The 55,732-nt window shown below is 67.6% G+C and carries 55 protein-coding genes (1 of these 55 cut by a window edge); 23 read left to right on the plus strand and 32 right to left on the minus strand.

Annotation, left to right across the window (positions count from 1 at the left end):
• The 6 genes from AB4Z46_RS25685 to accD form a co-directional block, all read left to right on the plus strand.
• Window positions 1-1,442, plus strand: a 1,442-nt coding sequence (locus AB4Z46_RS25685; protein WP_442286378.1) for a FimV/HubP family polar landmark protein, incomplete at its 5' end; no start/stop codon positions are given.
• Between the two features lie 26 nt (window positions 1,443-1,468).
• Entirely contained in the window at window positions 1,469-2,281 is an 813-nt protein-coding gene (truA, locus tag AB4Z46_RS25690) for a tRNA pseudouridine(38-40) synthase TruA (protein WP_442286379.1), read from the plus strand.
• On the plus strand, window positions 2,278-2,964 hold the full coding sequence (locus tag AB4Z46_RS25695) for a phosphoribosylanthranilate isomerase (protein WP_442286380.1): 687 nt from the start codon (window positions 2,278-2,280) through the stop codon (window positions 2,962-2,964). Before truA ends, AB4Z46_RS25695 begins: the two co-directional genes overlap by 4 nt.
• A gap of 54 nt (window positions 2,965-3,018) precedes the next feature.
• A complete protein-coding gene (trpB, locus tag AB4Z46_RS25700; protein WP_442286381.1) occupies window positions 3,019-4,293 on the plus strand; it encodes a tryptophan synthase subunit beta in 1,275 nt (424 codons plus the stop codon).
• Window positions 4,293-5,138: a tryptophan synthase subunit alpha gene (trpA, locus tag AB4Z46_RS25705; protein WP_442286382.1), complete on the plus strand. Its 846-nt coding sequence runs from the start codon at window positions 4,293-4,295 to the stop codon at window positions 5,136-5,138. The genes trpB and trpA overlap by 1 nt, the downstream gene beginning before the upstream one ends.
• 107 nt (window positions 5,139-5,245) lie before the next feature.
• Window positions 5,246-6,118 (plus strand): acetyl-CoA carboxylase, carboxyltransferase subunit beta, encoded by an 873-nt coding sequence (accD, locus tag AB4Z46_RS25710; protein ID WP_442286383.1) that lies wholly within the window; start codon window positions 5,246-5,248, stop codon window positions 6,116-6,118.
• 232 nt (window positions 6,119-6,350) lie between these two features.
• Here accD and AB4Z46_RS25715 read toward each other — a convergent pair whose 3' ends face one another.
• A complete protein-coding gene (locus AB4Z46_RS25715; RefSeq protein ID WP_442286384.1) occupies window positions 6,351-6,908 on the minus strand; it encodes a YggT family protein in 558 nt (185 codons plus the stop codon).
• 50 nt (window positions 6,909-6,958) lie between these two features.
• Between AB4Z46_RS25715 and AB4Z46_RS25720 the strand changes: the two genes are divergently transcribed.
• From AB4Z46_RS25720 to AB4Z46_RS25735, 4 genes are all read left to right on the plus strand, one after another.
• The gene (locus AB4Z46_RS25720) at window positions 6,959-7,606 is read left to right on the plus strand and encodes an LON peptidase substrate-binding domain-containing protein (RefSeq protein WP_442286385.1); all 648 of its coding nucleotides are present in this window, start codon (window positions 6,959-6,961) and stop codon (window positions 7,604-7,606) included.
• Between the two features lie 133 nt (window positions 7,607-7,739).
• Window positions 7,740-9,308 (plus strand): lysine--tRNA ligase, encoded by a 1,569-nt coding sequence (gene lysS, locus AB4Z46_RS25725; RefSeq protein ID WP_442286386.1) that lies wholly within the window; start codon window positions 7,740-7,742, stop codon window positions 9,306-9,308.
• Window positions 9,302-10,591 carry an Hsp70 family protein gene (locus AB4Z46_RS25730; protein ID WP_442286456.1) on the plus strand — a complete coding sequence of 430 codons (1,290 nt, stop codon included), beginning with the start codon at window positions 9,302-9,304 and terminating at the stop codon, window positions 10,589-10,591. Before lysS ends, AB4Z46_RS25730 begins: the two co-directional genes overlap by 7 nt.
• Entirely contained in the window at window positions 10,588-11,097 is a 510-nt protein-coding gene (locus AB4Z46_RS25735; RefSeq protein ID WP_442286387.1) for a YgjP-like metallopeptidase domain-containing protein, read from the plus strand. The genes AB4Z46_RS25730 and AB4Z46_RS25735 overlap by 4 nt, the downstream gene beginning before the upstream one ends.
• A gap of 3 nt (window positions 11,098-11,100) precedes the next feature.
• On the opposite strand, the gene nagZ is transcribed toward AB4Z46_RS25735, so the two are convergent.
• The 22 genes from nagZ to AB4Z46_RS25845 all read right to left on the minus strand — a co-directional run bounded on the left by nagZ (window position 11,101) and on the right by AB4Z46_RS25845 (window position 30,347).
• Window positions 11,101-12,174 (minus strand): beta-N-acetylhexosaminidase, encoded by a 1,074-nt coding sequence (nagZ, locus tag AB4Z46_RS25740; RefSeq protein WP_442286388.1) that lies wholly within the window; start codon window positions 12,172-12,174, stop codon window positions 11,101-11,103.
• The gene (acpS, locus tag AB4Z46_RS25745; RefSeq protein ID WP_442286389.1) at window positions 12,171-12,566 is read right to left on the minus strand and encodes a holo-ACP synthase; all 396 of its coding nucleotides are present in this window, start codon (window positions 12,564-12,566) and stop codon (window positions 12,171-12,173) included. Before acpS ends, nagZ begins: the two co-directional genes overlap by 4 nt.
• A gap of 14 nt (window positions 12,567-12,580) precedes the next feature.
• On the minus strand, window positions 12,581-13,336 hold the full coding sequence (locus AB4Z46_RS25750) for a pyridoxine 5'-phosphate synthase (RefSeq protein WP_442286390.1): 756 nt from the start codon (window positions 13,334-13,336) through the stop codon (window positions 12,581-12,583).
• Window positions 13,333-14,091 carry a DNA repair protein RecO gene (gene recO, locus AB4Z46_RS25755; RefSeq protein WP_442286391.1) on the minus strand — a complete coding sequence of 253 codons (759 nt, stop codon included), beginning with the start codon at window positions 14,089-14,091 and terminating at the stop codon, window positions 13,333-13,335. Before recO ends, AB4Z46_RS25750 begins: the two co-directional genes overlap by 4 nt.
• The gene (gene era, locus AB4Z46_RS25760) at window positions 14,092-15,045 is read right to left on the minus strand and encodes a GTPase Era (RefSeq protein WP_442286392.1); all 954 of its coding nucleotides are present in this window, start codon (window positions 15,043-15,045) and stop codon (window positions 14,092-14,094) included.
• Window positions 15,042-15,740 carry a ribonuclease III gene (gene rnc, locus AB4Z46_RS25765; protein WP_442286393.1) on the minus strand — a complete coding sequence of 233 codons (699 nt, stop codon included), beginning with the start codon at window positions 15,738-15,740 and terminating at the stop codon, window positions 15,042-15,044. Before rnc ends, era begins: the two co-directional genes overlap by 4 nt.
• Before the next feature lie 10 nt (window positions 15,741-15,750).
• Window positions 15,751-16,107 carry a DUF4845 domain-containing protein gene (locus tag AB4Z46_RS25770; RefSeq protein WP_442286394.1) on the minus strand — a complete coding sequence of 119 codons (357 nt, stop codon included), beginning with the start codon at window positions 16,105-16,107 and terminating at the stop codon, window positions 15,751-15,753.
• A 31-nt stretch (window positions 16,108-16,138) separates the two neighbouring features.
• On the minus strand, window positions 16,139-17,110 hold the full coding sequence (gene lepB / locus AB4Z46_RS25775) for a signal peptidase I (RefSeq protein WP_442286395.1): 972 nt from the start codon (window positions 17,108-17,110) through the stop codon (window positions 16,139-16,141).
• Window positions 17,111-17,112: 2 nt separating this feature from the next.
• Entirely contained in the window at window positions 17,113-18,924 is a 1,812-nt protein-coding gene (gene lepA / locus AB4Z46_RS25780; RefSeq protein WP_442286396.1) for a translation elongation factor 4, read from the minus strand.
• Window positions 18,925-19,446: 522 nt separating this feature from the next.
• Window positions 19,447-20,925 carry a DegQ family serine endoprotease gene (locus AB4Z46_RS25785; protein WP_442286397.1) on the minus strand — a complete coding sequence of 493 codons (1,479 nt, stop codon included), beginning with the start codon at window positions 20,923-20,925 and terminating at the stop codon, window positions 19,447-19,449.
• 31 nt (window positions 20,926-20,956) lie between these two features.
• Window positions 20,957-22,015, minus strand: a complete 1,059-nt coding sequence (locus AB4Z46_RS25790; RefSeq protein WP_442286398.1) for a MucB/RseB C-terminal domain-containing protein — start codon at window positions 22,013-22,015, stop codon at window positions 20,957-20,959.
• A gap of 23 nt (window positions 22,016-22,038) precedes the next feature.
• Window positions 22,039-22,680 (minus strand): sigma-E factor negative regulatory protein, encoded by a 642-nt coding sequence (locus tag AB4Z46_RS25795; RefSeq protein WP_442286399.1) that lies wholly within the window; start codon window positions 22,678-22,680, stop codon window positions 22,039-22,041.
• A gap of 13 nt (window positions 22,681-22,693) precedes the next feature.
• Window positions 22,694-23,365, minus strand: a complete 672-nt coding sequence (gene rpoE, locus AB4Z46_RS25800) for an RNA polymerase sigma factor RpoE (RefSeq protein ID WP_442286400.1) — start codon at window positions 23,363-23,365, stop codon at window positions 22,694-22,696.
• Window positions 23,362-23,838, minus strand: a complete 477-nt coding sequence (locus AB4Z46_RS25805) for a hypothetical protein (protein WP_442286401.1) — start codon at window positions 23,836-23,838, stop codon at window positions 23,362-23,364. The genes rpoE and AB4Z46_RS25805 overlap by 4 nt, the downstream gene beginning before the upstream one ends.
• 13 nt (window positions 23,839-23,851) lie before the next feature.
• Window positions 23,852-25,096, minus strand: a complete 1,245-nt coding sequence (fabF, locus tag AB4Z46_RS25810; RefSeq protein ID WP_442286402.1) for a beta-ketoacyl-ACP synthase II — start codon at window positions 25,094-25,096, stop codon at window positions 23,852-23,854.
• A gap of 92 nt (window positions 25,097-25,188) precedes the next feature.
• Complete coding sequence (acpP, locus tag AB4Z46_RS25815) at window positions 25,189-25,428, minus strand: acyl carrier protein (RefSeq protein WP_007830471.1); 240 nt, start codon at window positions 25,426-25,428, stop codon at window positions 25,189-25,191.
• A gap of 100 nt (window positions 25,429-25,528) precedes the next feature.
• Window positions 25,529-26,272, minus strand: coding sequence for a 3-oxoacyl-ACP reductase FabG (gene fabG, locus AB4Z46_RS25820; RefSeq protein WP_442286403.1), 744 nt, complete (start codon window positions 26,270-26,272; stop codon window positions 25,529-25,531).
• Between the two features lie 24 nt (window positions 26,273-26,296).
• Complete coding sequence (gene fabD / locus AB4Z46_RS25825; RefSeq protein ID WP_442286404.1) at window positions 26,297-27,250, minus strand: ACP S-malonyltransferase; 954 nt, start codon at window positions 27,248-27,250, stop codon at window positions 26,297-26,299.
• Window positions 27,251-27,299: 49 nt separating this feature from the next.
• Window positions 27,300-28,277, minus strand: a complete 978-nt coding sequence (locus AB4Z46_RS25830) for a beta-ketoacyl-ACP synthase III (protein ID WP_442286405.1) — start codon at window positions 28,275-28,277, stop codon at window positions 27,300-27,302.
• Window positions 28,277-29,329 carry a phosphate acyltransferase PlsX gene (gene plsX, locus AB4Z46_RS25835; RefSeq protein WP_442286406.1) on the minus strand — a complete coding sequence of 351 codons (1,053 nt, stop codon included), beginning with the start codon at window positions 29,327-29,329 and terminating at the stop codon, window positions 28,277-28,279. The genes AB4Z46_RS25830 and plsX overlap by 1 nt, the downstream gene beginning before the upstream one ends.
• A 96-nt stretch (window positions 29,330-29,425) precedes the next feature.
• Window positions 29,426-29,608: a 50S ribosomal protein L32 gene (gene rpmF, locus AB4Z46_RS25840; RefSeq protein WP_213959550.1), complete on the minus strand. Its 183-nt coding sequence runs from the start codon at window positions 29,606-29,608 to the stop codon at window positions 29,426-29,428.
• Window positions 29,609-29,783: 175 nt separating this feature from the next.
• Window positions 29,784-30,347 (minus strand): YceD family protein, encoded by a 564-nt coding sequence (locus AB4Z46_RS25845; protein WP_442286407.1) that lies wholly within the window; start codon window positions 30,345-30,347, stop codon window positions 29,784-29,786.
• Window positions 30,348-30,384: 37 nt separating this feature from the next.
• Between AB4Z46_RS25845 and AB4Z46_RS25850 the strand changes: the two genes are divergently transcribed.
• The 3 genes from AB4Z46_RS25850 to AB4Z46_RS25860 are packed head-to-tail and all read left to right on the plus strand — an operon-like array spanning window position 30,385 to window position 32,885.
• Window positions 30,385-30,966 (plus strand): Maf family protein, encoded by a 582-nt coding sequence (locus AB4Z46_RS25850; RefSeq protein WP_442286408.1) that lies wholly within the window; start codon window positions 30,385-30,387, stop codon window positions 30,964-30,966.
• The gene (locus tag AB4Z46_RS25855) at window positions 30,963-31,730 is read left to right on the plus strand and encodes an SAM-dependent methyltransferase (protein WP_442286409.1); all 768 of its coding nucleotides are present in this window, start codon (window positions 30,963-30,965) and stop codon (window positions 31,728-31,730) included. The genes AB4Z46_RS25850 and AB4Z46_RS25855 overlap by 4 nt, the downstream gene beginning before the upstream one ends.
• 18 nt (window positions 31,731-31,748) lie before the next feature.
• Window positions 31,749-32,885, plus strand: coding sequence for an MFS transporter (locus AB4Z46_RS25860; RefSeq protein ID WP_442286410.1), 1,137 nt, complete (start codon window positions 31,749-31,751; stop codon window positions 32,883-32,885).
• A gap of 69 nt (window positions 32,886-32,954) precedes the next feature.
• On the opposite strand, the gene AB4Z46_RS25865 is transcribed toward AB4Z46_RS25860, so the two are convergent.
• From AB4Z46_RS25865 to AB4Z46_RS25880, 4 genes are read right to left on the minus strand one after another with little or no spacing between them, the layout of a single operon-like run.
• A complete protein-coding gene (locus AB4Z46_RS25865; RefSeq protein WP_442286411.1) occupies window positions 32,955-33,983 on the minus strand; it encodes a S49 family peptidase in 1,029 nt (342 codons plus the stop codon).
• 1 nt (window position 33,984) lies between these two features.
• Entirely contained in the window at window positions 33,985-34,350 is a 366-nt protein-coding gene (locus AB4Z46_RS25870; protein ID WP_442286412.1) for a Rieske (2Fe-2S) protein, read from the minus strand.
• A 12-nt stretch (window positions 34,351-34,362) separates the two neighbouring features.
• On the minus strand, window positions 34,363-35,031 hold the full coding sequence (locus tag AB4Z46_RS25875; RefSeq protein ID WP_442286413.1) for an HAD-IA family hydrolase: 669 nt from the start codon (window positions 35,029-35,031) through the stop codon (window positions 34,363-34,365).
• Entirely contained in the window at window positions 35,024-36,073 is a 1,050-nt protein-coding gene (locus AB4Z46_RS25880) for an RluA family pseudouridine synthase (RefSeq protein ID WP_442286414.1), read from the minus strand. The genes AB4Z46_RS25875 and AB4Z46_RS25880 overlap by 8 nt, the downstream gene beginning before the upstream one ends.
• Before the next feature lie 535 nt (window positions 36,074-36,608).
• Here AB4Z46_RS25880 and AB4Z46_RS25885 point away from each other — a divergent pair.
• The 10 genes from AB4Z46_RS25885 (at window position 36,609) to AB4Z46_RS25930 (ending at window position 49,973) form a co-directional block, all read left to right on the plus strand.
• Window positions 36,609-39,677 carry an Rne/Rng family ribonuclease gene (locus AB4Z46_RS25885; RefSeq protein ID WP_442286415.1) on the plus strand — a complete coding sequence of 1,023 codons (3,069 nt, stop codon included), beginning with the start codon at window positions 36,609-36,611 and terminating at the stop codon, window positions 39,675-39,677.
• 531 nt (window positions 39,678-40,208) lie between these two features.
• Entirely contained in the window at window positions 40,209-40,931 is a 723-nt protein-coding gene (locus AB4Z46_RS25890) for a sugar transferase (protein ID WP_442286416.1), read from the plus strand.
• Entirely contained in the window at window positions 40,928-42,364 is a 1,437-nt protein-coding gene (locus tag AB4Z46_RS25895) for a mannose-1-phosphate guanylyltransferase/mannose-6-phosphate isomerase (protein ID WP_442286417.1), read from the plus strand. The genes AB4Z46_RS25890 and AB4Z46_RS25895 overlap by 4 nt, the downstream gene beginning before the upstream one ends.
• Window positions 42,365-42,395: 31 nt before the next feature.
• Complete coding sequence (gene fcl, locus AB4Z46_RS25900; RefSeq protein ID WP_442286418.1) at window positions 42,396-43,361, plus strand: GDP-L-fucose synthase; 966 nt, start codon at window positions 42,396-42,398, stop codon at window positions 43,359-43,361.
• Window positions 43,362-43,387: 26 nt separating this feature from the next.
• Window positions 43,388-44,356: a hypothetical protein gene (locus tag AB4Z46_RS25905; RefSeq protein WP_442286419.1), complete on the plus strand. Its 969-nt coding sequence runs from the start codon at window positions 43,388-43,390 to the stop codon at window positions 44,354-44,356.
• A complete protein-coding gene (locus AB4Z46_RS25910; RefSeq protein WP_442286420.1) occupies window positions 44,353-45,006 on the plus strand; it encodes an acyltransferase in 654 nt (217 codons plus the stop codon). Before AB4Z46_RS25905 ends, AB4Z46_RS25910 begins: the two co-directional genes overlap by 4 nt.
• On the plus strand, window positions 45,003-46,187 hold the full coding sequence (locus tag AB4Z46_RS25915) for a glycosyltransferase (RefSeq protein ID WP_442286421.1): 1,185 nt from the start codon (window positions 45,003-45,005) through the stop codon (window positions 46,185-46,187). The genes AB4Z46_RS25910 and AB4Z46_RS25915 overlap by 4 nt, the downstream gene beginning before the upstream one ends.
• On the plus strand, window positions 46,184-47,533 hold the full coding sequence (locus tag AB4Z46_RS25920; protein ID WP_442286422.1) for a hypothetical protein: 1,350 nt from the start codon (window positions 46,184-46,186) through the stop codon (window positions 47,531-47,533). The genes AB4Z46_RS25915 and AB4Z46_RS25920 overlap by 4 nt, the downstream gene beginning before the upstream one ends.
• Entirely contained in the window at window positions 47,530-48,753 is a 1,224-nt protein-coding gene (locus tag AB4Z46_RS25925; RefSeq protein ID WP_442286423.1) for a glycosyltransferase, read from the plus strand. Before AB4Z46_RS25920 ends, AB4Z46_RS25925 begins: the two co-directional genes overlap by 4 nt.
• Window positions 48,750-49,973: a glycosyltransferase WbuB gene (locus AB4Z46_RS25930; protein WP_442286424.1), complete on the plus strand. Its 1,224-nt coding sequence runs from the start codon at window positions 48,750-48,752 to the stop codon at window positions 49,971-49,973. The genes AB4Z46_RS25925 and AB4Z46_RS25930 overlap by 4 nt, the downstream gene beginning before the upstream one ends.
• Before the next feature lie 129 nt (window positions 49,974-50,102).
• Here AB4Z46_RS25930 and AB4Z46_RS25935 read toward each other — a convergent pair whose 3' ends face one another.
• The 5 genes from AB4Z46_RS25935 to AB4Z46_RS25955 form a co-directional block, all read right to left on the minus strand.
• Window positions 50,103-52,352, minus strand: coding sequence for a polysaccharide biosynthesis tyrosine autokinase (locus AB4Z46_RS25935; RefSeq protein WP_442286425.1), 2,250 nt, complete (start codon window positions 52,350-52,352; stop codon window positions 50,103-50,105).
• Complete coding sequence (locus AB4Z46_RS25940) at window positions 52,349-52,789, minus strand: low molecular weight protein-tyrosine-phosphatase (protein WP_442286457.1); 441 nt, start codon at window positions 52,787-52,789, stop codon at window positions 52,349-52,351. The genes AB4Z46_RS25935 and AB4Z46_RS25940 overlap by 4 nt, the downstream gene beginning before the upstream one ends.
• Window positions 52,790-52,806: 17 nt before the next feature.
• A complete protein-coding gene (locus AB4Z46_RS25945) occupies window positions 52,807-53,958 on the minus strand; it encodes a polysaccharide biosynthesis/export family protein (RefSeq protein ID WP_442286426.1) in 1,152 nt (383 codons plus the stop codon).
• A 247-nt stretch (window positions 53,959-54,205) separates the two neighbouring features.
• Window positions 54,206-55,489 carry a heme biosynthesis protein HemY gene (locus tag AB4Z46_RS25950; RefSeq protein WP_442286427.1) on the minus strand — a complete coding sequence of 428 codons (1,284 nt, stop codon included), beginning with the start codon at window positions 55,487-55,489 and terminating at the stop codon, window positions 54,206-54,208.
• A gap of 16 nt (window positions 55,490-55,505) precedes the next feature.
• Window positions 55,506-55,732, minus strand: the final stretch of a protein-coding gene (locus tag AB4Z46_RS25955) for a uroporphyrinogen-III C-methyltransferase (protein ID WP_442286428.1). Its footprint extends 853 nt past the window's final position; 227 of the gene's 1,080 nt are visible here — the last part of the coding sequence; its start codon lies beyond the right edge, outside the window; its stop codon occupies window positions 55,506-55,508.

Below are 55,732 nucleotides of genomic sequence, written 5' to 3' on the forward strand. Positions count from 1 at the left end.
ACACCCCCGCCAYCGCGACGCCACCGGCCGTGGTCGCACCCGCGGCGCCTGCGGCCGCGCCGGCAGCTGCAGCCGCCACCGACGCCGGCGCCAAGCCGGCCGAAACCCAAGCGCCCGCAGCCGCCGTAGCAGCCACGGCTGCCCCCAAGCCGGTCGCCAAGGCGCCTCCCCCGCCACCGCCCGCGCAGCCCGGCTTCTTCGCCGAACTGCTCGACAACCCGCTGATGGCCGGTGCGGCGGCCCTGATCGCGCTGCTGATCGGCTTCCTGCTCTACCGCGTGCTCGGCCGCAAGCGCCGCGATGCCGGCGACAGCGTGTTCATCGAAAGCCGGATCCCCAAGGATTCCTTCTTCGGCGCCAGCGGCGGCGAGTCGGTGGACACCAAGAATCGCGGCAATTCGGTCGTGTCGTCGTTGTCCTATTCACCAAGCCAGCTGGACGCCGGCGACGTCGATCCGGTGGCCGAAGCCGATGTCTACCTGGCCTACGGCCGCGACCTGCAGGCCGAGGAAATCCTGCGCGAGGCCCTGCGGGTCAACCCGGAACGCACCGCGATTCACCTCAAGCTGCTCGAGATCCACGCCAAGCGCCGCGACCTGCGCGCCTACGAGGCCCTCGCCGCCGACGTCCACAAGCTGACCGCCGGCGCCGGCAGCGACTGGAACCGCGTGGTGGAACTCGGCAAGGACCTCGATCCGGGCAATCCGCTCTACGAGACCGGAAGCCGTGGCGGCGTGTCCGCCGCCGAGGCGGCCGCCTTCGCCGGCACGCTCGCAGCCGCCAGCGCGCCCGTACCGCTGGCACCGACACCGCCGCCGGTGGTCGAAGCCCCGCCGCCGGCCTTCGTGCCTTCGGTCGCGCCGCTGGACTTCGACCTCGAACTGAGCCACCCACCGAAAGAGGCCCCGCAGACCACGATCACCGCCACCCTGCCGCCGATCCCGGCGCCGAAGGCCCTCAAGGCGGCCGATAGCGAACTGCCTGGCAACGGCGCCGCGCCGCTGAACGGCAACCATGGGATCAACGGGGTCAACGGCAGCCTGCCGGCCAAGCCGACCGCGCGCCTCGACCTCGAGAACGACTTCGACACCGCGCCCGGCGCTCTCGAGCCGTTCGCCCGCACGCCATCGCAACCCGACGAGGAACGCACGCAGCCCGCGCCCCTGCGTGCCGGCCTGCCGGCGGACTCCGGCTTCATCGAGTTCGACATGAGTTCCCTGGCCGGCCTTTCGGGCCGCAATCCGCCCGACACCGAGCGCGGCCGCCTGGAACCGATCGACGACAGCGGCGAGAACCCCCACGCGATCAAGCTCTCCCTGGCACGCGAATTGAAGGCGCTGGGCGATGTCGAAGGCGCTCGCTCGCTGGTCGAGGAAGTGGCCGCCGAGAGCGCCGGCGACATCAAGGCCGAAGCCAAGCAACTGCTCGGCCAGTTGCGCTGAGCGGCCGTGCGGCCGCCGATTCCCCTGTGAGGCTGGCTCTCGGCATTCGCTACAACGGACAGGCATACGAAGGCTGGCAGAGCCAGCTTTCGGGCCGCACCGTGCAGGACAAGCTGGAGGCGGCGCTGGCCCAGTTCGCCGCCCAGCCGATCTCCACGCTCTGCGCAGGCCGCACCGACACCGGTGTCCACGGCCTGATGCAGGTGGTGCATTTCGACACGTCGGTCGAACGCACGCCGTTTTCCTGGGTCCGCGGCACCAATCGCTTCCTGCCCCCCGACATCGCGGTGCAATGGGCACAGCCGGTGCCTGATGCGTTCCACTGCCGCGCCAGCGCCCTGACCCGGCGCTACCTGTACGTGCTGTCGCAGTCGCCGGTGCGCCCAAGCCTGGATGCCGGACGCGTCGGCTGGTCGATGCACGCACTCGACGGCGATGCGATGCGGGCGGCGGCGGCGGTGCTGGTGGGCCGGCACGATTTCAGTTCCTTCCGGGCCTCGGCCTGTCAGGCCCGCTCGCCGGTCAAGGACCTGCGCCGCATCGAGATCACGCGCCACGGCGAGGGCGAGCGCTGCCGCTGGCATTTCGAGTTCGAGGCCGACGCCTTCCTGCACCACATGATCCGCAACCTCATGGGCTGCCTGGTGCGGATCGGCCGCGGCGACTCTCCGCCCGAATGGATGGCCGAGGTGCTGGCCGCACGCAGCCGCGTGGTCGCCGCACCCACCTTCTCGCCCAGCGGGCTCTACTTCCTGGGACCCTTGTACGACGCCGGCTGGGGCCTGCCGCCCGAGGCGACGCTGCAGGCCGGGGGCGCTGCGTATGATGGTCCGCCATGACCACGCCGTCCTCCCTCGCCCGTACCCGCATCAAGATCTGCGGACTGACGCGTGAAGCCGACGTGGACGCCGCGGTCGAGGCCGGCGCGGACGCGGTCGGCTTCGTGCTCTATGCCGCCAGCCCGCGGGCGGTGAGCGTCGAGCGGGCGGCCGTCCTGGCCGCGCGGCTGCCGCCGTTCGTGACGCCGGTGCTGCTGTTCGTCAATGAACCGGAGGCGGCGACCCTGGACGCGCTGTCGCGGGTGGCCGGGGCCATGGCCCAGTTCCACGGCGACGAATCGCCGGAGCAATGCTGGCGGGCCAGCGGTCGCGGCGCCCACCGGTTCATGCGCGCGGCCCGCATTCCGCTCGGTGCCGCCGGGGCTTCCTTCGACCTCGTAAAATACGCGTCCGATTACTCCCGCGCCCAGGCCATCCTGCTCGACGCCCATGTCGAAGCGTATGGCGGTGGCGGCAAGGCATTCGATTGGTCACTTCTTCCACCCGTCGTCGACGCTCACCTCGTCTTGAGTGGTGGGCTCGCACCTGCAAACGTGGGCGATGGCATTCGTCAGCTGCGGACGGCAGCCAAATCGCTGTCCGTTGACGTGAGTTCGGGCGTCGAGGCCGCAAAGGGCATCAAGGACGCCGCGAAGATTCACGCATTCGTGGCCGCCGTGCGTGCGGCCGATGCCCTCCCCTAGCTCGCCGCGCCGCCTCGGTCTCTCCTGGCGCCGGCCAGCCCAACGATCGAGACCATGGACACCTACCAGCAACCCGACGCCAGCGGCCACTTCGGCATCTACGGCGGCACTTTCGCCAGCGAAACGCTGACCCACGCAATCAGCGAACTGCGCGACGCCTACGCCCGCTACAAGGACGACCCGGAATTCCTGGCCGAATTCCACTACGAACTGGCCCATTTCGTGGGCCGGCCCTCGCCGATCTATCACGCGGCGCGCACCAGCCGCGAGATGGGCGGGGCCCAGATCTACCTCAAGCGCGAGGACCTGAACCACACCGGCGCCCACAAGGTCAACAACACCATCGGCCAGGCCATGCTCGCCAAGCGCATGGGCAAGCCCAGGGTGATCGCCGAGACCGGCGCCGGTCAGCATGGCGTGGCCACCGCCACCATCTGCGCCCGCTATGGCCTCGAATGCGTGGTCTACATGGGCAGCCAGGACGTGCAGCGCCAAAGCCCCAACGTCTACCGCATGAACCTGCTGGGCGCGACCGTGGTGCCGGTCGAGTCGGGCAGCAAGACATTGAAGGATGCCCTCAACGAGGCCATGCGCGACTGGGTCACGAACGTCGAGAACACCTTCTACATCATCGGCACGGTGGCCGGCCCGCATCCCTACCCGACCATGGTGCGCGACTTCCAGAGCGTGATCGGCACCGAATGCATCGAGCAGATGCCGGCCATGCTGGCCGCACAGGGCATCACGGGCGAAGCCGAAGGCCGGCAGCCCGACGTGGTGGTCGCCTGCGTGGGCGGCGGCAGCAACGCGATGGGGATCTTCCATCCGTACATTCCGTTCGAGCGCACGCGACTGATCGGCGTCGAGGCCGCAGGCGAAGGGCTGGACAGCGGCAAGCATTCGGCCTCGATCCTGCGCGGCAGCCCCGGCGTGCTGCACGGCAACCGCACCTACCTGCTGCAGAACGAAGACGGCCAGGTGACCGAGACCCACAGCATCAGCGCCGGCCTGGACTACCCCGGCGTCGGCCCCGAACATGCCTACCTGGCCGACATCGGCCGCGCCGAGTACGTCGGCATCACCGATGCCGAGGCGCTGGAAGCCTTCCACTACCTGTGCCGGACCGAAGGCATCATCCCGGCGCTGGAGTCGAGCCATGCCTTCGCCTATGCCATGAAGCTCGCCAGGACGATGCGACCGGACCAGTCGATCCTGGTCAACCTCTCGGGCCGCGGCGACAAGGACATCGGCACGGTGGCCGACCTCTCGGGCGTCGATTTCTACGACCGGCCGTCGATGCGCGGCCTGAGTGTGAAGGGAGGCAAGTGATGAGCCGTATCGCTGCCGCATTCGAAGCCCTGCAGAAGGAGGGTCGCCGGGCGCTGGTCCCGTACGTCACAGCCGGCTTTCCGTTCGCCGACATCACGCCCGAGCTGATGCACGGCATGGTCGAGGCCGGGGCCGACGTGATCGAGCTCGGCGTGCCCTTCTCCGACCCGATGGCCGACGGCCCCGTGATCCAGCGTGCCGGCGAGGCCGCGCTGGCGCTGGGCGTGGGCATGAAGCAGGTGCTGGCCATGGTGGCCGACTTCCGCCGCCAGAACGACCGCACGCCGGTGGTGCTGATGGGCTACGCCAACCCGGTCGAGCGCTACGACGGCGTGCACGGCAAGGGGGCCTTCATCCGCGACGCGGCCGCGGCCGGCGTCGACGGCCTGCTGGTGGTGGACTACCCGCCGGAGGAATGCGAGGCGTTCGCCGCCGCCCTGAAGGCGAAGAACATCGACCTGATCTTCCTGCTGGCCCCGACCAGCACCGACGAGCGCATGGCGCAGGTCGGGCGGATCGCCACCGGTTACGTCTACTACGTCTCGCTCAAGGGGGTGACCGGTGCCGGCCACCTCGATACCGAGGCGGTGGGGCGCATGATCCCGCGCATCCGCAAGCACGTCAGCGTGCCGGTCGGCGTCGGTTTCGGCATCCGCGACGCGCACACCGCGCAGGCGGTCGGCGCGGCAGCCGACGCAGTCGTGATCGGCACCCGCATCATCCAGTTGATCGAGAGCCAGCCGCGCGACGCCGTGGTGCCGCTGGTGCGCGAATTCCTGGCCGGGATCCGCCAGGCGCTCGACGCCCTGCCCGCCGCCACGCCCCGGAACGCGGCTGGCGGATAATCCATGCCCACACAAGGACAAACTATGGCCCCCATGCTGCGCACTTCGTGTCTTCGCTGCCCCCCAAGGGGGCGCATTTCACCTTGGGGCGGCCCGGCGGTGAAATCATGAGCTGGCTTGAAAAACTGCTTCCCCCCAAGATCACGCCGACCGACCCGAGCGAGCGGCGCCAGATGCCCGAGGGCCTCTGGATCAAGTGCCCGAGCTGCGACACCGTGCTCTACAAGACCGACCTCGAGCACAACCAGAACGTCTGCCCGAGCTGCGGCCACCATCACCGCATCGGCGCCCGGGCGCGGCTCGACGCTTTCCTCGACCCCGAAGGCCGCTACGAGGTGGGCCAGGAGGTGCTGCCGGTCGACGCCCTGAAGTTCAAGGACAGCCGCAAGTACCCCGAGCGGCTCAAGGAGGCGCTGGAGAACACCGGTGAAACCGATGCGCTGGTCGTGATCGGGGGCTCGGTGCACAGCATCAACGTCGTGGTCGCCTGCTTCGAGTTCGACTTCATGGGCGGCAGCATGGGCAGCGTGGTCGGCGAGCGCTTCGTGCGCGGCGTCGAGACCGCGATCGAGCAGAAAGTGCCCTTCATCTGCTTCACCGCCACCGGCGGCGCGCGGATGCAGGAAGGCCTGCTGTCGCTGATGCAGATGGCCAAGACCAATGCGGCGCTGACGCGCCTCGCGAAGAAGGGCCTGCCCTACATCAGCGTGCTGACCGACCCGACCATGGGTGGTGTGAGCGCCGGCTTCGCTTTCGTCGGCGACGTGGTGATCGCCGAGCCCAAGGCGCTGATCGGCTTTGCCGGCCCCCGCGTGATCGAGTCGACCGTGCGCGTGACCCTGCCCGAGGGCTTCCAGCGCGCCGAATTCCTGCAGACCAAGGGCGCGATCGACTTCATCTGTGACCGGCGCGAACTGCGCAAGACGATTGCAAGCACCCTGGCGATGCTGCTGCGCCAACCCGCCGACGCGGTGGTCTAGAGCTCGCCCCCAGGTTGCCCGGCACTTCGTGTCCGGGCGCCCACCCCCTACCGGGGGCAACACCAGCGGCCCGGCAAAGCCGGTTCCGCGGTGGCACTGTTGCTCGCCCCCAGGTTGCCCCGCACTTCGTGTCGGGGCGCCCACCCCCTACCGGGGGCAACACCAGCGGCCCGGCAAAGCCGGTTCCGCGGTGTTTCACCAACGGGCCGGGCTGCGCCGGCCAGGTACAGCATCAGCCCAGCGTGAAGGCGGCCTGCATCAGGTTGCCGAGGATGATCGCCACCACCTGCAGCAGCACGATCGCGGCCAGCACCGAGAGGTCGACGCCGCCGATCAGGGGAATGAAGCGGCGCAGCGGCCGCACCAGCGGTTCGGCCAGCCGCGCGATCAGGTCGTGCAGCATCGAAGAGGCATTCGGCACCCAGGACAGCACCGCGTAGACGATCAGCAGCGCGGTGAGCCCCGACACTGCAAGCTGCATCAGTCCGACCAGCGACACCAGCGGCAGCACGGCCCAGCGCCCGACGCCGCCCATCAACAGCCACATCAGCAGGAACTTCGCCAGCACCAGCAGCCAGGCGGCCACCAGGCTCGCGAGGTCCCAGCGCTTGACCGAGGGCACGACGCGGCGCAGCGGCAGGACGATCCAGTCGCTGACCGCGAACACGAAGCGCCCCAGCGGATTGCCGAAAGGCACGCGGTGGAATTGCATGTAGAGACGCAGCAGGCAAGCGCCGCCCAGGAGGCCGACGATCACGTCGAGCAGGAACGAGGGGATCTGATAGAACATGGCGCGTGGTCGTGAACGGAATGCGATGATAGCGACGCAAAGGTTCAGCGATGACGACACAACCCCTTCTGCGCTCCCTCCCCCTGTTCCCGCTTGGCACCGTGCTCTTCCCGGGCGGCCTGCTGCCCCTGCGCATCTTCGAGGTCCGCTACCTCGACATGATCGGCCGCTGCCACAGGAATGGATCGCCCTTCGGGGTGGTGAGCCTCACGCAGGGCAGCGAGGTGCGCCGCGCCGGCGCCGAAGCCGAGCGCTTCGCGGCCGTCGGCACGCTGGCGGTGATCCGCGAATTCGACGCGCCCCAGGCCGGACTGCTGCAGATCGAGTGCATCGGCACGCAGCGCTTCAGCGTCCGCTCGAGCGAGCTGCAGGCCTACGGCCTCTGGACCGCCGAGGTCGAGGCTCTGGCCGACGACCTGCCGCTGGCGATCCCCGACGACCTGCAGCACACGGCCGACGCGCTGCGCCGGCTGGTGCAGGCCCTCGAAGAGCGCCAGCGCATGGCCGGCGGCGCCGGCGCCCGTTTGCCGATCGCGCAGCCCCACCGCTTCGAGGATTGCGGCTGGGTCGCCAACCGCTGGTGCGAACTGTTGCCCATGCAGACCGAACTCAAGCAGCGGCTGATGGCGCTCGACAGCCCGCTGATGCGCCTCGAACTGGTCAGCGATCTGCTCGCGCGCACCGGCATCTCAACATAGTTTGCTACTGATTCGATAGCAACAAAGGCAGTCCGGGCGCGCGTCGGACGATGGTCCTCCGGGAGCCGAGGGCGGTTAAAATGGCGGGTTGCGCGCTTTCGCCGCCCTCCTTCCCCCCGCTCCCCCAGTGCCCATGTCCGACCACCTGACTCCTTCCGTTCCCGCGCCCGCAGCGGCTCCCGCAGCGACCGCGGCCGCCGCCACCGACGACAACCAACTGATCGCCGAACGGCGCGAGAAGCTCAAGGCGCTGCGCGCGGCGCAGGCCGAGGGCAAGGGGGTCGCGTTCCCGAACGACTTCAAGCCCGGTGACCGCGCTGCCGCGCTGCTCGCGGCCCATGGCGAGACGGCGGCCGAAGTGCTGGACGCCACGCCGGTTCCGGTCAGCGTGGCCGGCCGCATGATGCTCAAGCGGGTGATGGGCAAGGCCAGCTTCGCGACCCTGCAGGACGCCACCGGCCGTATCCAGCTCTACGTGACGCGCGACGGGGTCGGCGAAGAGGCGTATGCCGAGTTCAAGCACTGGGACCTGGGCGACATCGTCGGGGCCGAAGGCACGGCCTTCAAGACCAAGACCGGCGAACTGTCGGTCAAGGTGAGCAAGCTGCGCCTGTTGACCAAGAGCCTGCGCCCGCTGCCCGACAAGTTCCACGGCATGGCCGACCAGGAGCAGAAATACCGCCAGCGCTATGTCGATCTGATCACCGACGCCGCGGCGCGCGATCGCTTCACGGCGCGCAGCCGCGCGGTCAGCGCGCTGCGCGAGTTCATGGTGGCCAACGACTTCCTCGAGGTCGAGACGCCGATGCTGCATCCGATCCCGGGCGGCGCCAATGCCAAGCCGTTCAAGACGCACCACAACGCGCTCGATCAGGAAATGTTCCTGCGCATCGCGCCCGAGCTCTATCTCAAGCGGCTGATCGTCGGCGGTTTCGAGCGCGTGTTCGAGATCAACCGCAGCTACCGCAACGAAGGCATCTCGGTCCGGCACAACCCCGAGTTCACGATGATGGAGTTCTACGCGGCCTACTGGAACTACCGCGACCTGATGGACTTCACCGAGACGCTGATCCGCACCATCGCCGACAAGGCGGTCGGCAGCCAGCAGCTCAGCTACCAGGGCAAGGCCGTGGACCTCGCCCAGCCCTTCGAGCGGCTCACGATCCGCGAGGCGATCGTCAAGTACACGGAAGCCGGCGCCAACGTCGACGACGCCGCCTGGCTCGTCAACGCACTGCGCAAGATCGGGCTCAGCGAAGAGAAGGACAAGCTCTCGCAGCGCAGCCTGGCGAGCCTGCAGGTCATGTACTTCGAGGAAACGGTCGAAGAGAAGCTCTGGCAGCCGACCTTCATCATGGAGCACCCGACCGAGATCTCGCCGCTGGCGCGCGCCAACGACGAGCGTCCCGAGGTGACCGAGCGCTTCGAGCTCTACATCACGGGCCGCGAGTTCGGCAACGGCTTCAGCGAGCTCAACGATGCCGAGGACCAGGCCGCGCGCTTCAACGCGCAGGTCGCGGCCAAGGACAGCGGCGACGACGAAGCCATGTTCTACGACCACGACTTCGTGCGCGCACTCGAGTACGGCATGCCGCCCACCGGCGGCTGCGGCATCGGCATCGACCGCCTGATGATGCTGTTGACCGATTCCCCGAGCATCCGCGACGTGATCCTGTTCCCGGCCCTGCGTCGCGAATCTTGAGCAAGCGCGCACCTGCGATCGGGATCGACTTCGGAACGTCGAACTCCGCGGCCGCCTTCGTGGCGGAAGACGGCCTTGCACGCCCGCTGCTGCTGGAAGGCTCGGCCATCGCCATCCCGACCGCGATCTTCTTCAATTCCGAGGACCGCAGCACGCATTTCGGCCGCGAGGCGATGGCGCTCTACCTGGCGGGCACCGAGGGCCGGCTGATGCGCTCTCTCAAGAGCATCCTGGGCAGCGCGCTGATGCAGGAGCCGACCGAGATCGACAACCAGCTGGTCAGCTTCGAGGACATCATCACGCTGTTCCTGTCGGAACTCGGCACGCGCGCACGCGCCCAACTCGGCGTGCAACCCGGCCGGGTCGTGGTCGGTCGGCCGATCCGCTTCGATGACGAAGACGACAAGCGCGATGCGCTGGCCGAAGCCACCCTGCGCCGCGCCGCGGAGAACGCCGGGCTCGGCGAGGTCACGTTCCAGTACGAACCGATCGCGGCCGCCTTCGACTTCGAGCGCCGGGTGACGCGGGAATCGCTGGTGCTGGTCGTCGACATCGGCGGCGGCACCTCCGACTTCACGGTCGTGCGGCTCGGCCCCGAACGCATGCAGGACCCCGATCGTTCCGGCGACGTGCTGGCCACCACCGGCGTCCACATCGGCGGCACCGACTACGACCAGCGCCTGAGCCTGGCCTGCGCGATGCCGCACCTGGGCTTCCGCCATCACGGTCCCCAGGGCCGCGAAGTGCCGAGCCGGACCTTCTTCGACCTCTCGACCTGGCACCTGATCAACTGGCTGCAGACGCCGAAATCGATCCGCCAGGTGCAGGAGCTGCGCAGCAGCTATCTGGACACGCGCCTGCACGATCGCCTCGTCCGCGTGCTCGTCAATCGCGAGGGCCACCGCGTGGCGAACGAAGTCGAGGCGGCGAAGATCCGCAGTTCGATGACCCACGACGAGGTGGCGATCGACCTCTCCTGCGCCGAACGGGGCCTTGCGGCCGCGCTGACGGCCGGCGACATGGAACGGCACCTCGCCGCCCTGCTCGACAGCGTGGTGGCCTGCGCCGGCGATTGCGTGCGACGCGCCGGCCTCGAGGGGGGCGACCTCGACGCCATCTACCTGACGGGCGGTTCGTCGGCGCTGCGCCCCTTCCAGAGCGCACTGCGCCACGCCTTCCCGGGCATCGAACTCGTCGAAGGCGACCTGTTCGGCGGCGTCGCCGCCGGCCTGGCCTATTCCGCCGCCACTGCCGCGGGCACGCGAACGCCCCAACCCGCATGAAGTACCTCGCCGCGTACCCCGCGGCGCTGCGCGCCCAGGTCGAACAGATGGTCGCCGAGGGCCGGCTCGGCGACTGGCTGCTGAAGCGCTACGGCGCCACGCACGAGATTCGAACCGACCGCGCGCTGTACGACTACGTGATCGATCTCAAGAGCGCGTTCCTGCGCAACGCCGAGCCGCTGTCCAAAGTGGCCTTCGACAACAAGCTGCACGTGATCCGGAACGCGCTCGGCACCCACACGACCGTCTCGCGCGTGCAGGGCGGCAAGCTCAAGGCCAAGCGCGAGATCCGCGTGGCGAGCCTGTTCAAGGAAGTGCCGATCGAGTGGCTGCGCATGATCGTCGTGCACGAGCTGGCTCACATGAAGGAGCGGGAGCACGACAAGGCTTTCTACAAGCTGTGCGCGCACATGGAGCCGGACTACCACCAGTTCGAGTTCGACCTGCGGCTGTACCTGACGCATCTGGACGGCGGCGGCGCCCGGCTGTGGACGCCGTCGGTCTGAAGACTACGCGCGCGGCAGCATGTCCAGCGCTTGCCGGTAGGACGACGACGCCCTGAGCGCCGTCCAGTCGAGCGGCGCCCCACGCGGCAGGAGGCTGCGCCGGCGCGTTTCGCTGGCTGCATCCGGCTTCCAGCGCCCGCTGCGCCGCGCTTCGGCGAAGCCATCGAGCAACTCGTCGAGCGCGGCACCTTCGCCGACGCTCTGGTTGCACAGCAGCGCGAGGTCGCAGCCCGCGTCCAGCGCGGCGAGCGCCGCATCGGTGTAGCTCAGCAGCCGGCCGTCGATGCGGCGCGCGGCCTCCATGCTGAGGTCGTCGCTGAACACCGCGCCGTCGAAGCCGAGCTTGCCGCGCAGGATCTGCTGCAGCCATTTCGACGAGAAGCCGGCCGGACGCGCATCGACCCTCGGGTAGATCACGTGCGCCGGCATCACGGCGGCGAGCGTGCCCGTGAGCCAGTCGTAAGGCCGCGCGTCGTCCGCCAGGATGGCCTTGAGGCTGCGCCGGTCCACAGGGATCGCCACGTGCGAATCGGCCTTGACGAAGCCATGTCCCGGGAAATGCTTGCCACAGTTGGCCATGCCGGCCTGCAGCAGGCCGTGCATCACGCTGCGGGCCAGCAGCGCGACCACGCGCGGATCGCGGTGGAAGCTGCGGTCGCCGATCACGCTGCTTTCGCCGTAGTCCAGGTCGAGCACCGGGGCAAAGCTGAAGTCGACGCCGCAGGCGCGCAGCTCGCCGGCCAGTACCTGGCCGCAGGCGACCGCCGCCTGCGTGGCGCGCAGGGCATCGGTCATCCACAACTCGCCCAGCGCGCGCATGGACGGCAGCCGCGTGAAGCCATCGGTACGGAAGCGCTGCACGCGGCCGCCTTCATGGTCGACGCAGACCAGGATGTCGGGCCTGAGCGCCTTGATCTCGGCGTTCAGCGCCGACATCTGTGCCCGGTCCCGCCAGTTGCGCGCGAAATGGATCACGCCGCCCACCAGCGGATCGGCCAGCCGGCGGCGATCGGCCGCGTTCAGTTCGGTCGCCGCGACGTCGATGATCAACGGGGCGTGCAAGTTCTTGTCGGTCATTCGTTGCGTTCGACCACGACGAAGCTCGCCGCATAGTCGGTTTCGTCGGTCACGGTCACATGGGCGCGCAGGCCCTGGGCCTCGAACCAGTCCTTCAGCCCGCCGTGCAGGACGATCACGGGCTTGCCGCTCTTCTCGTTCGCAATCTCGCACAGCCGCCAGCTCATCGGCAGGTGCAGCCCCAAGCCGATCGCCTTGCTGAAGGCTTCCTTGGCCGAGAAACGCGTGGCCAGGTAGCGCAGGCCGCGCTTGGGCCAGCGCGCGCTGCGGGCCTGCCAGATCGCGAACTCGGCATCGCTCAGCACCTTTTGCGCGAAGCGTTCGCCCTGGCGCTCGAAGGTGGCGGCGATGCGCCGGATGTCGCAGATGTCGGTACCGATGCCGTAGATCACGTCAACGCCAGCTCTTATCGGGCTTCTTCGATGCGGCGCAGGTACTCGCGCGTCGCCGCCGCGTAGCCCAGCTCCAGCGCGTCGGAGACGAAGGCATGGCCGATCGAGACCTCGCGCACGCCGGGCACCGCGCGCAGGAATTCGCTCAGGTTGTCGCGGCTCAGGTCGTGTCCGGCATTGACTTCGAGCCCGGCCGCCTGGGCGGCGTGCGCCGCTTCCGCATAGAGCTGCAGCACGGGGCCCGCCTTGGAGGTGTCGCGCGAGGCCGCAAAGCCCTCGGTGTAGAGCTCCACGCGGTCGGCGCCGACCGCCTTGGCGGCCGCCATCATCTCGGGCGCCGGGTCCATGAACAGGCTCACGCGCACGCCCAGCGCCCGGGCCTCGGCGATCAGCGGCCTCAAGCGTTCGGCGTCCTCGGGGAAGCTCCAGCCGTGGTCGCTGGTGGATTGGGTCTCGCTGTCGGGCACGAAGGTGGCCTGGTGCGGGCGCAGTTCGCGCACGAACTCCATGAGATTGTGGAAGGGGTTGCCCTCGATGTTGAACTCGGCCGCCGGCCAGTCCCTGTGCAGCAGCGCCGACAGGTCCCGCACGTCCTGGGGGCGGATGTGGCGCTCGTCGGGCCGCGGGTGCACCGTGATGCCGTGCGCACCGGCATCCAGGCACAGCGCAGCGGCGAACAGCACGCTGGGAATGCCGAGCTGGCGCGTGTTGCGCACCAGCGCGACCTTGTTGAGATTGACCGACAGGGCGGTGAAATTGGAAGTGCTCATAGGGCTTGGATATCCCGCATCATCTGCCGCGTACGCAGCGTTGCAACGCCGCAATGGTAGTTGAGCAGCACCCGCGATTGGGCGCGCAGTGCGCCGTCGCGTCCGGCGCACACGCGCAGGGTCGCCGCGAAGGGCGCGCGATCGTCGAGCGCGGCCTGCAGCGCGAGCCAGTCGGCACCCGCCAGCGCGGGCTCGCCGTCGGCGGCCCGCCGCAGCCCGGCCTCGGGCACCAGCGCGTAGCGGCTGGCCGGTTCCAGCGGCGCCAGGGTCATGGTCTCGACATCGAGCGAGGGCAGCAGCCCGACCTGGCGCAGCAGCAGCAGCTCGAAGGCCCGCAGCGCAGCCGCCTGCGTCGCCGCCTGCGCCCCCGCATGATCGCCCGCCAGCACCTGCACCACGGCCGCGTAGGCGTCGAACACCGCCTCGTGCGGATCGTCGCGGGCCAGCAGGCGCAGCAGCAGTTCGTTGACGTAGTAGCCCGAAAGCAGCGCCTCGCCGGTGGGCATCACGTGCCCGCCCATCCATTCGGCGCCCTTGAGCGTCCGGATCTCGGCTTCTCCGCTGAAATTCAGTTGCAGCGGCTGCAGCGGCAGCAACACCGGGCGGAAGTTGGAACTGGGCCGCTTGGCCCCTTTCGCCACCAGCGCGATGCGCCCATGGTGGCGCGTGAACACCTCGAGGATCAGGCTCGACTCGCTCCAATCGTAGCGGTGGAGCACGTAGGCCGGTTCATGCGAAACGCGTTTGACGGCCACTCATTCGTATCCGAAGGAGCGGACCCTGGCCTCGTCGTCGGCCCAGCCCGAGCGCACCTTGACCCACAGCTCGATGAACACCTTGGCATCCATGAGTTTCTCGAGTTCCTGCCGCGTCTCCATGCCGATGCGCTTGATGCGCTCGCCCTTGTCGCCGATCACCATCGCCTTGTGGCCGTCGCGCTCGACCACGATCGTGGCGGCGATGCGCAGCAGCCGCTTCTGGCCCTTCTTCTGGGGCGGCTCCTCCTCGAACTTGTCGATCACGACGGTCGAGGTGTAGGGCAGTTCATCGCCGGTCAGGCGGAAGAGCTTCTCGCGCACCAGCTCCCCGGCCAGGAATTTCTCGCTCCGGTCGGTGAGTTCGTCCTCGGCGTAGAACCAGTCCTGCTCGGGCAGGTACTTCTCGCAGATGCCGAACAGGCGCTCGACATCCTTCGCATTCTTGGCCGACATCGGCACGAATTCGGCGAACGCGTGCTTCTGCTGCATGGTCTGCAGCCAGGGGGCGATGTCGCCGCGGCGGGGCACGTTGTCGAGCTTGTTGGCCAGCAGCACGGTCGGGATGCCCTTGCCGAGCAGCTTGAGCACGCGCTCGTCGGCCGGCGTGAAACTGCCGGCCTCGACCACGAAGAGGATCAGGTCGACATCGCCCACCGCGCCCTGCACGGTCTTGTTGAGCGACTTGTTCAGCGCATTGGCATGCAGGGTCTGGAAACCCGGCGTGTCGACGAAGACGAACTGGGTCGCGCCCAGCGTGCGCATGCCGGTGATCCGGTGCCGCGTGGTCTGCGCCTTGCGCGAGGTGATGCTGATCTTCTGCCCGACCAGGGCATTGAGCAGCGTCGACTTGCCCACGTTGGGCTTGCCGACGATGGCCACCAGGCCACAGCGCCGGGGGCCTCCGGCCCCGTCATCGGGCGGGGGGAGGATGGTTTCGTTCGCTTCGTTCATGGGGTTGCCTTCGCGCCGCGCGCCTTGAGCCGGATCAACATGGCCGCCGCGGCGGCCTGCTCACCGGCGCGGCGCGAGCCGCCGATGCCGCGTTCGCGCAGGCCCAGGTCGGGCACCTCGCACTCGACATCGAAAGTTTGCTTGTGTGCCGCTCCCAGCGTTCCGACGACGCGGTAGGCGGGCAGCTTCATTTTGTGACCCTGCAGCCATTCCTGCAATTCGGTCTTCGGGTCCTTGGAGGCCGCCTCCATGCGCGGGCTGATCGCCACCGATTCGTAGAGCCGGTGCACCAGCGCCTGGGCCGCGCCATATCCGGCATCGAGGTAGACCGCGCCGATCACCGCCTCCAGCGCATCGGCCAGGATCGAGGGCCGATTCTGGCCGCCCGAGCGCGCCTCGCCCTCGCCCAGGCGCAGCAGGGGCGACAGCGCCAGCTTGAGCGCCAGCTGATGCAGCGTGTCCTGCTTGACGAGGTTGGCCCGCACCCGCGACAGATCGCCCTCGGGCAGCGTCGCCAGACGGACATAGAGAAGGTGCGAGACCGCCAGATTCAGCACCGAATCGCCGAGGAATTCGAGCCGCTCGTTGTGGTCGGCCGAGAAACTGCGATGCGTCAGTGCGAGCTGCAGCAGCCGCGCGTCCGCAAAAGTATGCTGGAGGCGCCCCTGCAGCGCAACGAGGCCGCCGTCGGTCACAGGGAGAACGTCAACGGGATTGGCCCTGGTACTTGAGCAGGAGGTAGGCGGGGCCGAACAGGTGGATCTCGCGGTCGTAGGCGAAGGACACGACCACCTTGTCGCCGTCCTTCTTGACCTCCAGGTCCTTGCCGCTGACCGACTTGAAGTCGTCGATGGCCTGGGCACGGTCGAAGATGGCGCGCACCTCGGGCACCGTCGTGCCTTCCTTGGCCTTGTTGGCTGCCTTGGTGATCGCCTGATACTCGATCAGGGTCGGGATCACCTGCGCCAGAACCACGCCGGCACAGGCCAGCACGATGGCGACGAACAGCAGCCCGATGAACGAGATTCCGCGCTGTCGATGTCTTGTCTGCCTTGCTCTCATGCCCTCTTCCCCTCGATGAAAATCCGGATGCTTATTGGAATGTGCCGATGCGCTTGAGGTTGCCGAAGTTCATCCACACCAGGAAGGCCTTGCCGACGATGTTCTGGTCCGGGACAAAGCCCCAATAGCGCGAATCGAGCGAATTGTCGCGGTTGTCACCCATCATGAAATAGTGGCCCTCGGGCACCTTGCACACCACGCCCTCGACACTGTAACGACAATTTTCCTGGTTCGGAAACTGCATGATCTCGGCCTCGGAAAGCCCCGCGCGGCGCGTGTCGTCGTTGAGCAGGCGATGCTCCTTGCCCCCCAGATCCTCGGTGTACTGCTTGAGGTAGCGCATCGTCTCCTCATCGAAATAATCGGGAATTGCCGCCTTGGGAACCAGCCGCCCGTTGACCGTGAGCGTCTTGTTCAGATAGGCGACTTCGTCGCCCGGCACGCCGACCACGCGCTTGATGTAGTCCATGCTCGGCTTGGGCGGATAGCGAAACACCATGACGTCGCCGCGCGCCGGCGGGCGGCCATCCGTGATCTTGGTGTTGCTGACCGGCAGCCTGAGCCCGTAGACGAACTTGTTCACCAGGATCAGGTCGCCCGTGAGCAGCGTCGGCATCATCGAGCCCGACGGGATCTTGAATGGCTCGAACAGGAACGAGCGCAGCAGGAACACCGCGAGGATCACCGGGAACAGGCCGGCGGTCCAGTCCAGCCACCACGGCTGCATGATCAGCCGTTCGCGGGCCTTGGTGTCGACCGTGTCGACCTGGGTGATGCCCTGGCGGGCCAGTTCCTCGCGCCGCTGGGCCAGCGAGGCGTCGAGCGCCTCGGCCGCGCGGGCGCGCTTCGGCAGGAAATAGAACCGCTCCGCGAGCCAGAAGAGGCCGGTGACCACCGTCGCCAGGAACAGGAGCAGTGCGAAGTTGCCTTCGACCACGCCGAAATACCAGGCGCCGATGTAGCCGACGAAGGCCGCGAGGATGAGGGAAGTAAGGAATGCCATCTTTAGTCTTCGACTTGCAGGATGGCGAGGAAGGCCTCTTGCGGGACCTCGACCGAGCCGATCTGCTTCATTCTTTTTTTGCCCGCCTTCTGCTTCTCGAGCAGCTTCTTCTTGCGGGTGATGTCGCCGCCGTAGCACTTGGCGAGCACGTTCTTGCGCAGTGCCTTGATTGTCTCACGCGCAATGATGTTGGCCCCGATGGCCGCCTGGATCGCGACGTCGAACATCTGGCGCGAGATGATCTCGCGCATCTTCGACACCACCGCCCGGCCCCGGTACTGGCTCTGGCTGCGGTGGACGATGATCGACAGCGCGTCGACCTTCTCGCCGTTGAGGAGGATGTCGACCTTGACGACATCCGAGGCCCGGTATTCCTTGAACTCGTAGTCCATCGAGGCGTAGCCGCGGCTGACCGACTTCAGCTTGTCGAAGAAGTCGAGCACGATCTCGCCCAGCGGCATCTCGTAGGTCAGCATCACCTGGCGGCCGTGATAGGCCATGTTGAGCTGGACGCCGCGCTTCTGGTTGGCCAGTGTCATCACGGCGCCGACGTATTCCTGCGGCATGTAGAGGTGCACCGTGACGATCGGCTCGCGGATCTCGGCCATCTTGCCGACGTCGGGCATCTTCGACGGGTTCTCCACCATCATCACTTCGCCGTCGTTCTTGACCACCTGGTAGACCACGCTGGGCGCGGTCGTGATCAGGTCCTGGTCGAACTCGCGCTCCAGCCGCTCCTGCACGATCTCCATGTGCAGCAGCCCGAGGAAGCCGCAGCGGAAGCCGAAGCCCAGCGCCTGGCTCACTTCGGGTTCGTAGCGCAGCGACGAATCGTTGAGCTTGAGTTTCTCGAGCGCGTCGCGCAGCGAGTCGTACTCGCTCGCCTCGGTCGGATAGAGACCGGCGAACACCTGCGGCTGGATCTCCTTGAAGCCGGGCAGCGCCTCGGTCGCGGTGGCCGCGGCGCCGCCGGTGCCCGGCTTGATCAGCGTCACGGTGTCGCCGACCTTGGCGGCCTGCAACTCCTTGATGCCCGCGATGATGTAGCCCACCTCGCCGGCCTCGAGCGAGGCTCGCGGCTCGTTGGCCGGGGTGAACACGCCGATGTTGTCGGCGTTGTACATCGCGCCCGACGCCATCATCTTGATGCGCTCGCCCTTGACCAGGCGGCCGTCGACCACGCGCACCAGCATCACGACGCCGACGTAGGGATCGAACCAGCTGTCGACGATCATCGCGCGCAGCGGGCCGTCGGGATTGCCGCGCGGCGCCGGCATCCGGGTGACCACGGCCTCGAGAATTTCCTCGATGCCCATGCCGGTCTTCGCGGAGCACGGGATCGCATCGGTCGCGTCGATGCCGATCACGTCCTCGATCTCGGTGCGTGCGTTGTCGGGATCCGCATTCGGCAGATCCATCTTGTTGAGCACCGGCACCACCTCGACGCCGAGGTCGAGCGCGGTGTAGCAGTTGGCCACCGTCTGCGCTTCGACGCCCTGGCTCGCATCGACGACGAGCAGTGCGCCTTCGCATGCGGACAGCGAGCGACTCACTTCATAGGAGAAGTCGACGTGGCCCGGCGTGTCGATCAGATTGAGGTTGTAGACCTGTCCATCCTTGGCCTTGTAGTGCAGCGCGGCGGTCTGTGCCTTGATGGTTATCCCACGCTCTTTCTCGATGTCCATCGAGTCCAGAACCTGCGCTTCCATCTCGCGCTCGGCGAGACCGCCACAGCGTTGAATCAAGCGATCGGCAAGCGTCGACTTGCCGTGATCGATGTGCGCAATGATCGAAAAATTTCTGATGTGATTCATCAACGGGAACGCTTAAGTACTTGAATTGGCTCGTGCGCAGAAGGCGACAGGCAAGAAAAAAGGGCGCGTCCCCAAGAGACGCGCCCTGAACCAACAAGCAATGGCAACTGCAGTAGTTGGAACTTCATTGTAGGCAAAAAGGGGGGCGCGTACAGCCGGACCAAAGCCCGGGAGGGGTCGTTGCAGGTCAGCAACATGCGACTTATAAACAACTTATCAACAGGATCGGTGGAGCAATCGCTTAACAACTTGTGGGCGAACTGTGGAGCGCCGGTGGACGGGCGGCGGGCATCTCGCATCGTGAAGCACCTCGGATCGCTTATGCGACGAGTGGGGTCCGGAAGGGCTCTATTCTACCGAAATTCATCGTTAGAGGTCTTTTAAGTTAGTGACTGCAAACCAAAATCCGTCACTCGAACTGTCAAAAAAATTTCTTGGACGGTGCGGTTGACGCGCGACAGCGGCCAAAAAATGGCCCCAAACCCGACTGCCGGGTGGGGCCACTTGACGCCTCGGGCGGGATCAGCGAGCCGGCCGGAGCAGCGCGTACTGGGCCCAATCGCCGCGGCGGAACAGCAGGCTCACCGGCTTGCTCTTGTCTGCCTTGGCCAGTGCCGCGTCGAATTCCTTGAGGTTCGCGACCTCCACATTGCTCACCGCCAACACCACATCGCCTTCGCGCAGTCCCGCGCGGGCGGCGGCATCGGTGGCGGCGTCGATCCGCACGCCCCCCTTGAGCTTGAGCTCCTTCTTCTGCGCTTCGGTGAGATCGCTGAGCGCGAGTCCCATCGATTTGGCGGCGGCCGAGGCCGCGGGCTTCGCCGCGGGTTCGTTGCGATCGGCCGCGACCTTGGTCGGCTTGTCGGGCTCGATCTCCGCGATCGTCACGTTGATGTCGCGCAAGCTGCCGCGCCGGAAGACGGTGATCGAACTCTTGGTCCCGGGCTTGGTGTTGCCCACCAGGCGCGGCAGGTCGCTCGGCTTCTCGATCGGCTTGCCGTCGAACTTGGTGATGATGTCGCCCGGCTCGATGCCGGCCTTCTCGCCCGGCGAGCCCGACTCGACGCCGCGCACCAGCGCGCCTTGCGCCTTGCCCAGGCCGATCGACTCCGCCACATCCTTGGTGACCTGGTCGATCTGCACGCCGATGCGCCCGCGCGAAACGCGGCCCGAGGTGCGCAGCTGGTCCGCGACGCGACTCGCCTCGTCGATCGGGATCGAGAACGAGATGCCCATGAAGCCGCCCGAGCGCGAATAGATCTGGCTGTTGATGCCCACCACTTCGCCGCGCATGTTGATCAGCGGACCGCCGGAGTTGCCGGGGTTGATGGCCACGTCGGTCTGGATGAACGGCAGGTAGTCGCCGGTGTCCCGCTGCTTGGCGCTGACGATGCCGGCCGTGACCGTGTTCTCGAGGCCGAAGGGCGATCCGATGGCCATCACCCATTCGCCCACGCGCAGCTTCGACACGTCGCCGACCTTGACCGCCGGCAGGCCGGTGGCGTCGATCTTCACGACCGCGACGTCGGTGCGCTTGTCAGCGCCGATGATCCTGGCCTTGAACTCGCGCTTGTCGGGCAAGGTCACCAGCACTTCGGACGCACCGTCGACCACGTGGGCATTGGTCATCACGAAACCGTCGGACGACAGGATGAAGCCGGAGCCGACGCCGCGCGGGCGCTCTTCGTCGGGTGCCTGCGGCCGGTTCGGGCGCGGCCCCTGGCGCGGAACGCCCGGCATCGGCTGGCCGAAGAAGCGGCGGAAGAACTCCTGCATCTCCTCGTCGGGCTCGCCACTGCCGCCGCCCTGGGCGACCTTCTCGATGGTGCGGATGTTGACCACCGACGGGCCGACCTGGTCGACCAGGTCGGTGAAATCGGGCAGTGCGCGCGCCTGCGCGTGCACAGGCGTTGCCGGCAGCAGCGCGGCGGTCGACGCGAGCGCGAGCGCGCAGGCCATCAGGGACGAACGGAAGGTGTTCCCCTTGATCTTGAGCATCATCGGTTTCTTTCGTTGGAGAGACAAAAACTGCCTAGCGCGAACGGACCAGGCCTCGCGCAAACGCATCCAGCGTCTGCGGCGGCACTTCGCCGACCGCGGTCAGCCACCAATCGCCATCCTTGTCCGTCATCCGGCGCGTGAGCGTGTGGGTGGCACCCAGAGCGAGCAGCACTTCTTCGGGTTTGCGCTGCGCATCGTAAGGCTCGATGAAGAGCGAGACCGTCGCCAACCCGTCCGAGAACGTCCATTGCATCGTGTAGGCCTGCCCTTCGCCTCCCATCGGGCGACGGAAGGAACTGACCGGCCTGAAGCCCGCCACCGGCTTGCCCAGGGCCCAGCCTTCGCGTTGCGCCGTGGTGCGCTCGAGTTCCGACTTCTCGACCCGGTAGCCCGCGGTGCTGCCCATCATCTGCGTCAGCGCATGAATCTTGACCGGTGCGTCGAGCTGGAGTTCGGAGAAAGCCGATTGTTCGATCACCTTGTTGTCGCGGTCGGTGGTCTGGAGCTTGACCACCAGGCCCGAGCGCCGCTCGCTCCAGACCCGGTAGCCGAAACGCAGCGCGTCGCGCGGCTCGATCTGGATCACATCGGCATCGAAGCCGGCCACCCGGTCCTTGCCGATCACGCGCACGCCATAGGACTCGGCGATCGATGAATCGGGCATGCCCGAGAGGTTCGGGAACTGTTCGAGGTTCTCGCGCTTCTCGCGCTTGACGATCTTCGACTCCGGCAGGAAGGTCACGACCTGGTCGTTGCGCCGGAAGGTCGAGCGCGGCGGACCCGACAGGGCCTCGATGCGCTCCATCTGGAGGTCACCCTCGCACACATGCCAGATCCGTGCACTCGACAGGTTGCCGGCCGGCACCGAGACCACGAAGGTGCCGACATAGTTGCGCTGGCGCGCAGCGGCATGCATGCGCTGCAGCCACTCGACCACGCCCATCGCGGGCGCGTCGCCGCCGCTCGCGCTGGGTACGCTCTTCACTGACGGCGAGGGGCTTCGGCCCTGGGCCAGCGACACCTGCGCCATGCACAGCGCGGCCACCAGAACCAGGAATCCGCGCGCGGAGATCGGCATCGAATGAGTCATCGCAAGGAATGCAGGCGCGCGCGTCAGCGCGACGGTCGGTCGAAGGTGGCGTTGCGCAGGAATCCCGAAGGCATCTGCGAAGCGCCTCCTGCCTGCTGGTGCGCTTCGAGCAGCTGGTCCAGCCGCGGATCGCGCAGCATGACCTGCGGATCGCCGCTGCCGATCGTGACCCGGGTCGATGCGAAGCCTGTGGCCGCCTGCGTCGGTGCCTCGGCCGTGGCGAACACGGCCGGTGCGGCCTGCTGCAGCGCCAGCTGGGCGCCGGAAGGCCGGGAATCGGCGACGCCGACCCAGTTCCATCCGATCGCTGCGGCCGCCGCCAGCGAGGCCGCGCCGGCCACCAGCTTCCAACGGAACACCGGTTCGTTGGCGGCTTCGACCTTTCGCTGCACCAACTTGGGCTCCGGCAGCACCGGCAGAAGGGCCGGCAGCACCGGCTCGGCCGCCAGGCGGCTCTGGAAGCGCGACAGGAAGGTCGAGGTGTCGCTGCAAGCGGCGTGACCACCCGAACGCAAGATGTCGCCCACCACGTGATAGGTCTGCCAGGTCGCACGCAATTCGTCGTCGACGCAAAGTCGGCCGATCACCTGCGCGAACTCGTCGTCGCGCAAATGGCCATCGGCGAGCGCGGAAACCTGCTCTTGGACTGTGTTTCTTTGGTTCATCTTGTTCACCTGCTTACCAACGCTTGCCCGACTGGTTGTCCAGCAAGGGCTTGACCCGGACCGAAATCGCTTCGCGGGCGCGGAAGATCCGCGACCGCACCGTGCCGATCGGACAGTTCATGACCTCGGCGATCTCTTCGTAACTCATGCCCTCGATTTCGCGCAGCGTCACTGCCTGCCGCAACTCGGCCGGCAGCGCTTCCATCGCCGCTTCGACCGCAGCGGCGATTTCGTTGGCCGCCATCACGGATTCGGGGGTCTCGTCGCTGATTGGTTCGTTTCCGGGCCGGTAAGTTTCATCCTCGTCATCAGAAGACGATCGGAGGGCGCTCTCGGAGATGGTCGGGTCGCGCTTCATGTCGACCAGCGCCTTCTTGGCCGTGTTGACCGCGATCCGGTAAAGCCAGGTGTAGAACTGGGCGTCGCCGCGGAACTGATGCAACGCGCGGTAGGCACGGATGAAGGTCTCCTGGGCGATGTCCTCGACCAGGTTGACGTCGCGCACCATGCGGCCGATCAGCCGTTCGATCCGTCGCTGGTACTTGATGACCAGCAGCTCGAAGGCCTTCTGGTCGCCCGCCACGGTGCGCTGGACCAGCTGGAAGTCGACCTCGCCCGGCCTGGCGGCAGCAGGCGCGTCGCCCAGCCCGGTGTCCGGTGGATCGGGAGGCAGCGCAGCGGTCATGGCGAGGGATGATGCACCGAGCCGTCCGGACGAAGGACTGGCCCGGCCGCGACGGCGCGCGCATAGAGCGCACGCCGCAGGTCCGGCCAGCGCTCCGGCATGGCCTGGCGGTCGAGCCAGATCCAGCGCCGCGCCCGGGCGGGCCCGGCCAGGCGCACCAGCAGCAGGGATTGCAGGTCGAGGGCGACGCTGGCGCGGGCCGTCCGCTGTGCCGCGCCGCCCGTGATCGCCCAGGCCTGACCGTCGAATTGGAGCTCCGCCGCAGCGGAAGAACGCAGGACGCCGGTCCAGGCGGCCGCCCCGGCAACGACGGCGCTGAAGGCCAGCATCGCCTGCCGCCAGTCGACCTCGCCGCCCGATCGGAGGCAAACCAGCGTGACGCAGCCGACGCCGAGCGCCCAGAGGAACATCAGGAGCCGCTCCGCCTTGCGCGAACGCCCCACCGGGTAGATCACCGACGGGGCGCTGTGCATGGGTAGGAAAAGATCAAACGCGCTTGAACACCAGCGTGCCGTTGGTGCCGCCGAAGCCGAAGTTGTTCTTGACCGCGACGTCGATCTTCATGTCGCGCGCCTGGTTGGCGCAGTAGTCGAGATCGCACTCCGGATCCTGGTTGAAGATGTTGATCGTCGGCGGGCTCTTCTGGTGATGCACGGCCAGCACCGTGAACACCGACTCGATGCCCCCGGCGCCGCCCAGCAGGTGGCCGGTCATCGACTTGGTCGAGTTCACGACCAGCTTGCGGGCATGCTCGCCGAAGGCGTTCTTGATCGCGTTGGTCTCGTTCAGGTCGCCCAGCGGGGTCGAGGTGCCGTGGGCATTGATGTATTGCACCTGGTCGGCATTGACCCCCGCGTTGGCCAGCGCCATCGCCATCGAGCGGCGCGGGCCGTCGACGTTGGGCGCGGTCATGTGGAAGGCATCGCCGCTCATGCCGAAGCCGGAGACTTCGGCGTAGATCTTGGCGCCGCGGGCCTTGGCGCGCTCGTACTCCTCGAGCACCACGACGCCGGCACCCTCGCCGAGCACGAAGCCGTCGCGGTCCTTGTCCCAGGGGCGCGAGGCGGTCCGGGGATCGTCATTGCGCGTCGACAACGCACGCGCCGCCGCGAAGCCGCCCAGTCCGAGCGGCGACACGGTCGATTCGGCACCGCCCGCGATCATCACGTCGGCATCGCCGTACTCGATCATGCGAGCGGAGGTCCCGATCGCATGCAGTCCGGTGGTGCAGGCCGTGACGACTGCAATGTTCGGGCCCTTGAATCCATACTTGATGGAGACATGGCCCGAGATCATGTTGATGATCGACGCCGGCACGAAGAACGGCGACACGCGGCGCGGGCCGCGGTTCACCAATTCGGCGTGGGTGTCCTCGATCAGCGGCAGGCCGCCGATGCCCGAGCCGATGTTGCAGCCGATGCGGACCGCATCTTCTTCGGACAGCGCATCGCCGGTCGGCAGCCCGCTGTCCTGCACCGCCTGAATGGCGGCGGCGAGCCCGAGATGAATGAAGCGATCCATGTGGCGCGCTTCCTTCTCGGGAATGTAGTCCTTGATGTCGAAACCCTTCACTTCGCCTGCGAACTTGCAGGAGAAGGCGCTCACATCGAACTTGGTGATGGTGTCGATGCCCGAATTCCCGGCCAACAGGTTGGCCCAGGATTCGGCAACGGTATTTCCGACAGGAGCGAGGCAACCGAGTCCGGTCACGACGACGCGGCGTTTGGTCATGCCGGCAAACCTTTCTGGGAAGCTGAGGCCTCCGGCCGGTGCACGCAGGCGTGGAAGCCGCGGACCGGAAAGACGGAACTCAGCGGGGCCAATCAGGCCTTTTGATTCTTGGTGGCGTAGTCGACGGCGTTCTGCACGGTCGTGATCTTCTCGGCGTCTTCGTCCGGGATCTCGATGCCGAATTCGTCTTCGAGCGCCATCACGAGTTCGACCGTGTCGAGCGAGTCTGCGCCGAGATCGGCCACGAAAGCCTTTTCGTTGGTGACCTGGGACTCTTCAACGCCGAGTTGTTCGGCAATGATTTTCTTGACACGTGCTTCGATATCGCTCATTTGGTTCCCTCTGAGGGTTGTAGGTAATCGGTTGATTTTAGCCGGCCGCATTGTGGCATTTGCCGCACGGCCGTGGGTGAAAGGTCTTGCGCTCGGGGGCTTACATGTGCATGCCGCCGTTCACGTGCAGTTCCTGCCCCGTGACATAGGCGGCCTGGGGCGACGCCAGGTAGGCGACCGCGTGGGCGATGTCGGCGGGTTTGCCGAGATGGCCGAGGGGAATCTGGCCGAGCAGCGCCTGCTGCTGGGCCTCGGGCAGGCTGGCCGTCATGTCGGTCTCGATGAAGCCGGGCGCCACGCAGTTGACCGTGATGCTGCGGCTGCCCAGCTCGCGCGCCAGCGCCCGCGTCATGCCGGCCACGCCGGCCTTGGCGGCCGCATAGTTGGCCTGGCCGGCATTGCCGGAGGCGCCGACCACGCTGGTGATGCTGATGATGCGCCCATAGCGCTGTTTCATCATCGGGCGGATCACGGCGCGAGACAGGCGGAAGACCGCCTTCAGGTTGGTGTCGAGCACCGCGTCCCAGTCGGCGTCCTTGAGCCGCATCGCGAGCGTGTCGCGGGTGATGCCGGCGTTGTTGACCAGCACGTGGACCGCACCGTAGACCTTGACGATCTCGTCGATCAGGGCCTCGACCGCCGCGCCGTCGTTGACGTCCAGCGCGCAGCCTCGGCCATCGTAGGCAGCGAGTGCGGCGGTGATCTTGGCGGCGCCCTCCTCGGTGGTGCCGGTGCCGATGACCTTGAGGCCGCGCTGCGCCAGCTCGAGCGCGATGGCGGCGCCGATGCCACGGGTCGCACCGGTGACCAGGGCGACCTGGCCTTCGAATTTGGGATTGCTCATGGACTGGACCTCGAGACGGCGCGCTCAGGCGCCGAGCAGTTGCCTGGTTTCGGCGAGCGTCGCCGGATCGTAGACCGAGGCCGCGGCCAGCGTCGGCGCAATGCGCTTGGCCATGCCGGCCAGTACCTTGCCGGGACCGCATTCGACGATGGCTTCGACGCCGCGGGCCTCGAGGGCCTGCACGGTTTCCACCCAGCGCACCGGGCCCGCGGCCTGGCGCACCAGCGCGGCACGGATGCGCTCGGCGTCGGTTTCGACCAGGACATCGATGTTGTTGAGCACCGGAATCCGGGGCGCGGCGAGGGAAACCGACGCCAGCCGCTCGCGCAGCGCCTCGGCCGCCGGCTTCATCAGGCTCGAATGGAAAGGTGCGGAAACCGGCAGCGGCAGCGCGCGCTTGGCGCCGGCCGCCTTGAGGACTTCGCAGGCCTTGTCGACCGCGGCCTTGCTGCCCGCGATCACGGTCTGCATCGGGTCGTTGAAGTTCACCGCTTCCACGATCTCGGCGCTGCCGGGGCCGAAGGAGGCCGTGGCCTCGGCGCAGCCGGCCTTCACCTTGGCGGCGTCCATGCCCAGGATGGCCGCCATCGCGCCGACACCGACCGGCACCGCCTGCTGCATCGCCTGGGCCCGGAAACGCACCAGCGGCGCGGCCTGCGCCAGCGTCAGGACGCCGGAGGCCACCAGGGCGGAGTACTCGCCCAGCGAATGGCCGGCAACCACCGACGGCTCGGCGCCGCCTTCGGCCAGCCAGGCGCGCCAGGCCGCGATCGCCGCGACCAGCATCACGGGCTGCGTATTGGTGGTCAGGGCCAGGGATTCCTTGGGGCCGTCGTGGATCAGGCGCGCGATGTCTTCATCGAGCGCATCGGAGGCCTCGCGCAGCGTGGCGGCCACGGCCGGGTGATCGCCCCAGGCGTCGAGCATGCCGACCGCCTGCGAGCCCTGACCCGGAAAGACGAAAGCGAATGATTTCATGATGAGAAGTCTCCGAGGCGCCGCTGCCCGCCTTGGGCAGCACGCTCTATCAATAGTTCAACAGCACCGCGCCCCAGGTGAAGCCGCCGCCGACGCCTTCCAGCATCAGCGTGTCGCCCTTCTTCACCTTGCCCGAGCGCACCGCTTCGTCCAGCGCCAGGGGAATGGAGGCTGCCGAGGTGTTGCCGTGCTCGTCGACCGTCACGATCAGCTTGTCGCGCGGCAGCTTCAGCTTCTTCGCCGTGCCTTCCATGATCCGGATATTGGCCTGGTGAGGGATCAGCCAGTCGATGTCGGCCTCGGTCTTGCCGGCCTTCGCGAGCGTGGCGCGCGCGGCTTCCTCGAGCACCCGGACCGCCAGCTTGAAGACGGCCTGGCCGTCCATGTGCAGCAGCGGCTTGCCGAGCACCTCGCCGCCCGACACGTGGCCGGGCACGCAGAGGATGCCGACATGCTTGCCGTCCGCGTGCAGGTCGCTGGCAAGGATGCCTGGTTCGGCGCTGGCCTCCAGCACCACCGCGCCGGCGCCGTCGCCGAACAGGACGCAGGTGGTGCGATCGTCGAAGTCGAGGATGCGCGAAAACACTTCGGCGCCGACGACCAGCGCGCATTTGGCGCTGCCGGTGCGGATCATGGCGTCGGCCACGGTGAGCGCATAGACGAAGCCGCTGCAGACCGCCTGCACGTCGAAGGCCGCGCAGCCTGCGATGCCGAGCTTGTGCTGGAGGATCGCCGCCGATGAGGGGAACACCATGTCCGGCGTCGAAGTCGCGACGATGATCAGGTCGATGTCGCCGGCGCTGCGGCCGGCGGCCTCCAGCGCATGCCTGGCCGCTTCCAGGGCTAGGTCGCTGGTCGAGACTTCGGGCGCGGCGAAATGGCGCGCCCGGATGCCGGTGCGCTCGATGATCCACTGGTCGGAAGTCTCGATGCCGCGGGCGGCGAGTTCCTTGGCCAGGTCGTCATTGGTCACACGGCGAGGCGGCAGAAAGCTGCCGGTACCTGTGATGCGGGAAAAAGGGGTCATCAGACGTGGAGCGCCGGTGCGTCGGCCGGCGCCGCCGGGTCTTGCCGCGCAAGCAGTGGCGCGGCGTGGGCGATGCGGGCCCGCACGCGGTCGAGCAGGTTGTTGCGAGCGGCATCATAAGCGCGATCGAGGGCGTGGCCGAAAGCCACGTCGTCGGCCGAGCCATGGCTCTTGAACACCAGTCCGCGCAGGCCCAACAGGGCCGCGCCGTTGTAGCGACGATGATCCAGACGGCGCTTGAGCGCTTTTAGGACCGGATAGGAAACGATCGCCGCGAATTTACTGAAGATGCCGTTTGAATATTCGATCCGCAGAAAGTCAACGATCATCGACGCCACGCCTTCGGTCGCCTTCAGCGTCACGTTGCCGACAAAGCCATCGCAAACGACGATATCGGTCGTGCCCTTGAAGATGTCGTTGCCTTCGACGTTGCCGTAAAAATTCAAATCCTGCGAATTGGCTGCTTTTCGAAGCAGTTGGCTCGCTTTTTTGATTGTTTCGCTGCCCTTGATGGCTTCTTCGCCAACATTCAGCAGACCGACGCTGGGCGATTCGTTGCCGGTGAGCGCGGAAACCAGCGCCGACCCCAGCACCGCGAACTGCAGCAGGTCTTCGGCGTCGCAGTCGACATTGGCACCGAGGTCGAGCACCGTGGTGGCGCCACCCTTGCTATTGGGCAACTGGGGAGCGATGGCGGGCCGGTCGATGCCGTCGAGCGTCTTGAGCAGGTAGCGCGCGATCGCCATCAAGGCGCCGGTGTTGCCGGCCGAGATGGCGGCCTGGGCGGCGCCGTCCTTGACCTGCTGGATCGCCACCCGCATCGAGGAGTCTTTTTTCTTGCGCAGGGCGACCTCGATGGGATCGTCCATGCCGACCACCTCGCTGGCGCCGATGATCGTGGCGCGCGGATGGGAGAAGCCGGCCAGCGCGGCCGGCGCACCGACCAGCAACAGCGACGCCTCGGCGTGACGCTCCAGGAATGCGCGGCAGGCCGCAAGCGTGACGCGCGGCCCATGGTCTCCGCCCATGCAATCAACGGCGAGCGTGATCACGGGCGGCGCAGGAACGGATGCTGAAGGCGTAGCCATCAAAACAAAGGCCCGACGCTACGCAAAAAGTAGCTTCGGGCCTTGGCCTTGGAACGGAAGTCAGGCTTCGGACTTGGTCTTGAGGACCTTGCGGCCACGGTAGAAGCCGTTCGGGCTGATGTGGTGACGCAGATGCGTTTCGCCGGTGGTCGGCTCGACCGCGATACCGGGCACGTCGAGCGCGTTGTGCGAACGGTGCATGCCGCGCTTCGACGGCGACTTCTTGTTTTGCTGGACGGCCATGCTGGCTCCTGGAAGTATTGGGTGGGTTGGTGGGCATGCGGGGCGGTTCATGCTCCGGAGAGTTCGGCCAAAAACCAGAACCCTCGTCGAAATCATGCCCAGCGGCGCGCGCGAAGCCCATGATTATAGCCCATGCGCGGCAACAAGGCCAGACGCCCGATCTGCAAGACGCGGATCAGGGCTTCCCGGGCTTGTCAGACTTGCCGGAACGCAGGGCCCCGAGCACCGCGAACGGGTTCGGGCGAGCCGCTTCGGCGGAATCGAAATCAGGGTCGACCGCCGACATCCGGGTCGGCGCGGGGCAGATCTCGTGCCGCGGCGTGACCGGGAGCTCCATCAGCAGTTCGTCCTCGATCAGCGCGTGCAGGTCGAAGTCGCGACTGACGACCAGCACATCCTCCTCGGACGCCTCGTCCTCGACGGCGGCGGCGGCCTCGTCGGCCGCAAAGCGGAACCAGCGGTCGACATTCAAACCGATGTCGACCGGCGCGAGGCAGCGCTGGCAAATCAAGGGGACGCTCGCCTGTGCGGACAGGTGCAGCCAGGGAACCGGCGCACCGTCGGCGCCGCTGCGGGACTGGCCGACGGCCTCCCAGCGGACCGTCGCGCCTGCGGACGGGTCGGCCAGTTCGGCGCTCAGACGCGCGAAACCCGCCAGTGAGTCGTTTCCGGCGAGGGTCGCCCCCGCCTCGGCAAAGCCGTTCACATCGAGTCGGCCGGGAGCAAATTCTTTGGTCATCCGCGCCAGTCTAAACCGCTCACGCACAATCGGGCCCATGCAACGCCAAGTGATCCTTGCCTCCACCTCCCGCTACCGCCGCGAACTGCTCGCGCGCCTGCGCCTGCCCTTCGAAGTTCAGGCGCCGGAAGTGGATGAAACGCCGCTGGCGCACGAATCGCCGCGCGCGCTGGCCGAACGGCTGGCGCTCGAGAAGGCGAACGCGGTCGCTCGCCACTTTCCCGAGGCAATCGTGATCGGCTCCGACCAGGTCGCGGATCTGGCCGGAGAGCCGCTGGGAAAGCCCGGCGACCACGCGCGCGCCACGGAGCAATTGCGGCGGATGCGCGGCCAGACGCTGATTTTCCAGACCGCGGTGGCCGTGGTCTGCCAGGCGACCGGATTCGCGCAGCGCGACCTGGCGCCAGTGCGGGTGGTGTTCCGACAACTGGACGACGCGGCCATCGAGCAATACCTGCGTGCCGAGCAGCCCTACGACTGCGCCGGCAGCGCCAAGAGCGAGGGCCTCGGCATCGCCCTCCTCGAGGCGATCGACAGCGACGATCCGACGGCGCTGGTGGGTCTGCCGCTGATTCGCACCGCCCGCATGCTGCGGGCCGCCGGGGTCGACCTGCTGTGAGCACCCCTCCCTTCGGAAAGCTCTATCTGGTCCCCGCGCCGCTGGATTTCGGCTGCGAGGAGCAGGCGCCCCTCGACCAGGCGCTGCCGCGCGGCACCCTGGCGACCGCCGCCGGCATCACGCACTGGATCTGCGAAAACGCCAAGTCGGCGCGCGCCTACCTCAAGCGCATCGATGCGATCGTGCCGCTCGCGGCAACGCTGCAAGCCCAGCAGATCCAGGAGTTGCCGCGCGAAGTCCACAAGAAGGGCGATCATGCGGGGCAATTCGACGCACGGCCGCTGCTCGCGCCCGCCCTGGCCGGGCACGACGTCGGGCTCCTGAGCGAGGCGGGCATGCCGGCGGTCGCCGATCCCGGGTCGTCAGTCGCCAGGGCTGCACACGAACTCGGCATCACGGTGGTCCCGCTGACCGGGCCGGTCTCGCTGTTGCTCGCGCTGGCGGCCAGTGGGCTCAACGGACAGAATTTCGCCTTTGTCGGGTACCTGCCCCAGGATGCCGACGCGCGCGCGCAGCGTATCCGCGAACTCGAGGCGCTGGCCCTGCGTACCGGCCAGACCCAGCTCTTCATCGAAACGCCCTACCGGAACGCCGCCCTGTTGCAGGCGCTGACGCAAACGCTGCAGCACAACACCCGGCTGGCCGTGGCGCGAGGTCTGACGCTCGCGAGCTGCAGCGTGCGCAGCGACACCGTGAAGACCTGGCGCGCCAAGCCGCATCCGGCCGACGAGCGCGCGCCGGCCGTGTTCGCGATCGGCCGCTAGAAGGCCCCGTCCGTCGCAATGGGCATTTCCGACCGCACGCGCTGGGCCTCGCGCGCGCAGTTCTTTTGTTCGGGCTTCGTGTTCGCGACCTGGGGGGTGCACATCCCGACCGTGAAGGCGCACTACGCTGTCGACGAGGCGGCGCTGGGCCTCGCGATGCTGGCCGCCGGCGCCGGTGCGCTGCTGGGGCTCACCCAGGCCAGCCGATGGATCGGCCGCCATGGCGCGCGCCGTGCCGCGGGATTCTGCGGCGCCATCTACGCCCTGCTGCTCGCGGGATTGCTGGCCATGCCGGCCTACGCCGCGCTGCTGGGCCTGCTGGCGGTGTTCGGCATCGTGACCAGCGTGTTCGACGTCTCGATCAACACCGAGGCAGCACAGCTCGAACTTCGCAACGGCAAGCCGCTGATGAGCGGGATGCACGGCATGTTCAGCCTCGGCGGCATGGTCGGCGCCGTGACCGGCAGCGCCGCGCTGGCGGCCGGCCTGGATCCGCAGCGGCACCTGATCGGGGTCGCCGCCGCAATGGCGCTGACCATCGCGCTGTCGGCCCGCTGGATGCTGCCCAGGGAAGCGACCGCCTTCGCGACGAGCTCAGGCAACGGTTTCAGGCTGCCGCGCAGCACCCTCGCCCTGCTCGGCCTGCTGGCGGCGCTCGGCCTGATCGCGGAAGGTGCGATCTACGACTGGAGCGTGCTCTATCTGCAGCAGGAACTGGGCAGCCCGCAGCAGCAGGCCGCACTCGCCTATGCGAGCTTCTCGGCGGCGATGGCGCTGGCCCGATTCGGCGGCGACGCCATGCGGGCGCGCTTCGCGCCGGCGGTGCTGCTGCGCGGCAGCGCGCTGCTGGCGGCGGCATCGATGACGGTAGTGCTCGTGACCGACATGCCCTGGCTCGCATTGATCGGATTCGCGGGCGTCGGGGTCGGGTTCGCCAACGTGGTGCCGATCCTCTTCGCGGCCTCGGCGCGGGTCCCGGGCGTCGAGCCGGCCCGCGGCATCGCGGCAGTGTCGGCCGCGGCCTATCTGGGTTTCATGGCCGGGCCGCCGGTGATCGGCTTTCTGGCCCAGGTCAGTTCGCTGACCCACGCGCTCTACCTGGTGGTGGCCTTCGCCGCGGCACTCGCGGCGTCGGCGCGCTACAGCGACCCTTGAATCAGGCCGGCGCCGGGCCGCCCCCTCGGGGGGCAGCAACCACACGAAGTGAGGGAGCGCAGAGGCTCATCAGTGCAGCGCGGGGGCGGTGCGCAGCGCGCGCACCGATGCGTCGCCGAGGGCCGCGCCGAACTTCTTCGCCAGCTTCTCGGCCACGTTGTCCCGGCGCGTGTAGTCGATGACTTCCTCGGCCTTGATCACATCGCGGGCGACGAAATCGACATTGCCGAGCTGATCGGCCAAGCCCAGCTCGATCGCTTGCTGGCCGCTCCAGAACAGGCCGCTGAAAAGCCCTGGCGTGCTGGTCTTGAGCCGGTCGCCGCGGCCGCTCTTGACCACATCGATGAACTGGGTGTGGATCTGGTCGAGCATCTGCTGGGCGTGCGCCTTCTGGGCATCGTTCATCGGGCTGAACGGGTCCATGAAGCCCTTGTTGTCACCGGCCGTCAGCAGCCGGCGCTCCACGCCCACCTTGTCCATGAGTCCGGTGAAGCCGAAGCCGTCCATCAGCACGCCGATGCTGCCGACGATGCTGGCCTTGTCGACGAAGACCTTGTCGGTCGCGGCAGCGATGTAGTAGGCGGCCGAGGCGCAGGTCTCCTCGACCACCGCGTAGATCGGCTTGTTGTGCTTGGCGCGCAGCCGCTTGATCTCGTCGTTGATGATGCCGGCCTGCACCGGGCTGCCGCCGGGCGAGTTGATCAGGAGCACGATACCCTTGGCACCGTCGTCCTCGAAGGCGGTCTTCATGGCCGCGACCACGAACTCGGCGCTGGCATCGGCACCGGCGGCGATCTCGCCCTTGATTTCGATCACGGCCGTGTGCGCCGTGGTCTTGGCGGTCGCGGGGGTGCCGCGCGACATCACGAGCCAGACCAGGAAGATGAAGAAGGCCAGCCAGCTCAGGCGGACGAAGGTCTTCCAGCGGCGCGTGGCCCGCTGCTCGCGCAGCGACGCGAAGGCCAGTTTCTCGAGCGTCGCGCGCTCCCAGCCCAGTTGCTGCGTGGGGTCGTTCTTGGCCATGTTTTTCGTTGGGGTCGGCGCGGGGCGCTCGAAAGGCTCGAAGCCCTCGGGTTCCGTGCGGTTGGATTCGGTCATGTCAAAAGGCCAGGGGCCGGAGGTTCCAGGCAGTATGCCAGTGGACCACGCCGTCATGCTCGCTGAGTGCGATCTTCACGAGGCCCCCGCGACATGGGCCGCCGGCGCACTCTCCGGTGTCCGGCTTGTAGACCGCGCCGTGGGTCGCACACAGCAACCACTGCCCGCTGTCGTCGAAGAATCGGTCGGGCTGGAAGTCGAGTTCCATCGCGACGTGGCTGCAGCGGTTCAGGTAGGCATGCGGCGCGCCCTCGAAGCGCACCGCGAAGGCCCGGCAGGTCTCGCCGCCGTGGATGACGTCGAAAGGCACCGCCCGGCCGCCCTCGACCAGGTCGGCGGCGTTGCACAGGGGGATGCATTCGCTCATGAGAGGAGATTGTCAGGCGTTGTCGACCAGCCAGCGCGACAGATCGGCCACCGAATGCGCGACGTGCAGCGGCGCCAGCGCGTCGAAATCGCCCGGCTCGTGGGCGCCATAGCTCACGCCGACGCTCGCGCAGCCCGCATTGATCGCGAGCTGCAGGTCGTGCGTGGTGTCGCCGATCATCAGCGTCCGGTCGGCCGGCACCTCGAGCTCGTCCATCAGCTCGAGCAGCATGCGCGGATGCGGCTTGCCGAAGGTCTCGTCGGCGGTGCGCGAGGCGTCGAAACGATCGCGCAGCGCGACCGTGGCCAGCGCCTCGTCGAGGCCGCGGCGCGACTTGCCGGTGGCGACGGCCAGCCTGTGGCCGCGCGCGCGCAGCGCGTCGAGCATCGGCAGCACGCCGTCGAACAGCACCAGGTCGTCCTTGCGCTGCAGGAAGTGGTAGCGGTAGCGGGCGCCCAGCTCGGCGTACTTCTCCTTCGGCACATCGGGCGCGGCGCGGGCGAGCGCCTCGGCGAGACCGAGGCCGATGACCCAGGCGGCGTCGTTTTCGCTCGGCCTGGCGCCGCCGACGTCGACCACGGCGGCCTGGATGCAGCGCACGATGAGCCGCGTGGAGTCGTAGAGGGTGCCGTCCCAATCGAAGGCGATCAGGTCGAAGCGGCGGGGTCGGATGTCAGTCATGGGCTTGGACGAAAGGATGGGCGGCGAGTGCATCGAGCGCGGCGAGGGGCATCAGCGCGTGCAGCTCGGGCGGCAGCTCGGCCTGCAGCGCGATGCGCTCGGCGCTCGCGGGATGGGTGAACTGGAGCCGCCAGGCGTGAAGGAACATGCGCTTGAGACCGAGCTTCTGCAGCGCCCGATTGCGCTCGAAAGCGCCGTATTTGTCGTCGCCGGCGATCGCATGGCCGGCCGAAGCCAGGTGGACCCGGATCTGGTGGGTGCGGCCGGTCTTGATGGTGACCGCCAGCAGCGAGAAGGTGGCGGGGTCGCCCGCAAGCGAGAAACGCGCCAGCACCTTCACCAGCGTGACCGCGCGCATGGCGTCAGGATGGTCCTTGGCGACCACGCGAACCCGCCGCTCCCCTTCGGCGGCTCCCGCGGCCGCGGGCAGCAGGTACTTGGCAAGCGGCGCGTCGAGCACCTTCCTGTTAGCCGGCCAGTTGCCCTCGACCAGCGCGAGATAGGTCTTGCCGGTCTCGCGCTCGCGAAACTGGTCCTGCAGCGCCGTCAACGCGCTGCGCTTCTTGGCCACCAGCAGGATGCCGGAGGTTTCGCGGTCGAGCCGGTGCACCAGCTCCAGGAAGCGCGCCGCGGGCCGCGCCCTGCGCAATTGCTCGATCACGCCGAAGCTCACGCCGCTGCCGCCGTGGACCGCAACGCCGGCGGGCTTGTCGATCGCCAGCAGGGCGTCGTCCTCGAGCAGCAGCGGGAATTCGCGCGCCGGTGCCGCCGGCGTCCCGCCCTCCTCCGACCGGGCCGCGACCCGGACCGGCGGCAGCCGCAGCACGTCACCCGCCGCCAGCCGCGACTCGGCCTGGGCGCGCCCCTTGTTGATGCGCACCTCGCCCGAACGGATGATCCGGTACACGTGGGTCTTGGGCACGCCCTTGAGATGGCGGAACAGGTAATTGTCCAGCCTTTGGCCGGCGGAATCCTCGTCGACCGTCAGAAAGCGAACTTCTGCCGCCGCGGGGGCCGGCTTCGCACCTATAATGTTTTTCACCAGCGCGGTCTTGTAAGTGCTTGATTAAACAGAAGTTTAGAGCACTGCAGGAAGCGCTGTGAGGTCGATGCCGCTTTGAGGCAGCGTCCGCAGGCCACGCGCAAGAGCGCAAGGCGGCGGCCCTGCTCCCGAGTCAAGCCGACGCCCACGAAACACCGATACGGAATACCCAGCCGGCAGGCTCCAAGCTGCCGGCGGATCGAAGCGAGTACCTTGTGTTGATGCTGCTGATTCAACTGATCCTGCGCTGGCTGATGCCGGCGAGCACAGGCATTGAATCGCCAGAAGTGCGCGCCACAACTGCGCCAACCGCTATAAAAAAGATAGCGAATCGACATCCTCTCGGGCTCGCCCCCATCCATGCGCCCCCACCCCGTCTGACATCGAGCTGACACTCGATGCGGTCATCCGCGCTCGCGCGGCGACCCCAGCAGCCTGGGCCGAGCGGCAATTCCTTCGTTTCGCGCGACGTCGTCCGTGCATCGTTAGGTCCGTCATGGACCGGTAGAACGATATGAACTAAGGACAACGCATCATGAAGCGGATGCTGATCAACGCCACGCAGGCCGAAGAACGCCGCCTGGCCATCGTCGACGGGCAAAAGCTCCTCGACTACGAAATCGAGATCGAAGGGCGCGAACAGCGCAAGGGCAACATCTACAAGGCGGTCGTGACGCGGGTCGAACCCTCGCTCGAAGCCTGCTTCGTCGACTACGGCGAGGACCGCCACGGCTTCCTGCCGTTCAAGGAAATCTCCAAGCAGTATTTCGCCGAAGGCGTCTCCGCCAGCCAGGCGCGGATCCAGGACGCGATCCGCGAAGGCCAGGAACTGGTCGTGCAGGTCGAGAAGGAAGAACGCGGCAACAAGGGCGCGGCGCTCACGACCTTCATCTCGCTGGCCGGCCGCTATGTCGTGCTGATGCCGAACAACCCGCGCGGCGGCGGCGTCAGCCGGCGCATCGAGGGCGACGACCGGGCCGAGCTCAAGGAAGCGATGGACCAGCTCGAGTACCCGAAGGGCATGAGCATCATCGCGCGCACCGCCGGCATCGGCCGCTCCGCGCCCGAGTTGCAATGGGACCTGAACTACCTGCTCAAGCTCTGGACCGCCATCGACGGCGCCGCCAAGGGCGCCAAGGGCGCCTTCCTGATCTATCAGGAGTCCTCGCTGGTGATCCGCGCGATCCGTGACTATTTCAATCACGACATCGGCGACATCCTGATCGACACCGACGACATCTACGACCAGGCGCAGCAGTTCATGGCGCACGTGATGCCCGAGCATGCGGCGCGCGTGAAGCGCTACCGCGACGACGCGGCGCTGTTCAGCCGCTTCCAGATCGAGCACCAGATCGAATCGGCCTATGCCCGCACGGTGCAGCTGCCCAGCGGCGGCGCGATCGTGATCGACCACACCGAGGCGCTGGTCTCGGTCGACGTCAACTCGGCGCGCGCCATCAAGGGCGGCGACATCGAGGAAACGGCCACCCGCACCAACCTCGAAGCGGCCGACGAAGTGGCGCGCCAGATGCGCCTGCGCGACCTCGGCGGCCTGATCGTGATCGACTTCATCGACATGGACGAGTCGAAGAACCGCCGCGAGGTCGAAAGCCGCCTGCGCGATGCGCTGCGGCAAGACCGCGCCCGGGTGCAGTTCGGCTCGATCAGCAAGTTCGGCCTGATGGAAATGAGCCGCCAGCGCCTGAAGCCGGCACTCAGCGAAGGTTCGTCGATCCCCTGCCCGCGCTGCGGCGGCTCGGGCCACATCCGCGACACCGAATCGAGCGCGCTGCAGATCCTGCGCATCATTCAGGAAGAGTCGATGAAGGACAACACGGCCGCCGTGCATGTCCAGGTGCCGGTCGAAGTGGCCTCGTTCCTGCTGAACGAGAAGCGCCCCGAAATCGCCAAGATCGAACTCAAGCAGCGCGTGACCGTGCTGATGGTGCCGAACAAGACGCTCGAGACGCCCAACTACCGCCTCGAACGCCTGAAGCACGACGACCCGCGCCTCGACCACATCGAGGCCAGCTACAAGATGGCCGACGAGATCGAAGATCCGACCTCGGTCACGCGCCGTTCGCAGGAGCCGACCAACAAGCAGACGCCGGTGATCAAGGGCGTGCTGCCCGACGCGCCGGCGCCGGTCGCGGTGCCCAAGCCGGAAGCGGTGCGCCCGCCGGTGGCGGCCCCCGCACCGGCACCGGTCGCGCCCGTGGCGGTCCCTGCCAAATCGGCCGAATCCGGCCTCTTCGGCTGGATCAAGAGCCTGTTCGGCGCCACGCCGGCACCGGCGCCGGTACCGGTGGTGATTCCGGTGGAGGCGCCGAAACCGCGCCGCGAAGGACGCGATGGCCGGGGCGGACGCGACGGCGAAGGCGCCCGTACGGCACGTGACGGCGAGCAGCGTCGTGGCGGCCGAGGCGAAGGCCGTGGCGGCCGCGACGGCGAAAGCCGCGGCGGCGAACGCCGTGGCGGTCGCTCGGGCGAACGCCGGGACGGCGAACGCCGCGAAGGGCGCGAGGCCCGCGGCGAAGCCCGCACCGACAACCAGGTGCGCGAGGCGCGCGAACCGCGAGAGCCGCGCGAAGCCCGCGCTCCCCGCGACGGCGAGCGTCGCGGTCGCGGCGAGCGCCGCGACGGCGAAGCCCGCCAGGCGCCGGCCGAGCACGCCGACCTCCAGCTCGACAACCAGGCGCTGGCGTCGGATCCGGCGGTGAACGACGTGGCAGCCGGCCCGTCGGAGCGCGCTCCGCGCGGACGCGGCGAGCGCCGGGAACGCGGCGAACGCGGTGGCGAAGGCACGCGCGAACGCAACGCCGAGACGGTCCGCGAAGCCCAGGGCGACGCAGCGCAGGAAGGCGCGTCGAACGAACGTGGCGCACGCAGCGGTCGCGGCGAAGACCGCCCCCCGCGCGCTGAACGCGGCGAGGGCCGCCGCGAGCGGCGCAGCGACGGCCCGGCGCGCCCCGCCGAGGCGGGCACCCCGGACGCCCCGATGCCGGAAGCCGGCGCCGTCGACGCCCCTGTCGTCGAGGCCGGCGCCCCCGGCGACGACCAGGGCGTCGAAGCGGCGCCGCGCCGCGACGGCGACGAACGCCGCGGCCGCTCACGCGACCGCTTCGGCCGCGATCGGCGCGAGCGCGGCCCGCGTGAAGACGCCGGGGAAGCGAACCTCGCCAGCCCCGACGCCGCCACGGCACCGGTCGAAGCCGTGGAGCGCGCCGTCCAGCCGGACGCGCCGTCGGTGCCTGTTCGTGCGCAGCGTCCGGTCGAAGCCCCGGTGGTGCCCATCGCGGTCCAGGCCAAGGCCCCTTCCGCGCGGGCGCTGCCGAAGGTCCAGCCCTTCGAGCTGCCGCTCGACGAACTCGCCCAGGTGGCCGAAGGCTCGGGCCTCCACTGGGTCAATTCGGACGCCGACCGCGTCGCCGAGGTTCGCGCCGCCATCGCGGCCGAGCCCAAGCCCGTGCATGTGCCCCGCGAGCGCCCGCCGGCGATCGTGATCGACGACGGTCCGCTGGTGCTGGTGGAAACCCGCCGCGACCTGGGATCGATGGCGCTGCCCTTCGAAGAGGCTGCGCGCGGCACGAACGCCTCGCATTGAGGCCACGGGGAGGCGCAATGCCTCCCCGTCTCTTCCCCAGGGTCCCAGGGCAGCATCCGCCCGCGCGGCGGTCCCGCCGCCCGTCCCTTGAGGCCGCCACTCGCGCGGCCCTCTCCTCCCCCACTCCGACACCACTCGCGTCCGAGGCCCCCCACGGCCCGGCGCCGGCCTGAGCGCAGCTGAACGCGTCGCCGATGACGGGGGCGGCCCGGAAAGGGTCAGCCCAACGACAACTTCGGTACTAATTCTCGAAATCCCAATCGGCGTGTGCAAACAACACCCGGGCACCCGTTCGCATTTACATATTGTTATACAAAAGGACTACACTGCTACGACGGATGTTGCGGTGCACCAAGGTGGCTCATTGGGCTGCTGACAGAGGGGGGCAGCCTACGCCGTTTGGCGGACGATGTACGGCTTTTGTTGACACGACACGGGCTGCGACATATGTTCAAATTCTTGCCGATAGTAGTAAAGCGTTACACTGCCACGCTCAAGTTTGAGGCAGCACCCGACACGGGGGGATTTCAGATGTTTCGTACCGATTCGACCGCCAGCGGCAACGTCGTCCGACGCTTTTCCCCGGACGGCGGCGGCCCGTCCGTACCACCCGTTCAGGCGCGGCCGCGCCGCCTGTCCCTCTTCGAGCGCATCGTGAAGCGCTCCCTGGACATCGTCGGGGCCTTGTTCTTTTTCGCTGTCTTCGGGCCGCTCTACCTGCTGGTTGCCCTGGGTGTGCTCATCAGCATGGGACGCCCGGTTCATTTCTGGCAGACCCGGCTCGGCGAGCGCGGGCAACGCTTCCGTTTCTACAAGTTCCGCTCGATGGTGCGCAACTCGGACGACGTGCTGGACGAGTTCCTGAGCCGCAGCGACATGGCACGCACCGAATGGGACACCTTCCAGAAGCTGGAAAAGGACCCCCGCATTACGCCGATCGGCCAGTTCATCCGCAAGCTGAGCCTGGACGAGTTGCCGCAGTTCTGGAACGTCCTCAAGGGCGACATGAGCCTGGTCGGCCCGCGCCCCTGCATGGAGCGCCAGCGCAGCCTGTACGGACGGGGCTGGGAGCACTACTGCGCGATGCGCCCGGGGATCACCGGCCTGTGGCAGGTCAGCGGGCGCAACCGGCTCTCTTACGCCCGTCGGGTCGAGCTCGACGTGGAGTACGTGAGCAACTGGTCCCTGTGGCTCGACGTCAAGATCCTGCTGAAGACCGTTCGCGCCGTGATCACCGGTGAGGGTTCGAAGTGACACAGATCCAGCCGGTCGTTCTCTGCGGTGGAAGCGGCACCCGGCTCTGGCCGCTGTCGCGCAAGACCCTGCCCAAGCAATTCGCCCCGCTGGTGGGCAACAAGAGCCTGCTGCTGCTCACGCTCGAGCGGCTGCGCCCGCTCAACCCGGAAGTGACCTGCGTGGCGGCGGAGGAGCATCGCTTCCTGGTCCAGGAAGGCATCGACGCGGCCCACGTGAGCGGCAAGCAGTTGCTTGAGCCGATCGCGCGCAACACCGCCGCCGCGATGTCGGCGGTGGCCCTTCTGGCCGACCCGGAGCAGCTGCTGCTGTTCGCGCCCGCCGACCACCATATTCCGGAACCGGAGCGATTCGTCGCCACCATCCTGAAGGGCGTGCCGGCGGCGATGGCGGGATACCTCGTGACCTTCGGCGTGGAACCTTCCTTTCCCAGCACCGCTTACGGCTACATCCGCCAGGGCGAGAAGCTCGATGCCGCGCTGGGCGAGGAGGCAGGCCATGCGGTCGCGGCCTTCATCGAAAAGCCGACGGTGGACCGCGCCGAGCAGTTCCTGCTCGAAGGCGGCCACCTCTGGAATGCCGGCATCCTGCTCGTCCAGGCGAAGGTGCTGATCGCGGCGCTGCAAGAGCATGCCCCGGACATCCTCGACAGCTGCAGGCTCGCCACTGCCACCATCGAAACCGATGGCGCCTTCCTCCGGATGGACAGTGCCGCGTTCAGCCGCTGCCGCAGCCAGAGCATCGACTATGCGGTGCTCGAGAAATGCGACCGGGTCGCCGTCATTCCGTTCCAAGGCCGCTGGAGCGACGTGGGCAGCTGGAATGCGGTCGCCGACCTCCATGACACCGATGCCAATGGCAACCGAATCAGCGGCCAGGGCTTCGCGATGGGAGCGACCAACACCTTCATCCATGCACCCAGCCGGCCGGTGGTGGCCCTGGGCACCAAGGATCTCCTGGTGGTCGACACGCCCGACGCGCTGCTGGTCGTGCACCGCGAGTGCGCGGAACAGGTCAAGGACGTGGTCGCGCTGCTGACCACGCACGGTCACAGCCAGGCCACCCGGCACCGCCGCATTCCAAGACCCTGGGGCGCCTACGACAGCATCGACGACGGCGAGCGCTTCGCGGTCAAGCGCCTGACGGTGAAGCCGGGCGCGCGCCTGACCTTGCGGATGCATCACCATCGTGCCGAGCACTGGGTGATCGTCAAGGGGACGGCGCGCGTGGTGTGCGACGACAAGACCGTGCTGGTCAAGGAAAACGAATCGATCTACATCCCCGTGGGTGCGGTCTATCGGCTGGAGAATGTCGGCAAGACCGCACTGGAAGTCATCGAAGTCCAGACCGGCGGCTACCTGGGCGAAGACGACATCGTGCGCTTCGCCGATGGCGAGGCGCCCGTCGTCGGCAGTGCAAGATTGCTCGCCTGACTTTTCCAACCGGCGACAAGGCCTTATTTCAATGAACGAGTTGCAGAAGCGGATTTTCGTCGCCGGCCATCGCGGCATGGTTGGAAGCGCCATCGTGCGTTGCCTGGAAGCGCAGGGCTATACCCACATCATCGCCAGGAGCCGTTCGGAACTCGATCTGACGGACCAGGCGCAGGTGCGGGCCTTCTTCGCCGAAGAGAGGCCCCAGGAGGTGTACGTCGCCGCCGCGAAGGTTGGCGGCATCCATGCCAACAACAGCTTTCCGGCCGAATTCATCTACTCGAACCTGATGGTCGAGGCCAATCTGATCCACGAATCCTGGCGCACCGGCGTCGGCAAGCTGCTGTTCCTCGGGTCGAGCTGCATCTACCCGCGCCTCGCGCAACAGCCCATGTCGGAGGACGCGCTCCTGACCGGCAAGCTGGAACCGACCAACGAGCCCTATGCGGTCGCCAAGATCGCCGGCATCAAGCTGTGCGAGAGCTACAACCGCCAGTACGGCTGCGACTTCCGCAGCGTGATGCCGACCAACCTCTATGGCCCGGGCGACAACTACCACCCCGAGAACAGCCATGTGCTGCCGGCGATGATCCGGCGCTTCCATGAGGCGAAGGCCAGCGATGCGCCGGCGGTCGTCATCTGGGGCACCGGCTCGCCCAAGCGCGAATTCCTCTACGTCGACGACATGGCGCGCGCCTGCGTCCACGTGATGGACCTGCCGCGGGAGGTCTACGCGGCGCATACCGACGTGATGGCCAGCCACATCAATGTGGGCACCGGCGAGGACCTGTCGATCGCCGAACTCGCGCAACTGGTGAGCGAGGTGGTGGGCTACCGGGGCAGCATCCGCTACGACACCAGCAAGCCCGATGGCGCGCCGCGCAAGCTGCTCGACATTTCGCGGATCCGCCAGCTCGGATGGAAACCGGATGTGGCGTTGCGTGACGGTATTGCCAACGCCTACGAAGAATTCTGCAGCGAAATGCCGGTTGCTTGAAGAGCGCCGTACGGGCCGTTCCAACCATGCGCGCTTCCTTCCTTTCCCTCGTTCCGCCGGGCTCCGGCGGCGTTCGGGACTATGCGACCGTGATCGGGAACGCGCTCCAGTCCCCGCCCCTGGAAATGACCCGGATGACCGACGTCTCGTCGCTTTCGGGCGACTGCCTGCTGCTGCACTTCAGCGGCTACGGCTTCCAGAAACGCGGCGTGCCGCTCTGGCTGGTCGAGCATATGCGCAGCCTGCGCACGCGCTTCCGGGCATTCGGCGTGGTGTTCCATGAGCTGTTCGCTTCCAGCCCGCCCTGGGGCTCCGCGTTCTGGCTCGGCGCCTGGCAAAAGCGGATCGCCAGGGAACTGCTCGATCTTTCGGATTTCTGGTTGACCAACCGGGAGGAGTCCGGTCGCTGGCTGCTGGCTCGGCGCGACACCATGCCGCACCGCGTGCTACCCGTTATTTCGAATGTGGGAGAGCCGGCTTCGATCGACACCGACAGGGCGCCGCACCTGGTCGTCTTCGGCAGCCCCGGGGTGCGCGCCAACGTCTACCAATGGGCCGGCGGCGAAGTGTTCGACCGTGCACGACGCAAGGGCCTGGTCATCCACGACATCGGTCCGCCGTTGCAGGACGCTTCGCTGGCGCAGCGGCTGGTCCGGGAGAACGCTGTGGTGCACGGGAAACTGGCGGCGCAGGAGGTCAGCCAGGCCCTCTCCGGCGCCAGCTACGGCGCCCTCTCCTATCCCATCGACTACGCGTCCAAGAGCGGCGTGCTTGCCGCCTACAGCGCCCACGGCGTCTGCCCGATCCTGCTCTGGAACGACGACCGGCCGCACGATGGACTGGTCGCCAACGTCAACTACGTGGCCGGTTTCGAGGCGCTCGAGAACATCGACGCGCGCGCCGTCGGCCGCCAGGCGCGCAGGTGGTATGAACCGCATTGCGTGGAAGCCCATGTTGCCGCCTTGAGGACCATGAGCGGCGAGGCTCGCAGATGAGCGACATCCGCTACCTGTGGACGTCACGCGAACGGCCGGCACCGGGGTCCCGGCGCTGGTTCGTCGTTTGGGCCAAGCGGGCGCTGCATTTCCGCGCGCTGCTCAAGATCATCCTGGCGAGGCGCAGCTTCCGCGTGCGCGGGGCGCAGGTGGGCGAACTGTCGATCCTCGACCGCTTCGAACTCAAGGGCACGGCCGCCAACCTGAGCGTCGGCGAACACAGCTTCATCTCGGGGTCTTCGGAGATCGTCGCGCTCGATCAGGTCCACATCGGCTCGCGCGTCGTGATCAACGACCGGGTCAGCATTCTCACGGCGAGTCACCATGTCGGAGATCCGGGCTGGCGATCCTTCAGGAAGCCCGTGCGCATCGAGGACTACGCCTGGATCGCCGTCGGCGCGACCATCCTGCCGGGTGTCACGATCGGCTACGGCGCGGTCGTGGGCGCGGGCGCAGTGGTTGCGAAGGATGTGCCGCCGCTGGCGGTGGCCACCGGCAACCCGGCCGTGGTTCGCTTGAACGCGCGCCCCGCCGACCTCTGCTACGACCCGGTGGCCCTGCTGCCGCCGTTCGAGGCCTGGATCGGCCGCCGCGCGGATCCGGCGAGTCCGTCGAATCCGCCCATGCACGGCCTCGAGCCGCGGCCATGACCATGGTGCTGGTCACGCATCCCGGGCTGCAGCACTCGCATCAGCTCGCCCTCGCGCTGCACGAGCGTTCGCTGCTGCAGTCTTTCTGGTCCGGCGTGCCGGTCGTGGCGGACGGCGAAGCGCCGCCGTGGTGGCTGCCCGCCGGCTACCGCGACAAGGTCCGCAAGGTCGAGATTCCCCGCTCGCTGCGACGTCATCCGGCCCGCTTCCAACTGGCCCTGAGGATGTCGGGCTCGATCGTCAGGCTCGGCGTTCCGGGTTCGGACATCGTGCACCGCGTTTTCCACTGGTTCGACCACTGGGCCGCGCAGCAGATACGCCAGTTCAGGCCCAAAGTCGTCGTCGCCTACGAAAACGCGGCCTACCACACGTTCCAGGCCGCCAAGTCGGTCGGTGCGCGCTGCGTGCTGGACGCCGCCGCCTTCCACCACCGGACCGCCGCCCGGCTGCTGGGCGCGAGCGATACGCCTTACACGCCCGAGATCAATCGCCGCAAGGACGAGGAGGTCCGGTTGGCCGACCTGATCCTGACATGCTCTCCGCTGGCGGCGGAAAGCTACACGGCCAACGGCGTGCCGGAAGACAAGATCCGGCCCATGATGCTCGGTGCCGAGTTGCCGCCCGACGTGCCGGCCTGGCAGGCCCACGGCGGTCCGCCGCGCTTCGTCTTCGCCGGCGCGCTGAGCCGGCTGAAGTCGATCGACAGCATCGTTGCCGCCTTTCGCCGGCTGCATGCCGAGGGCATCGCCTACGAGCTGGAGTTCGTCGGCGGCGTCGCCGACGACGCGTTGCTGCGCGCCGTGCTTGCCACGCCCAACACGCGCCACACGCCCAGCGTGCCGCAGGGCAAGTTGTTCTCGATCCTCGCGCGTGCCGACTGCCTGCTGCTGCCCTCGCGCTTCGATTCGTTCGGCATGGTGGTCGCCGAGGCGATGGCTTGCGGAACGCCTGCCGTGGTCTCGACGAATACCGGCGCCAAGGCGATGATCGAGGCTTTTCCAGGCAGCGGCTGGATCGTTGAGCCGGAAGTGGAACCGCTGCATGCGCTGCTGCGGCAACTGGCTCGCAGGCCGGAGCAGTTGCAGTCCGCGCGGGCGATCGCGCGGCAGTCCGGAGAAGCATTCTCGTGGGCCAGCTATCGAAGCCGCGCCGGCGAGTTGTTCGAGGAATTTGTTCAATGAGTACGGTTGCTTCCCATACCCATACCCATGCACCGGCACGAAGGTCGACGCTGACCCGTGCCGGCAAGGCCTTCATCGCGGTGTTCCTGATCATCGTGCTGGAAGGCGCCGTGCGGAAATGGGTGAGCTCGGCGGCCACGCTGCCGATGCTCCTGATGCGCGACGTGCTCGCGATCTACGTGATCGCCTATGCCCTTCGAAATGGCGCGCTGCAGCGCCAGAAGGGCATCACCCAGGCTTTGCTGGTGTGGTCCTGCCTGGTCGTTGCCTGGGGCCTGATGCAGCTGGTCGCCGGCGCGAGTTCGCCCACCGTGCTGCTGATCGGGCTGCGCTTCTGGCTGTTGTACATATGGTTCGGCGTGGCGGCTGCCGCCGCGATGAACGAAGCCGACTATCGGGCCGCGATGCGGGTGGCCGCCTGGACCTTGCTGCTGATGACGCCGCTGGTCGTGCTGCAGCATTTCTCGCCGCCGGGCGCGCGCATCAACAGCCAGGTCGATGGCGACGAGACCGGCGTCTTCCTGGTGATCGCCGATGTCGTCCGGACCACCGGCACTTTCAGTTTCACGGCCGGCTACACCACCTACCTGGCGCTCATGACGCCGCTGGTGTTCGCGTATGCCGCGGCGCGCAAGCGGAACGGGCGGCAGAACCTGTTCGCAATGGCACTGTTCGGCGCCTTCATCGTCTCGAGCATGGTGAGCGGCTCGCGCACCGCCGTCACCCTGTCCGGCCTGATGGTCGCGGGCTACTTCGTCGGCCGGCTCTGGCTGGCGCGCGGCAAGGCCAAGGTCCGGGCCGCCGTGGGCGTCGTTGCAGGACTCTTGCTGCTCGCGGTGCTGCTCTATGCCTTCCGCGGTGCGATCGAGATCACCGAGCAGCGTTTCCAGGAGGCCTCCGAGGTCGAGGGCTTCTGGGGCCGCGTGCTGATGATCTTCATCGGCCAATCCGTTGCATACGACCAGTTCACCTGGCTGGGCTCCGGCATCGGCCTGGGCTCGAACCTCGCGACCTTTGCGCGCACCGGCAGCACCGGCGACTTCGCGCTGGCCGAAGTCGAGGCCAGCCGGATCCTGCTCGAAGGCGGCCTGATCGGCTACGTGTTCACCGCGTTCAAGGTGGCGGTCGTCGTCGCGGGCGTCAGCAAGAGCTTGAAGCTGTCCTTCCGCCTGCATTCGGTCTATCCGATCCTGCTGTGGATGGTCGTGTCGCTCGCCATCCTCACCTGGTCGGCCATCGGCCAACTGTCCGCCCACGGGCTGCTGGGCATCATGCTGGCTTTCGGCCTGCTCGTATTCCGGCATCCCACGGTCGAGTTCTTTCCCCCTCGCAATCCATCGGCGTGAGACTGCTACATCTGATTTCCTCGGTCGATCCTCGCGGAGGCGGACCGATCGAAGGCGTGCTTCGGATCCACGAAGCCCTCGTCGCACTCGGCCACGAGAGCGAGTTGCTGTCGCTGGACGATCCGGCGTCGGCCTGGGTTCGCGAGTGTCCGGTGCCGCTTCACGCCGTGGGACCGTCGCGCACCAGCTACATGTACAACGCGAACGCCGTGGCGTGGCTGCGCGAGCATGCAGCCCGCTATGACGCGGTGATCGTGAATGGTCTTTGGCAATACGCCGGCTTCGCCGCCTGGCGTGCGCTGCATTCGTCGACCACGCCCTATTTCGTCTACACCCACGGGATGCTCGACCCGTGGTTCAAGCGGCGCTATCCGCTCAAGCACCTGAAGAAGTGGCTGTACTGGCCCTGGGCCGAGTACCGCGTGCTGCGCGACGCCGCTGCAGTGATCTTCACCTGCGAGGAAGAACGCCTTCTGGCGCGCCAATCCTTCTGGCTCTACCGTGCCCGGGAAGTCGTCGGCTCGTACGGCACCTCCGAGCCGCCTGCGGACGCGGCGGCACTGACCGAGGTTTTCCTGAACCGCTTTCCCGAGCTTCGGGGCAAGCGATCGCTGCTCTATCTCGGGCGTGTCCACGAGAAGAAAGGCGGCGATCTCCTGATCGACGCATTTGCCCGCGTCGCGGCCGATGCGCCCGAACTGCAACTGGTCATGGCCGGGCCCGGCGACGAGGGCCTGGTGCAGCGGCTCGCAAGCCGTGCCGCGGAGCTCGGCATTTCGGCGCGCATCACCTGGACCGGGATGCTGCTGGGCGACCTCAAATGGGGCGCCTTCCATGCGGCGGATGTGTTCTGTCTCCCATCGCACCAGGAGAACTTCGGCATCGCTGTGGTGGAGGCGCTGGCCTGCGGCAAGCCCGTGCTGATCAGCGACAAGGTGAACATCTGGCGCGAGATCGAACAGGACGGCGCAGGCCTGGTGGCCCCGGACACGCTGGCCGGCACGATCGACACCCTGCAGCGCTGGCTGGCGCTGACGCCGGCGGCGGTGGCGGCCATGCGCGTCGCGGCGCGGCGTTCGTTCCGGGATCGTTTCCAGGTCGGGCAGGTCGCGGAAACGCTGGTCCGGATCATCGGCGAACATACGCCGGGGTCAGGCGTCGCCTCGACACCGTCAAGACCGCGCCGAACCGGCGCCGGAACGCTGCCCGAGGGTCAATGAAGCTTCTTGTCTACGGAATCAATTTCGCGCCGGAACTGACCGGCATCGGCAAATACACAGGCGAGATGGTTGCCTGGCTCGCGGCCAGGGGGCATGAGGTGCGGGTGGTGACGGCGCCGCCCTACTACCCGGATTGGGCGGTCCGGCCCGGCTACAAGGGCTCTCGCTACGCCCGCGAGGAGTGGCATGGCGCCACCGTGTTCCGCGCGCCGTTGTGGGTACCGCGCAAGGTGACCGGACTGAAGAGGCTGGTTCACCTGGCCAGCTTCGCGCTCTCGAGTGTTCCCGCGCTGCTCGCGCAGTGGCGCTGGAAGCCCGACGTCGTGTGGGTGACCGAACCGCCGCTGTTCTGTTCGCCGGCGGCGCTGGCTTTCGCGCGCCTGCGCTCGGCGAAGGCATGGCTGCACATCCAGGACTACGAGGTGGATGCCGCCTTCGAGCTCGGCCTGCTCAAGGGCGCCGGCGTGCGATCGTTCGCTGCCGCGGTCGAGCGCGGCCTGATGCGGCGGTTCGACCGCATCTCGACGATCTCCCCGCGCATGATGGAGCGTGCGAGCCGCAAAGGCACGGAGGATGAACGGCTGATCTCGCTGCCGAACTGGGCCGACGTGTCGGCCGTGCAGCCCCTGCGGGCGGCGAGTCCCTATCGGGCGGAACTGGGCATCCGGCCCGAGACCGTCGTGGCACTCTATTCGGGCAACACGGGCGCCAAGCAGGGTCTGGAACTGCTGGCCGAGATGGCCGGCATGCTGCAGCACCAGCCCAACCTCGAGTTCGTGTTCTGCGGCAATGGCGCCGGGCGCGCCGACCTGATGCGGCGCTGCGAGAAGCTCCCGAACGTGCGCTTCCTCGACTTGCAGCCGGTCGGCCGCCTGGGCGATCTGCTCGGCCTTGCCGACATCCACCTGCTGCCGCAGCGCGCGGACGCCGCCGATCTCGTGATGCCTTCCAAGCTCACCGGCATGCTCAGCAGCGGCCGACCGGTGGTCGCCGGCGCAAGAGCCGAAACGGAGCTCGGCAAGGTGGCCGCCCAGTGCGGCCTGGCCGTCCCCCCGGACAACGCCCGCGCCTTCGCCGATGCGGTGCTCCAACTCGCCTCCCAACCTGCTTTGCGCGCGGAACTCGGCCTGCGCGCCCGCGCCTTCGCCGAAGCCCACTTCGACCGCGACGCCGTCCTCGCGCAATTCGAACGCGACCTCCAGTCCTGCCTGAAAAGCTGAAAGGCCGGCGAAGCCCGGCCTTGTTCGCGAAACACCGCGGAACCGGCTTTGCCGGGCCGCTGGTGTTGCCCCCGGTAGGGGGTGGGCGCCCGGACACGCAGTGCCGGGCAACCTGGGGGCGAGCAACAGCTACTGCTCTTCGGGCAGGATGCTCTCGTAGTTGTAGTTGGTGTAGCGGTAGCGGCCATACTTGTAGGGCGCATAGCCCCTGCGGCGCACGTTCATGCCGTTGAGCAGCACGCCGGTGGCCGCCTTGCCGCCCATCGCGAGACGCCGTGTGCTTTCCTTCAGCTCACCCATCGTGGACTGTTCGGCGCGTGCCACCAGCAGCACGGTGCCCACGTGCGTGGCCACCGTGCTCGTGTCGGCGGCGACCAGCACCGGCGGCGCGTCGATGACCACCAGGTCGTACTGGTCGGACAAGCGCTCGAGGTTCGACTTGAACGAGTCCGAGATCAGCAGTTCGGCCGGATTCGGCGGCAACTGCCCGGTGGCCAGGAAGTCCAGGTTGGGCACCACCTGACGGTGGACGGTCTGCTGCACCGTCAAGCTGCCGGCGATCAATTCCGACAGGCCGCCGTGACGCTGCAGGCCGAAATACTGGTGCGTGTGGCCGCGCCGCAGATCGGCATCGATCAACAGGGTCCGCTTGCCGGCGGCTGCCATCAGCGCGGCGAAGTTGGCGGCCACGAAGCTCTTGCCGACGCCCGGCGTGGGCCCGGTAATCAGCACGCGGTTGTTCGGCGACTCCAGCATGGCGAACTGCATCGCGGTGCGCAGGCTGCGCAGGCTCTCGACGGCGGGGTCGTCGGTCTTTTCGATCGTCAGCAGACGCACGCCGGTGGCGCCGCTCAAGCGCCGCTTGGCGATGGCATCCTGGGCCGGACTCAGCGGAATGGTCGAGAACACAGGCAGGCCGATGTCGGCCTCGACCTCGTGCGGATCGCGGATGCGCTGCTCCACGAACGCATTGCGCAGGAAGGCCGCGCAGACGCCGCTGAACAGGCCCAGGGCCAGGGCCGCAGCCATGATGACCGTCCGGTTCGGCTTGATCGGGAACATCGGCAGCACGGCCTCATCGAGCACGCGGACGTTGCCGACCTTGCCTTCCTTCACCAGGCGAAGCTGCAGCGCATTGTTGAGCAGCGACTGGTAGAGCTCGGTGTTCACCTTGACATCGCGCTCCATGCGCACCGCTTCCTGCTGGATCGCGGGCAAGCCCTTGATCCGCGTCTGGATTGCGGTGATGTCGGTCTTCAGCGCCGCAATCTGCGCGTCCAGCGTCTGGACCAGCGGATGGTTGGAGGTGAAGCGCGCTTCGAGTTCGCGCCGGCGCTGCTGGGCCTCCAGCAGCTTGGTCTGGCGATCGACGGCCTGGCCCAGGATCATGGTCGCTTCTTCGGAGAACGCCACCGTTCCCTTCTGGTTGCGATAGCGGTTGTAGACCTCTTCGGCGGCCTCCATCTGACGCTTGAACAGCGGCAGCTGGACGTCGAGGAACGCCAGCGTCTTCTGCGCTTCCGCCGCCTTGCGCTCGACGTTCTGCTGCACGTACTGCTCGCCCACGGCGTTCAGCACCCGTTGCACCCGGTTGGGATCGATGTCCTGCAGCGCGACGTTGATGATGCCGGACGCCTTGCCCCGCTCGCTCAGCTGGAGGCCGGCCTGGAGCCCGAGGGTGGTCGGCAGCTTGGGCAGATGCATCAGGTTGAACTCGGCGCCCGGTTTGCCGTACAGCGCGCTCACCTTGAGCGCGAGCGGCCCGGCGGGGGTCTGCGCCTTCAGGAGGGTGCCAACCGTGCCGGTCAGAGGCTCAGGCAGCGAGGAGGCCGACAGCGTGTACTGCCCGTCGCCCTTGGCCGTTACCACGAAGGATGTCCCCTCCATCGCCTGCGGGACATCGAACTGGGCCACGTCGATCCTTTCCGTGCCCGACACATAGCCGCCGAAGCCCAGGAAGCCCGGGTCCGACAGGCCGCTCGCCCGCCGCGCCAGCCAGCCGCCGATATAGGGCACATAGCGCGGGCCGGCCACGACGTCGAGCTTGATCGCCTCGACGACCTTGCCGGCGATCATGCGCGAGCGGATGATTTCCATTTCGGCGCTGCCCGGCGTCTTGACGTCGAACAGCCCGCCGACGTCGCTGAGGACACCCTTGCCGGTGTCCGGGCTCTCCACCTGGATCACCATGTTGGACTCGTAGACCGGCCGCTGGAGGAACGCATACACCACGCCGCCGAGGAACACGACCAGGGTCACGAAGGCGATCAGCCACTTGTTCGCGACGAGCACCTCGAGGTAGTGCCCGACGTCGAAATCCTCCTCGTCCGACGTGCCGAAGGAACTTGGATTGGATTTGGGAGTGAGAGAGGAATTCATCGGCTGGATACTCTTGAAATGCGTTTGACCCATTGCTGGGTGCCGTCTTCGATGAGCGTCAGCGACCGCTCGAAAGAAGCGCGGCCGGCCCGGTAGGGGTCCGGCACGTCCTGATCGCTGAACTCACAGAGACGAAATACCTTGCCGGAGGCAAATAGATAGAGCTCCTCGACCGCGCGGCGCTGCTGGCCGTCCATCACGAGGATCAGGTCGGCGCGCTGGCAGGCATCGAGGCTGATCTGCCGCGCGCGGTGGCCTTCGATGGGGATGCCGCGCTCCTGCATCAGTTCGCACGCAATGGCGTCCGCGGGCTCACCCACCAGGGCGCCGAGGCCGGCGGATGCGACTTGCGCGTCCGGCAGGGCCGCGGCGAGCAAGCCTTCGGCCATCGGGCTGCGGCAGATGTTTCCGATGCACACGACGAGGATGTTCCGGATGGTCACGGTCGGCTCGGTCAGCGGCCGGTGACGGTGAGCGTCTGGTACGAACTCGCCGTCGTGGCGGTCGGCAGGATCAGGTTCAGCACGCGGTTCCACTGCACCAGCGGCACCGGGTCGACATACACCACGTCCTTGGCCTTCAGCGCGAAGCCATTCGCCATCGCAATCGCGGTGGGCGTGCTGGCGTCCAGATGGAAGATCGACTGGCCCTGGGCTTCGTTGCGGATCACGTAGATCTGGCGCGGATTGGCGGTCGACAGGTTGACGCCGCCCACTTCGGTCAGGGCGTCGTTCAGGCTCAGCCGGCCATTGCGCATCAGCACCCCGCCCTGCTGGGTCACCTCACCCATCACTGTGACCTTGCGCTCTTCGCGGCCACGCACATAGATCATGTCGCCCGGGCGCAGCGGGAGGCGGCTGGGATTGATCCCGGCATCGGCCATCGCCAACATGTCGAGGGGGATCGTCTTGCCGTCGCGCGTCAGGTCGATCGATGAACGGTCGCCGTTCGGGGTCACGCCGCCCGCGCGGTTGATCGCTTCCGCCAAGGTCATCGGAATGTCCGTGAACAGGATCAGTCCGGGTGTACGGACCTCGCCGTCCATGTAGGCGCGCTTGCTGCGGAAGGCCTCGACCCGGACACTGATCTGCGGGTCCTTGAAGACGCGCGCGAGGCGCTTCACCACCGCCTGCTCCATCTCCTGGATGGTCATCCCCGCCACCTTGAGTGGCCCGATGTACGGGAAACTCAACTGGCCGGTGTTGGAGACGATGTAGCCGGGTGCGGGAGAGACGCTGGCGGGGTCGGCCACCGTGGTCGCGGGAACCGAGCTGAACACCATCTCCGGATGGTCGAACACCACGATGCCCACAACATCGCCGGGACCGATCCGGTAGGGCTCCGTCGGGCCCAGCAGACCCATCACTTCGGGGCCGAGCTTGGTCTGGCGCGTGGCGGCGCGATGCGCCCCGATCAAGACAGGTGTGATCTCGGTCAACGCACCCGCAGGCGGCGGATCGATCTCTGCCGTCGAAAAACCGGCCGGCGACACAGCTCGCTCGGCATCGTTGCTGGCCGAACGGAAGCCCGGCGCCAGTGGCGCGCAGCCCTGTACCAGCACGCCCGCCGAAACCAGCAGCGCGGCATGTAGTAAAAAATGCTTCAAGTGCAGCTCCGCATGGTGACCCTGAAATGAATACTTTTGCAAACAGTTACGAACTGTACATCAGGTGCGGGGGCGACTCAAATCCTTTCTTGGCGTAGAACTTTAGTCAGAGGAATTATTTCTGGTCAGGCGGGGAAATCGCACGTTTCCGGGAATTTCCTGAACCGAACCCCGTCCGCAGCGGCAAATCTTCCGCTTCTCGTGCTATTAATTCAATAGCATCAAAGCCGCATGCAGCGGTACAAACCTACGGATTTTCCGACTGCGCGGCGCGCTTCCAGGCGGCCGAAGCCTGGTCGGCGTCGTCGCGCGCCTCGGCCAGTTGCGCCAGCGCTTGCCAAGCCCGCCGATGCAGGTTCGCATCCTGAAGCCCCAGGCCAGCCTGTGTGAGCAACTGTTGCGCCTTGCCCCACAACTGGCGCTTCATGCAGGCCATGCCCGCCAGGTACTGCAGATTGGCATCGCGCGGATTGTTCCGCTGCGCCGACTCGATCCGCGACAGCCAGTCGGCATCGACCGAATCGAGACCCGCTTCCAGCGCCTGGACCAGCTTCACGCGCAAGGATTCACCCAGGCTCTGCGGATGCTCGACCATGCGCGCCCAGGCCGGCAGCAGCCAGGCGCGCGCCAGTGCGAGGTCGCCGCGCAGCGCCACCATGCGCTGGGCCGCATGGATCGCGACCTCGGGCATCTCGCGTTCCCAGGTCTCGAGTTCGCCCCAGGCGCGCAGCAACTGGGCGGGGTCGTGGGCACCCGAGAGCAGCTCGGTGGCCAGCCCGCGCACGATGCTCTGCGCCGCGGCATCCGAGAAAGCCCGGTGCTTGGCCAGCAGACGGGCGGTCTCGAGGGCTTCGAGCGTGCGCCGATCCTGCCTTGCCGCCTTCAGCCGCAGCCGCAGTGCCAGCGTGCGCCGCTGGGCGCCCTGCGGCAGTTCCTCGAGCCGCGCCAAAGCCGCCGGCGCGTCCCGATCGTCGAGCGCCCAACGGGCGGCACGCAGCTGCACGCCTTCGCGCGTTTCGGGCGTGACCAGCACGCCGCGCTCGGCACTCTCGTTGAGCGCCTGCTGCAGGTGGGCGTCGCGTGCCGGGCGGTCCTGCAGCGATTGCGCGCTCTCGGCCGCCAGCAGATGCGCCAGCACCCGCACTTGCAGGGCCTGCGGCAGGCGGGCATCGAGCGCGGCCAGCCTTCTCTCCTGCGCCAGCGCCGCCTGTGCCGCCTTGCGCGCTCGCGAGAAACGGCCGGCCAGCAGTTGCGCAGCGGCATCGAGCAGGGCCACATGCAGCGCGCGCTCCTTTTGCTGCAGCCGCCACTGGCGCGCCTGCTTCGGCAGCGAAAACAGCGCTGCGAGGCCGCGAAGCGCCAAGTGCAGCAGCACGAACGCGGCGAACAGCAGCAGCAGCACCAGGTTCAGCGAGAGGTCGACCCGCCAGGGCGGCCAGAAGACGGTGATCGTGCCCTGGTTGTTGCCGGCGAACAATGCCACCGCGGCGGCGATGCCGAACAGGGCGAGGAACCAGAGGACGGCGCGCATGGCTTCCGGGCCTGTCCTAGCGCCCGGCGGCGGCCGTGGCGAGCGCGGCCAGGGTTTCGTCGACGCGCGGCGGCTCGCTGGTGCGGATCTGAGCCTGCACCTGCTGCACCAGCGTGGCCGCGGCCTGGACCCGGCGCGAGGCCGGATCGAAATAACGGTTGATCGCCGCCGAGACGGTCGCCATCTCGCCGCGCGCCGTGTCTACCTGCCTCGACAGCAGGGCCAGGCGGGCATTGAGCAGCT

This window comes from Variovorax sp. M-6, from assembly GCF_052114385.1.
Classification (GTDB): domain Bacteria; phylum Pseudomonadota; class Gammaproteobacteria; order Burkholderiales; family Burkholderiaceae_C; genus Variovorax.

Bases quoted from the DNA above. Each gene is read 5' to 3' on its own strand.
- AB4Z46_RS25920 (WP_442286422.1), top strand. From the start codon at position 46,184: ATGAGTACGGTTGCTTCCCATACCCATACCCATGCACCGGCACGAAGG.
- nagZ (WP_442286388.1), bottom strand. From the start codon at position 12,174: ATGACCGACAAGAACTTGCACGCCCCGTTGATCATCGACGTCGCGGCG.
- AB4Z46_RS25860 (WP_442286410.1), top strand. From the start codon at position 31,749: ATGGGCATTTCCGACCGCACGCGCTGGGCCTCGCGCGCGCAGTTCTTT.
- AB4Z46_RS25790 (WP_442286398.1), bottom strand. From the start codon at position 22,015: ATGACTCATTCGATGCCGATCTCCGCGCGCGGATTCCTGGTTCTGGTG.
- acpP (WP_007830471.1), bottom strand. From the start codon at position 25,428: ATGAGCGATATCGAAGCACGTGTCAAGAAAATCATTGCCGAACAACTC.
- AB4Z46_RS25935 (WP_442286425.1), bottom strand. From the start codon at position 52,352: ATGAATTCCTCTCTCACTCCCAAATCCAATCCAAGTTCCTTCGGCACG.
- rpoE (WP_442286400.1), bottom strand. From the start codon at position 23,365: ATGACCGCTGCGCTGCCTCCCGATCCACCGGACACCGGGCTGGGCGAC.
- AB4Z46_RS25930 (WP_442286424.1), top strand. From the start codon at position 48,750: ATGAAGCTTCTTGTCTACGGAATCAATTTCGCGCCGGAACTGACCGGC.
- AB4Z46_RS25830 (WP_442286405.1), bottom strand. From the start codon at position 28,277: ATGACCCCTTTTTCCCGCATCACAGGTACCGGCAGCTTTCTGCCGCCT.
- fabF (WP_442286402.1), bottom strand. From the start codon at position 25,096: ATGACCAAACGCCGCGTCGTCGTGACCGGACTCGGTTGCCTCGCTCCT.
- AB4Z46_RS25875 (WP_442286413.1), bottom strand. From the start codon at position 35,031: ATGACTGACATCCGACCCCGCCGCTTCGACCTGATCGCCTTCGATTGG.
- AB4Z46_RS25750 (WP_442286390.1), bottom strand. From the start codon at position 13,336: ATGAGCACTTCCAATTTCACCGCCCTGTCGGTCAATCTCAACAAGGTC.
- AB4Z46_RS25795 (WP_442286399.1), bottom strand. From the start codon at position 22,680: ATGAACCAAAGAAACACAGTCCAAGAGCAGGTTTCCGCGCTCGCCGAT.
- AB4Z46_RS25695 (WP_442286380.1), top strand. From the start codon at position 2,278: ATGACCACGCCGTCCTCCCTCGCCCGTACCCGCATCAAGATCTGCGGA.
- fabG (WP_442286403.1), bottom strand. From the start codon at position 26,272: ATGAGCAATCCCAAATTCGAAGGCCAGGTCGCCCTGGTCACCGGTGCG.
- AB4Z46_RS25950 (WP_442286427.1), bottom strand. From the start codon at position 55,489: ATGCGCGCCGTCCTCTGGTTCCTCGCCCTGTTCGGCATCGCCGCCGCG.
- AB4Z46_RS25785 (WP_442286397.1), bottom strand. From the start codon at position 20,925: ATGATGCTCAAGATCAAGGGGAACACCTTCCGTTCGTCCCTGATGGCC.
- AB4Z46_RS25905 (WP_442286419.1), top strand. From the start codon at position 43,388: ATGCGCGCTTCCTTCCTTTCCCTCGTTCCGCCGGGCTCCGGCGGCGTT.
- AB4Z46_RS25845 (WP_442286407.1), bottom strand. From the start codon at position 30,347: ATGACCAAAGAATTTGCTCCCGGCCGACTCGATGTGAACGGCTTTGCC.
- trpA (WP_442286382.1), top strand. From the start codon at position 4,293: ATGAGCCGTATCGCTGCCGCATTCGAAGCCCTGCAGAAGGAGGGTCGC.
- fcl (WP_442286418.1), top strand. From the start codon at position 42,396: ATGAACGAGTTGCAGAAGCGGATTTTCGTCGCCGGCCATCGCGGCATG.
- lysS (WP_442286386.1), top strand. From the start codon at position 7,740: ATGTCCGACCACCTGACTCCTTCCGTTCCCGCGCCCGCAGCGGCTCCC.
- AB4Z46_RS25805 (WP_442286401.1), bottom strand. From the start codon at position 23,838: ATGCACAGCGCCCCGTCGGTGATCTACCCGGTGGGGCGTTCGCGCAAG.
- era (WP_442286392.1), bottom strand. From the start codon at position 15,045: ATGAACGAAGCGAACGAAACCATCCTCCCCCCGCCCGATGACGGGGCC.
- AB4Z46_RS25885 (WP_442286415.1), top strand. From the start codon at position 36,609: ATGAAGCGGATGCTGATCAACGCCACGCAGGCCGAAGAACGCCGCCTG.
- AB4Z46_RS25715 (WP_442286384.1), bottom strand. From the start codon at position 6,908: ATGTTCTATCAGATCCCCTCGTTCCTGCTCGACGTGATCGTCGGCCTC.
- AB4Z46_RS25865 (WP_442286411.1), bottom strand. From the start codon at position 33,983: ATGACCGAATCCAACCGCACGGAACCCGAGGGCTTCGAGCCTTTCGAG.
- AB4Z46_RS25910 (WP_442286420.1), top strand. From the start codon at position 44,353: ATGAGCGACATCCGCTACCTGTGGACGTCACGCGAACGGCCGGCACCG.
- rpmF (WP_213959550.1), bottom strand. From the start codon at position 29,608: ATGGCCGTCCAGCAAAACAAGAAGTCGCCGTCGAAGCGCGGCATGCAC.
- AB4Z46_RS25735 (WP_442286387.1), top strand. From the start codon at position 10,588: ATGAAGTACCTCGCCGCGTACCCCGCGGCGCTGCGCGCCCAGGTCGAA.
- trpB (WP_442286381.1), top strand. From the start codon at position 3,019: ATGGACACCTACCAGCAACCCGACGCCAGCGGCCACTTCGGCATCTAC.
- fabD (WP_442286404.1), bottom strand. From the start codon at position 27,250: ATGAAATCATTCGCTTTCGTCTTTCCGGGTCAGGGCTCGCAGGCGGTC.
- AB4Z46_RS25720 (WP_442286385.1), top strand. From the start codon at position 6,959: ATGACGACACAACCCCTTCTGCGCTCCCTCCCCCTGTTCCCGCTTGGC.
- AB4Z46_RS25870 (WP_442286412.1), bottom strand. From the start codon at position 34,350: ATGAGCGAATGCATCCCCCTGTGCAACGCCGCCGACCTGGTCGAGGGC.
- AB4Z46_RS25890 (WP_442286416.1), top strand. From the start codon at position 40,209: ATGTTTCGTACCGATTCGACCGCCAGCGGCAACGTCGTCCGACGCTTT.
- AB4Z46_RS25915 (WP_442286421.1), top strand. From the start codon at position 45,003: ATGACCATGGTGCTGGTCACGCATCCCGGGCTGCAGCACTCGCATCAG.
- AB4Z46_RS25850 (WP_442286408.1), top strand. From the start codon at position 30,385: ATGCAACGCCAAGTGATCCTTGCCTCCACCTCCCGCTACCGCCGCGAA.
- lepB (WP_442286395.1), bottom strand. From the start codon at position 17,110: ATGGCATTCCTTACTTCCCTCATCCTCGCGGCCTTCGTCGGCTACATC.
- accD (WP_442286383.1), top strand. From the start codon at position 5,246: ATGAGCTGGCTTGAAAAACTGCTTCCCCCCAAGATCACGCCGACCGAC.
- AB4Z46_RS25770 (WP_442286394.1), bottom strand. From the start codon at position 16,107: ATGAGAGCAAGGCAGACAAGACATCGACAGCGCGGAATCTCGTTCATC.
- lepA (WP_442286396.1), bottom strand. From the start codon at position 18,924: ATGAATCACATCAGAAATTTTTCGATCATTGCGCACATCGATCACGGC.